This window comes from Lentzea albida (assembly GCF_900111005.1).
GTDB classification, from domain to species: Bacteria; Actinomycetota; Actinomycetes; order Mycobacteriales; family Pseudonocardiaceae; genus Lentzea; species Lentzea albida.
In genome coordinates, this window is the sequence record NZ_FOFV01000031.1 from 1 (window position 1) to 55,983 (window position 55,983).

The window sequence follows — 55,983 nt, forward strand, 5'->3', positions numbered from 1 at the left end:
TTCGGGCGGCGTCGGGACGGACCGCAGCGCGCGGTTGCTGCGCGGCTCGGTGCGGGTCTTGGTCTCGCCGACCTGACGGATCAGTTCGTCGCGGACCTCGTTGAGCGCCGCGGGAAGCTCTCGCTGGGACGAGGTGGCGACGAGGTGCAGCCGATGGCCGTGGTTGATCCAGCACTGCAGCATGACGCGCTGCTCGACGCCCTTGCGGTCTTTGAGGCTGATCTCCAGTTCGATCTCGTCGTCGCGGTACGACCGCAGACGGGAACCGAGCGCGGCCAGGCGATCCACGACCCAGTCGCGTTCGGACGAGTGGAAGCCGGCGGCGAGGTGCAGTCGCTGCGCGATCACTGAAGCATCTTCGGGAGTTGCGTTCATGCGTTGTCGCTGACGGTGCTCACTGAAATCTCTCCTCATGACCAAGACGAACCGCCTGCCCGACGAGCGAGCGGGAAGCTGCTCTCAGCCTCAAATCTGAAAACGTCGAAATAATCTCTTTCGCATACTCTATACCACCCGCGCGCATTATCACCTGAAATTCACATGAGAATCCGACGATGGCAACCCTTCGGCCGCCGAGCGACACAGCTCCGCCCCGCATTCGCCCCACCACAGGGCATCTAGCAGCGAAAACGGATAGATCGGCGGTGTCGCGACTGAAGCTTCGCGGATGCCCACCGACGACACGAACAACGCGAAACTTTTCAGTCGATCACAACTGAAACGGTGTATGGTTGATTTTGTCGAGAACATCTCGCACCTGAGCGGTCAAGCTCAGGTCGTACTCGACGAAACCTGAACCGGCAGTTTTCTCTGGCCGAGACTGGAGTCCGGCATGACGCCGGTCCCTCACCAATCCACCGCCCCACCGGCCGCCGACGCCGACGAACAGCAGCCGCGGTCTCCGCTGCGACTGCGCCTGCGGCCGCAGGCGCCTGCCACGGGATACGTCGACGGCGCCTGGTGGCCACGTTCCCACGACCTCACCACCGAACTGCCCGCCCTGCTCGCAGTGCTGAACGTCCGGCTCGGTGAGATCCCCAGAGTCAACTACCACCTCAGCGACTGGGACACCGCGCCGCGCCGCATAGCCGCCGACGGCATCCGAGTCCGGCTCGACGGGTTCCGGACCAGACCCGCCCACACCGTGGACCTCATCGCCTCAGACCGGCGCCGCCTCACCCTGCTGCTCGTTCCCCCCGACACGTCCTCATCGGCCGCACATGAAGCGATGATGCGCGCCGCACACCGCGACAACACCGACACCGTCGCGGACCTGTTCTCCTCGACCGCCCTCCAGACCCGAGCACCACAGCCGAGAGAGTGAGAAGAGATGACAGCGTCGACCTACGTGTCCCTGTACGAGCGCAGGCTCAAGCTGGTTCAGGACACCCTGACCGATCATTCCGAGCTCAGCGCCGAATCCTCGCGAGCTCTCGCCGTGCACGTGCTGGGCGCACTGGACCACATCCCCGAGCACATCCGTTGATCGAGCAACACACCTGAGTGGTTCGCGAGCGCCTGCTGTCCCAGCTGGGTTTGCGCCCTGCGCGGCAGGGAAATCCGAGCAGAGACAGGCAGCCACCTGCCGACTCACCGATGACCCCCCCCCCCCCCCCCCCCCCCCCCGGACCCCGGCGTCGGAAATCGACACTGGAGGCGTTGGTGAGCACCGACCGCGGTGAAGTGCCGCCCGAACGAAGCCCGATTCCAGCTGTGCTGCGGGTCGGCGCAGCGTTGAGCTGGCGCTTTCTCGTCGTGGTCGCGGCGCTCTACGTAATCGGTGTCATCTTCAGCAGGCTGGCGGCACTCGTCGTGCCGCTCGCGATCGCGCTGCTGCTGGCCGCCTTGCTCGCACCGGCCGTCGGTTTCCTGATGGCACACCGAGTTCCCCGAGGTCTCGCCACCGCGCTGGTCCTGGTCGGCGGACTGCTCGTGCTCGGCGGAATGTTGACGTTCGTCGTGGTGACCTTCGTCAACGGCCTGCCGGACCTGGCAGCGCAACTGGCCCGAAGCATCGACACGATCTCCGGCTGGCTCGTCAACGGCCCGCTGCAACTGAGCGAGACCCAGCTGAGCGACTTCGCCGACCGGATCCTGAAAACCTTGCAGGACAACCAGTCCGGCATCACGACGGGCGCCATCACCACCGCCGCGACAGTCGGCGAGACCCTCGCCGAGATGCTGCTGGTGCTGTTCGCGCTCGCGTTCCTCCTCTACGACGGCCCCCGGATCTGGCAGTTCCTCATCCGCGTCGTTCCCGACGGACCCCGCAGGCGGGTCGACGTGGCAGGCAGGCGCAGCCTCGCCGCACTGGTCAGCTACGTCCGCGCCACCGGAGCGGTCGCGGTGGTGGACGCGGTCGGTATCGGCATCGGACTGGCCGTGCTGCGCGTACCGCTGGCGGTTCCGCTGGCGGCGCTGGTGTTCATCTGCGCGTTCGTCCCGATCTTCGGCGCGGTGGTGGCCGGTGCCGTCGCCGTCCTCATCGCACTCGTCGCGAACGGTCCCCTGACCGCGGTGATCGTCCTGATCATCGTCATCGCGGTGAACCAGCTCGAAAGCCACATCCTGCAACCGTTCCTGCTGGGACGCGCGGTGAAGCTGCACCCGCTCGCGGTGGTGCTGGCCATCGCGGCAGGCCTGCTCGTCGCAGGCATCGCGGGCGCACTGCTCGCCGTTCCCTTGCTGGCGGTGCTCAACTCCGCGATCCGCTCCCTGCGCAGCGAGGCCGACGAACACGTGTCACCCGCCGACGTGCACACCAGCCAACCCGAGGAGTCCGGACCGGACGAACCCGGCCTGGACACCGAAGCCGAGAAGTGAAACCACAACGGCTCCACACAGCCACCCCCCGGAGCAGGTACATGACCTCAACGCACGACGTCCTGACAGACACGGCTGACCGCCCTCGCGGCAGCGACTTCGCCCGCCTCACCAAGGAACTCAAGGCCGCCGGCCTGCTGAACCGCCGACGCGGCTACTACCTGCTGCGGATGACGGTCAACGCGCTGCTGCTCGGCGCGATCGCCGTGACCTTCGCGATGCTGGGCAACTCCTGGTGGCAACTGCTCACGGCAGCCGCCCTGGCCGTGGCCTCAACACAGCTGGCGTTCATCGGCCATGACGCGGGGCACCGGCAGATCTTCCGCAGTCACCGCAACAACAACGTGGTCGGGCACCTGCACGGCAGCCTCACCGGCATCAGCTACCAGTGGTGGGTCGCCAAGCACAACCGCCACCACGCCAACCCCAACCACGAGGACCACGACCCCGACATCGAGATCCACGCCCTCGCCTTCAGCCGCGCCCAGGCCGCCCGGAAACGCGGCCTGTACAGCTGGATCACCAAGCACCAGGCGTTCTTGTTCTTCCCGCTCCTGCTGGCGGAAGCCGCCGTGCTGCGCATCTCCGGCCTCATCGCGTTGTGCCGCAACGAACTGCGAAACCCGTGGCGCGAAGCCGCGCTCCAGATCGTGCCGATGATCGCCTACCTGGCGGCGGTGTTCCTCGTGCTGTCGCCGGCGAAGGCGATCGTGTTCATCGCCGTGCACCAAGGCCTCATGGGCGTCTACCTCGGCTGCTCCTTCGCACCCAACCACAAGGGCATGCCGATCATCACCGAGGGCCAGCGCCTCGACCACCTCCACAAGCAGGTGCTCACCTCCCGCAACGTCACCGGCGGCCGCTGGGTCGACGCCCTGCTCGGCGGCCTCAACCACCAGATCGAGCACCACCTCTACCCGCACATGCCCCGCCCCAACCTGCGGCACGCGCAACCCCTCGTCGAGAACTTCTGCCTCCGGCACGGCATCCCCTACAGCAAAACCACCCTGCGCCACTCCTATGCCCAGGTACTGCGCCACCTGCACGACGCCGGCTCACCCCTCCGCCACCCAGCCGGGTGACGCCCGCAGCTCCACGAGCAAAGCCCGCCGGTTGGACCCAACCGGCGGGCTTCGGTGTTCGTTCACGCACCCGCTGTTCAGCGGCTCAGCAAGAACTAGGCGGGGACGACGTTGTCCGCCTGCGGGCCCTTCTGGCCCTGAGTGACCTCGAAGGAGACCTTCTGGCCCTCCTGGAGCTCGCGGAAGCCCTGGGCGGCGATGTTCGAGTAGTGGACGAACACATCCGCGCCACCGCCGTCCTGCTCGATGAAGCCGAAGCCCTTTTCAGCGTTGAACCATTTGACGGTTCCGGTGGCCATGTGCGCGCCAAGCATGATTCGGCACCCGCACGATGCGGAGCCGGAGGTGATCCGCCATGGCCCTCGGAGATGCTGAACAGCAAAACGCCCGTGACACGTGATCACGGGCGACCGGTACTTCGGAACCATGACTGATGGCACCACGCTACACGGGCTGCTCGGCGGTGGGTCCACCGCGTCATCGCCAGACGGCGCGAAGTCCACTTCGGCGTGGACAGCGCGGTGGAAGTCCCGTAGCCGTCAAGCAGCGGCGTCGTTCTGCGAGGGTGCGTGCTCTGGTTCTCTAGCCCACATCGGACTCGGAAGACGGACTCCGACTCGTCCCGCTACTCGCTCCGCAGTGGTTTGCGGTCCGCATGCCGGGGAACTCATCAGACATCCAACCGCCCCGGACCCAGGCGACAGGGGATTTCCGGGAGCGTTTCTACTGCTTCGTTCTCCTGCACCACTCGCGGCCCCGCCGCGCTCACGTGGCGGCAGCCGTTCGGGTCACAGGAGATCTCCCGGGATCCGCTCCACACCGAACGCAAGATCGAGGAGACCCGCAGTGACCAACCCGACCATCTCCGCAGCCACACCACCTGCGCAGACCACGAACTCCGAGATCGCGACGTCCAACAGGAGCCTGCTCTCCTCCTCCGAGGGGACGACCACCGTCGCCGACACCGTGGTCCAGAAGATCGCCGGACTCGCCACGCGCGAAATCCCCGGTGTGCACGCGCTGGGCGGAGGCGCGGCGCGTGCCTTCAGCTCGCTGCGCGAGCGCATTCCCGGCGCCACCGCGTCAGCGGGTCAGGGAGTCTCGGTCGAGGTCGGCGAGCGACAGGCCGCCATCGACCTGCACATCCTCGTCGAGTACGGCGTGTCCATCGCGGACCTGGCCAGTGCGGTTCGCCGCAACGTGATCGGCGCGGTCGAGCAGATGACAGGTCTCCAGGTCGTGGAGGTCAACATCGCGGTCACCGACGTCCACATCCCCGGCGAGGAGGACGACGGCAGGACTCCGGAACCCGGTCGGGTGCAGTGAGCCCCCAGATCGACGCGATGGTCATCGCCACCGCGGTGACGGTCCTTCCCCAGGTGGCGGGACCGCACAGCGGCCGGTACGGGGAGATCGTCACCCTCCTGCCGGGCCGCAGGGTGGAGGGAGTTCGCCTGCGCACGGACGAGATCGTCATCGGCGTCGTCGCGAGGTACCCGGCCACGACCGCCGAAGTCGATGCGGCCGTGCGCGCCACCGTCCACGCCGCGATCGGGAGAGTCGAGTTCCCGGTTCACCTGTGGATCGGCGACATCGCGATTCCCCGCGTCCTGTCGCCCGGCATCACCACCGGGCGTCGCTCGGCGCGCAAGCTCCCCCTGCCCTCCGCGAGGGCCTGGGCGACGAGCCGCACTCCGGCCACCAGAGCAGGGACAACACCATGAACTCGACCACCACCGGGATGCTCGCGGGCATCGCGCTCGGCTTCGCCGCCGCGTTCGGCGGTTTCGGCGCCTTCATCGTCGTGCTGCTGCTCGGTGCGGCCGGGCTCGTCGTCGGCAGGGTCCTCGACGGCAAGCTCGACATCTCGGCGCTCTCCGGCCGCGACCGGACCTGACCGTCGTGACCCCCGCAGGCCCACCCGCGCAGGAGAACACGGACGATCCAGGTGCGCGCGGCAGCCTCACGATCAGCGAAAGAGCTGTGGAGCGGATCGCCTCGCACGCGGCGCTCGAGGTCGACGGCATCGGTGGTTCCGCACCGCGCGTGCTCGGTGTCACGGTCGGCGCCGAGGAGGCCGAACGGAACGTGCGGATCGCCGCGAGGATCACCGGCGCGGTCGTCGCGCTCGACGTGCGGCTGTCGATCACCTACCCGGCGCCGGTGGGCAGCACCGCCGAGTCCGCGCGGACACACCTGATCAGCCGGGTCCACGCCTTGACCGGCCTGAGCGTGTCGAAGGTCGACATCACCGTCACCGCACTGCACCGCGCGGTCGTGACGCCGCGGAGGATCCGATGAAGCGGTTGCCCCGCCGCAGCACACCGGCCGTCCTCGTGGCTCTGACCGTCCTCGCGGCCTGCGTTCTCGCCGCCGTCGTGTCGGTGCAGACGCTCCTCGGGCAGGACCCGTGGGTCGATCCCCGCGCCGTCTTCGCCGCTGTGCACGACACCCGCTGGGAAGACCCCGTCGTCGCGCTCACCGCCGCGGTCTGCGTCGTGCTCGGTGCGGGCCTGCTGCTGTGCGCGGTGCTCCCCGGCAACCCCGTCGTACTGCCACTGCGCGACGACGACCCGGACACCAGGTCCACGATGGACTCCGGGGTCACCCGCCGGAGCCTGCGCAACGTCCTGCGCACAGCCGCTTCATCGGTCGACGGCGTCACCGCCGCGAGGCTCACCCTCGGACGGCGCACGATCACCACGACCGTCAGCACGGACCGCACGATCACCGACGGGCTCGCCGCCGCCGTGCGCGGCGCGGTCGAGAACCGGCTCGACCGCATCCGGCCGGCCATCCGACCAGCCGTGGTCGTCCACGTCAAAGCCAGGAGAACACGATGAACGGCCTCGAGAGGCCAGCAAGGCTCAACCGCGTCGTGCTGGCGGTCACCGGTCTGGTGCTGCTCGTCGGCGGCGGTGTCGTGGTGGCCGAGACCCTCACCACCCTGAACCTGCTCCGCCCCGACGCCCCTCTCGTTCCCGGCGACGCCCTGCCGCCGACGTGGGTCTGGTACGTCGCCGCGATCGGCTCAGCGGCTCTCGGGCTCCTGGCGATCCGGTGGCTCGTCGCACAGGCCGACCGCACACCTGAGAGCAGCACCTGGCGATACGACACCGAACCCGGCAGCGGCCGGACCGAACTGGCCGCGAGCACTGCCATCACCCCTTTGCTGGCAGAGATCGAGGCCTACCCCGGCGTGCACGCCGTGCACGGCACCCTGGCCGGGCGCCTGGACGCCCCGGCTCTGGCACTGGTGATCAGCACGACGCAGGACGGCGAGCCCGGCGCGATCCGGCACGCACTCGTCGCGGAAGGGCTGCCACGACTGCGCCGAGCCCTCGCCATCGACGAGTTGCCCACGACCGTCGAGTTCCGCCTCACCGACGCGCTCGGCCCGCGGACACCCGCACGACGTGCCCATCGGGAGCAGACACCCGACCTCGGCGCCGCGCCACGTGACGACCGCGGCCCTGCGCCTGCCGAGAACCGCATCCGTGCGGTGTGAGGCTCGCATCGAACTCGTCCGTGTTCGGCTTGACGGAGGCCACATGACCAGCAGACCCGTAGCAGCAGCGCCACACGAGAACGGATTCGGATCGACGATCGTGAGGAGACGTCGCGCGTTCGAGGCGTACCTCCACCTGGGGAGGGTGGCGCCGTGGATCCCTGGCTCATCTGGCTGATCATCGGGTTGGTGCTGGCCATCGCCGAGATCTTCACGCTCACCGCGGCACTCGGCCTGCTCGGCGTCGCGGCGATCACCACGGCGGGGTCGGCGGCGATCGGTCTGCCGCTCGCCGGTCAGCTCGTGGTGTTCAGCGTCGTGTCCGCCGCGGGCGTGGTGCTCGTGAGGCCTTGGGCGCGGCGCATGATGCTGCGACCGCGGCCGGAGCGGTTCGGCGTGGAGGCGTTGGTCGGTGCTTCCGCCTACGTGCTGCGTGAGGTGAACGACCACGAGGGCCTGGTGCGGCTGCGTGGTGAGGACTGGACGGCTCGCCCGTACGACAGGTCCGTCGTCATCCCGGCCGGAAGCACGGTCGACGTACTGCACATCGACGGCACCACCGCCGTCGTCTACCCACGGGAGTGAGCCATGTCCACACTGCTCGTCGCCGGGCTGGTGCTCGCGATCTTCGCGGTGTTCACCGTGCTGCGCGCTGTGCGCATCGTGCCGCAAGCACGTGCGCGCAACGTCGAACGTCTAGGTCGCTACCAGCGCACCCTCACGCCCGGCCTGAACTTCGTCATCCCCTACGTCGACCGCGTCTACCCGCCGATCGACCTGCGCGAGCAGGTGGTGTCGTTCCGGCCGCAGCCGGTGATCACCGAGGACAACCTCGTGGTGGAGATCGACACGGTGCTGTACTTCCAGGTCACCGACCCCCGGGCCGCCGCCTACGAGATCGCCAGCTTCCTGCAGGCCGTCGAGCAGCTCACCGTCACCACCCTGCGCAACGTCGTCGGCTCCATGGACCTGGAGAAGACCCTCACCTCACGCGACACGATCAACAACCAGCTGCGCGGCGTGCTCGACGACGCGACCGGCAAGTGGGGTCTGCGGGTCAACCGCGTGGAGATCAAGGCCATCGACCCGCCGCAGAGCATCAAGGAGGCGATGGAGAAGCAGATGCGGGCCGAGCGCGACAAGCGGGCCGCGATCCTCAACGCCGAAGGACAGCGTCAGTCGCAGATCCTCACGGCCGAGGGCGACAAGCAGGCCGCGGTGTTGCGCGCGGAAGGAAACCGGGCCGCGACCATCCTCAAGGCGGAGGGCGAGTCCCGCGCCATCGACCAGGTCTTCCAGTCAGTGCACCGCAACGATCCCGACCCGAAACTCCTCGCCTACCAGTACCTCCAGATGCTGCCCAAGCTCGCGGACGGTCCCGGCAACACCTTCTGGGTAATCCCGAGCGAGGTCACCACCGCACTGCAAGACGTCTCCAAGGCGTTCTCAGAGGTGCTGCCACGATCAGTCGCCGCCGGGCGCGACGAAGCCGTGGAGGCCGCCGCCGCACAGGCCGAGGAGGACGTCGCGCAGGCGAGCGAGGCGGCAGCCGCAGCGGTCTCGGACGCCGCGGACGCCGCCGCGCCGGTGAACGCACTGCGACCGGAACCGGCGGGAAGCCGAGAACGGCGTCGGCCGCGGTGATCGCGTTCTGCGCCCCGGTGACCGTGCCCAGCCCTGACAGGCCGCTGGTCCTGGCAGGTCGCCGAGCCGCGAACGCGCACCCGGTGCCGGCCTGTGCTCGAAGTGGTGTCGTGCCACACCGGACGACATCCGTGAGCCGAGATTCGCCGCGGTGACCGAACGGCGGAGGTCGCCGGGCGCGCTCGACGCTAGGATCGGTCCGGCGTCCGGCTCGGTCGGGCGGAATCGCGCCACGCCGCCCCGGACCCCGGTGGCCCCACTTCGCCAGTCACGGTCTGGAGTGCTGCCCACCATGCTCGAAATCAGCCGCCTTTCGGCGGTCTCGGCGAACGTCGCCGCCCGGCTCGTCCACCGCCAGGTCGCCGTCCGGCACGTGTGCATCGCGTGCGGGGTGCGGACGAACGCGATCGGCACGGCGCTCTACCTGTGGGAGGCCGCAGGCCGCTGTGACCTCTACACGAGTTCCGGGTTCTGCGGCGAGGAGATCGCGGAGCTGCAGACCATGCTCGGCGAGGGGCCCGCGTTCGAAGCGGCCCGGCAGAACTGGCCGGTGCTCGTGCCGGATCTCGTGGACCACGTGGCGTCGGTGCGCTGGCCGCTCCTGGCCGGCGCGGCGGTCGAGGCCGGAGTCGCGGCGATCTTCGCCTTTCCTCTCGCCCTCGGCGCGGAACCGCTCGGTGTGCTGGAGATCCACCGCGGCGACGGCGACGCGCTGACACCCACCGAGGTCGCCGGAGCAGTGCAGCTGGCCGACATCGCTCTCACCCTGCTGCTGGACGACGAGTGGTGAAGAGTCTGGTGGCGGTGCAGTCGCAGCTCGACGCCGAGGCACCTCGTGGCCTCGCGTGGGCCGTGCGAGACCACGTTCCCCACAGGTTTCGGGATCCCTCCGGTCCAGGGCCGGTGTCCTCTTGAGCGATCAGCCCCACGCCGATCTGGGACATCTGAGCGTGCTCAGCCCTGAGCAACGCGCCGTGCTGGAGCTTCGCGTGGTGCGCGGCCTGACCGCCGAGCAGGCGGCGTCGGCACTGGGCTCGACGGCGGCGGCCGTGAGATTGCTGCAACACCACGCCCTGGACGCGCTGCGGAACGCGATCACGCGCGAAGGGACGCGGGAATGAGTCCGTCAGGGCACCGGCACAGCACGGAAAGATCATGCCGGAATCATCTTCCACAGTGGACAGACGCCGGACGCGGACTCCGCTCGCGCTCCGCTGACGCCGGACCCGACGGCCGGTGGCCGGGTGCACCCAGGCCGGCCGCCGCGCGCACAGGTGACAGGATGCGGTGATGGACGCCCGACGCAGGAACAACGTGACCGTCATCGGTTGCGAGGACGCTCCGACGGTGCTGCTCGCCCACGGGTTCGGCTGCGACCAGAACCTGTGGAGGCTGGTGGTGCCTGACCTGTCGAAGCGGTTCCGGATCGTGCTGTTCGACCACGTCGGGTCGGGCAGGTCCGACGTCGCGGCCTGGTCCCCGCAGCGCTACACCACACTCGACGGTTATGCCGAGGACGTGCTGGAGATCTGCGCGGAGCTGGACCTGCGGGACGTCGTGCTGGTCGGACACTCGGTCAGCGCGATGATCGCCGTCCTCGCGGCCAACCGCGAGCCCGAGAGGTTCGCCAAGCTCGTGCTGCTGACCCCGTCGCCCTGCTACCTCGACGACGGCGACTACCGGGGCGGTTTCACCCGTGCGGACATCGACGAGCTGCTCGACTCGCTCGAGTCGAACTACCTCGGCTGGTCCGCGGCGATGGCGCCGGTCATCGCCGGCAACCCGGACCGGCCCGAGGTCGCCGGTGAGCTGGAGGCCGCGTTCTGCCGCACCGACCCGGCGATCGCGCGGGTGTTCGCGCGCACCACCTTCCTGTCCGACAACCGCGCGGACCTCGCGGACGTCACCGTGCGGACCGCCGTGCTGCAGTGCTCCTCGGACGCGATCGCGCCGCGCGAGGTCGGCCAGTTCGTGCACGACCGGATCGAGGGCAGCGTGCTGGTGACGCTCGATGCGATCGGCCACTGCCCGCAGCTGAGCGCTCCAGAGCAGACGGCGGCCGCGATCGCTGAGTTCGCGGGCGCCCGGTGATCCGCCCGGCGGGAAGCGGCGAGGAGGCCGGAGTGGAGACCACGTTCTCGGCGTTGCTGGAGGACAGTGCGGAAGACCTGTACGAGAACGCACCGTGCGGCTACCTGTCCACGCTGATGGACGGCACGATCGCCAAGATCAACGCCACGCTCCTGGGATGGCTGGGACACGAACGCGCGGAACTCCTCGGGCGTCGGCGGTTCGCCGATCTGCTCCCCGTCGGCGACCGGATCTACCACGAGACGCACTTCGCGCCGATGCTGCGCATGCACGGCGAGATCGGCGGTATCGCGCTGGAACTGGTGCGCGCGGACGGAACGCGAATGGCCGTGCTGGTCAGTTCGACGGTCAAGACGAGCGCGAACGGCACGGCTCAGCTGATCCGCACCACCATCTTCGACGCCGGTGACCGGCGCGCCTACGAACACGAACTGCTGCGCGCACGCCAGGAGGCGGAACAGGAACGCGACCGTGTACAGCTGCTGGCCTCCACCTTGCAGCGCACGCTGTTGCCGCCGTCGTTGCCGGACGTGCCCGGCATGGACGTCGCGGCCTACTACCACCCCGCCTCCGCGGACGAGGTGGGCGGCGACTTCTACGACCTCTTCCCCCTCACCGGCGACACGTGGGCGTTCTTCCTCGGCGACGTGTCCGGCAAGGGCGCGGAGGCCGCCGTGGTCACGTCGCTGACCCGCTACACGCTGCGCGCCGCCGCCGTGCAGGAACCCGGTCCCGCCTCCGTGCTGAAGCGCCTCAACACGGCGCTGCTCAAGGACCAGCACGGCGCGACGCCGCGGTTCTGCACCGCCATCCACGGCCTGCTCGAACCGGCGGGAGACGGCGCCAAAGTCACCCTCGCGAGCGGCGGGCACCCACCGGCGCTGGTGATCCGCCACAACGGTGCGGCCGAACTCCTCGACACCAGGGGCGGTCAGCTGATCGGCGCGCTGCCGGACGCCCGCTTCGTCGAGGTCGAGCTGCGCCTGCGGCCCGGTGACACACTCCTGCTCTACTCCGACGGACTCACCGAGGCCCGCACACACGGCCGCGTCCGCTACGACGAGGAGGACCTGCGCGACTGGGCCGACACCCTCGACGTCGGCAGCGCGACCGAGACCGTGGCCGCGGTGTCCCTGCTGCTCGACAGCTTCGGCGACGGTGTCGACGACGACACCGCGCTCCTCGCACTCAGCGTGCGCCTGCTTGGAGATGAGAGACCATGACCTCGTTCACCGTCACCACGCTCGACCTGGAAGCGGGTCCGGTGGTCGAGTTCGCCGGGGAGCTCGACTCCGCCTCGGCCCCGCGTGCGCTCCAGGCCGTCGAGGCGATCTCGCCGCGGCCGGGCCAGCAGGTCGTGCTCGACCTGACCGGACTGCTCTTCTGCGACTCCAGCGGCATCTCCGCGCTGATCGCCGCCCGCAACATCGCGCACTCCGCGGAGGCCGGCCTGGCGCTCGCCGGCGTCCCACGCCACCTCGCCCGCACCCTCGTGCTCATCGGGCTGGACACCTTCTTCACCACCTACGCCACCGCCGCGCAGGCCCAGGCCGCCTGGCCGGAGTCGCCGGCCGGAGGGTGAGTGGTGTGCGGGTCGCGGCCGGGGGTACTCGACCGGACGACCCGACAGGAGTGAGCCCATGCGAGGCGACATCGAGACCTACTTCGAGGACGGCCGGTGGAAGAACCGGGTGGAGGGCAACGACCAGGCCTCCAGCACGCACCTCAACAAGGAGGAGGCGAGCGCCGACGGCCGTGAGATGGCGATCGTGCACGCGGTGGACCACATCACCCGCAACCGGGACGGCACGATCAGCGAGCACGACGTCTACCCGCGCGGCCGTGACCCGCACACCGGCGGCGGGGTCACCCGCGCGCATCGCCGGTGAACCGGCGCGATCCGGACCTGTTCTCCTTCGCCACCGCGGGTCCCCGGCGGGCGGACCAGGGTAGGACTCAGCCGCCGCGTGCGTTGAAACCCGTTGCCAGTAGGGCGAACGGCGTGCCACGAAGGCACGCGGTAGGCTGGGTGTGTTGATCCTGATGCGGTCACGCAAGGCGTGGGCCTAGACCTCGCTACGTCCAGGAGCGACTGGAACCAGTCGACGTGGTGGAGGAAACCGTGCCAGTCATGGACCAGTGGTCGCTGTTCGGCGGTGTGACCAGAGGTGCGCGAACCTGACAGTCGTCGCCGATCGGTGATCGAAGCGCGCGCCACGGTGATCGCGGCGCTGCGCGACAGCAACAGCGAGCTCGACGTCCTGGCTCGCGTGATCCGCGCGTGCGTGGGCCTGCTGCCGGTGGACGGCGCCTCGATCTCGGTGCTGAGTGGCCCGCAGGAGCGGGAGACGTTGTACGCCAGCGACGTGATCGCGATGAAGATCGAGAACGTCCAGTTCGACCTGGGCGAGGGTCCGTGCTTCGAGGCGTTCGCGACCCGCCGGCCCGTGCTGGTTCCCGACCTGTCGCAGGCGTCGGTCCTCGCGTGGCCCGTGTTCGCGGCGGCGATCGCCGCGCTGCCCATCGGCGCGATCTTCGCGTTCCCGTTGCAGGCGGGGGCGATCGGCATCGGCGCGATCGACCTCTACCGAAGCCGGCCCGGCTGGTTGTCGGCGGACGAGCTCGCCGTCGCGCTGGAGGTGGTCGACGTGGTGACCGCGGTGCTGCTCGGCGTGCTCTTGGGCGAGTTCGACGGCGCCGACGGCCTGCGGGGTGTGCTTTCGCCCGGCCGCGAACAGGTGCACCAGGCGACCGGCATGGTGCTCGCCGCGCTCGGCATCTCCGCGGAGGAGGCGCTGTCCCGGTTGCGCGGCTACGCCTTCGCGATGGGCAGACCTCTCGACGAGGTCGCCAAGGACATCGTGAACCGCGAGCTGTCCCCGCTGGAGCTCCGCGCATGACCGCCTGCGAGACCTCGACGGCGGCCCCGTACTGGCAGCACTACCGTCGGACGAAGAAGACAGGAGCTGGTGATGAGCGGTAGCGCACCGTCCAGGACCGAGCGGGAGTCGCGGTTGCTCCACGCGTTGGTCGAGCTGGCGGACACGCTGGTCGACGACTACGACGTGGTGGACGTGCTGCACCGGCTGGTCGAACACTGCGTCCAGTTGCTGGACGCGACGGTGGCCGGGTTGATGCTGTCCGACCAGCGCGGCGGCCTGCGGGTGGTGGCCTACTCGTCGGCCCAGACGCGCACGCTCGAGCTGTTCCAGGTCCAGGCGAGCGAGGGCCCGTGCTACGACTGCGCGCACAGCGGCGAGGCGGTGCTCGTCGCGGACCTGTCGAAGGAGGTCCAGCGCTGGCCGCGGTTCGCGCCGCTCGCCCTCGCGGGGGGTTTCGCCTCGGTGCACGCCGTACCGATGAGGCTGCGGCGCGAGACCATCGGCACGCTGAACCTGTTCCGCCACGAGACCGGGTTGCTCAGCGACGAGGACCTGCTGGTCGTGCGCACCCTCGCGGACACGGCGACGATCGGGATCCTGCAGGAACGCGCCATCCGGCGCGGCGAGGTGGTCACCGAGCAGCTGCAGATGGCGCTGAACAGCCGGGTCGTCATCGAACAGGCCAAGGGTGTGCTCGCGTTCGCCGGGAACCTCGACATGGAGCAGGCGTTCCACACGCTGCGCGGCTACGCCCGCAACGGTGGTCGCCGGCTGGCCGATGTGGCCAGAGAGGTCGTTCTCGGCGAACTGCGCCCCGAGGTCGTCCTCTCACCACGTCCCACCGATCTGTGACCGGACCGGTCCCGCGGCATCGTCCGACGGGACCGGGATCTCGGCTCGGCTCAATGGGTGCTCGGCGTTCCGGAGTGCCGGACGGCCGCCGTGTGGGTAACCTGAACGAGCTGGCAGACGCAGCAACCGCCCGGACCCGCGGTCTCATCACCTCGTCGTGAGGAGAACACCGTGGGCGTCCGTGTCGAGCCGATCTCGTTCACGCGCAAGAACATCGCGCTTGTCTCCGTGCTCTCCAGCCCGCTGGCCGACCCCGGATCGTCCGGCGCCGGCAGCCAGGGTCTCCACGTCGCGGGACTCGCGGCCGCGCTGGCCGCGCTCGGCCACCGGGTCGTCGTCTACACGCGGCGCGACCATCCCCACGTTCCGCAGCTCGTGCACAGCCCGCGCGGCTACGAGGTCGTGCACGTGCCGGCCGGGCCCCCGGTGGAGCTCGGCGCGGACGAAGTCCTGGCCTACGCGGGAGATCTCGTCGAGTTCCTCGAGCTGGCCTGGAAGGCGCGGCGCCCTGACGTCGTGCACGCCCACGGCTGGCTGTCCGGGATCGCCGCCGTGCTGAGCGCCAGGAACAGCCTGGTGCCGGTCGTGCAGACCTACCACTCGCTGGGCACGGCACGGCCTCAGGACCACCGTGCGGCCGAGGCGGACTCGACCAAACGCGTTGCGGTGGAACGGCTCATCGGTCATGAGGTCGCCCTGGTCGTCGCGACCAGCTCCGCGGAGGCTCGCGCCGTTCTCGGCATGGGCGTGGACCGGTCGAAACTGGTGGTGGTGCCGAAGGGCGTCGATCTCGACCTCTTCGCACCGAGACCTTCAGCCGTCGACCGGCACCGGCCGCGCAGGATCGTGTCGGTGGGAAGACTGCTTCCGCACAAGGGTTTCGACGACCTGATCGGTGCTCTGTCCACAGTGGAGGGAGCGGAGCTGGTGATCGCCGGCGGCGGCGCGCAGGGCGACGTCCACGGTGACCAGGAGGCCAGGAGGCTGCTCGCAGTCGCCCGTTCGGCCGGGGTCGGTGACCGCGTCGTATTCGCGGGTCACGTGCCCTATGCCGAACTGCCCGCGCTGCTGCGGTCCGCCGACGTGGTGGCGTGCACCCCGCGGGAGCGGTCGTCCGGCGGGGTGGCGCTGGAGGCGATGGCCTGCGGCACGCCCGTTCTCGCCACAGCGGTCGGCGGTCTCGTCGACGTCGTCGTGGACGGGTTGAGCGGAGTGCTGGTCCCGCCGGGAAAACCGGATGCCACGGCCAAGTCGTTGCGCGCGCTGCTCGCCGACGGCACGTACCGGGAACTGCTCAGCGTCGCGGGACGAGACCGGGCGCTCGCGCGGTACTCCTGGCACCGCGTCGCGTCCGACCTGGTGCGCGTCTACGCCACGGCGGTGACCAGCCGCGGGATCGCGCCGCGGCACGTCCGCGCACGGACGACGTCAACGCCGAGGTGAGCGTGGCGGCCTCCCGGCCGCTGCCCTGAGCATCGCCGTCACGAGGCCGGAACTGATCGTGCCCGCTCCCAGGCCGATCTCGACGAGCTCGTCGAAGGCATGCCGGTCGTCACGTGCCGCGGCCGTGGCCAGGTCCACGAGGGCGGGCGCGCGGGTAAGCAGGGCGAGGGCATCGGTGTGCCGCAGGTGTCTGCCGAGAAGACGGCGCAACGACAGCCGGTAGTGCGCGGCGGGATCCGCTGTCGTCGCGGCCGCACCGGCGAGGGCTCCGGACAGGACGGCGTAGTAGATCCCCTCGCCCGTGAGCGGGTTGATCAGCGAGGCCGCGTCCCCGGCCAGCAGCACGCGACCGCGGCCGACATCCGGCCTGCCCGGCGACAACGGCAGCCGGTGCCCGCGCAGCGCCAGCGGAGGGCAGCCGGGCAGCAACACGTGCAGGCGTTCCGTCAGATGCGCTCGCGTCGGCGGACCGGTGCGGATGAGCTCGCCGTAGCCGACGTTCGCGGTGCCGTCACCGACGGGGAAGACCCAGGCGTACGCGGGCCAGTGCGCGGTGGCCATCACGAGCCGCTGCTCCTGCTCCGGCCACGGGTCCGCGCTCGTGTACCCGCGCAGTGCGATGGCGGTGGTGCCCGGTCTGGCGGTCCTGGCTCCGCTTCGCCGTCGTACGACCGACTCCGCGCCGTCCGCGCCGATGACCGTGCGGGCGTGGAACCGCCCGTCGACCTCGACGCCGTCCGCCACCGCGACGAGCGAGCGCACCCGGTGCCGGCGCAGCCGCGCACCCGCCTCCTGGGCAGCCGCGACGAGTCGCGCGTCGAGCAGCGCGCGGGGGACGACCGAGGTGGGGCGCGCGAACCCCCTGGCGGCCGTCACGCCGCTCGGCGCGGTCAGCCGCAGGCCGAGGACGGGGGCCGTGCCGGCGGTGAGAGCGCCGACGTCCACGCCGAGCCCGCCCAGGACGTCCAGCGCGTGCGGTGCGACCCCGTCGCCGCAGACCTTGTCGCGCGGGAACTCCGCGGCGTCCAGCAGCAGCACGCGGGCGTCCGGGTCGGCGCGCAACGCCGCCAGGGCGGCCGTGGAGCCCGCGGGCCCGGCGCCGACGACGACCAGGTCCCACCGGTCGCGCGCGGCCATCAGCGAGCCAGCTGGTCGACCGCGGCGGCGAACAGCCACGGCGCGCGGACCGCGGCGGGAACGATCCGGCGCCCGAGCACCGGCCGGTTCCTGGCCCACAGCAGCGACTCCGTCAGCCAGCGGGACCGGCGCGACGTGCGCGCCCAGGCGCGGTCGTAGTCCGCCGGACGCCCGGCGGACAGGCAGCGGACGAGCTCGGCCCCGGTCGTCAGCGCCAGGGCGAGCCCCTCGCCGGTCAGCGCGTCGACGTAGCCCGCCGCGTCGCCCGCCAGCAGCACGCGTCCGGCGACCCGGCCGGTGGTCCGCTGCCTCAACGGCCCTCCTCCGCGCACGGTCGAGACCGGTGCCGCACCGGCCAGCCGCTCCGCCAGCTCGGGGAAAGCGGCGAGCTGCTCGGTGAAGCCGCCCCGGACCGGCGACAGGATCGCGACGCCGACGGTGTCCGGTGCCACCGGTGTCACATAGGCCTCCGACCGGGGCGCCCACGTCACCTCCACCCCATCGCTCCAGGGCGAAGTGGCGCCGCAGCCCCCAGCGCGGCGAGGAGGTCCTGCCCGGCGAGCGCAGGCCGACGAGAGCGCGGATCGGCGAGTGCAGACCGTCCGCGGCGACGAGGTAGCGCGCCCGCAACGCCCCGGCCCGCACGTGGTCGTCGTGCTGGAGGACGTCGGTGACCGGCGTGTCCAGCACAGGTATCCCGGCACGGCGGACTGCCTCGCCGAGCGCGTCGTGCAGCCGGACGCGGCGAACTCCCCGTCCGGCGCCACAGCGGAACGGCGCGTGCGCCGTCAGAGGTCCCTGCCGGTAGGTGATGCCGTCGATCGGGTGGCCGGGCGGGTCCACCCCGAGCGCGGCCAGTGCGCGCACGGCACCGGGCATCAGCCCTTCCCCGCAGGCCTTGTCGAGCACACCGGGCCTCCTCTCGCACACCAGCACGTCCATGCCGGCCTGGGCGCAGCCCAGCGCGACGGCGAGCCCCGCCGGGCCCCCGCCGGCCACCAGGACGTCGTGCACCCGGTCAGACACGGACCGACCGCAACGCGTCGTTCTCCGCGCGGACGCGGACCGCCAGCAGACCCGCGTTCAGCACGGTGAAGACCGACGCGGTCAGCCACGCGCCGTGCACCAAGGGCAGTGCGAAGCCCTCGACCACGACCGCGACGTAGTTCGGGTGCGGGAACAGGCGGTACGGACCGCCGGTCACGAGCGGAAGCCCCGGCACGACGACGATCCGGGTGTTCCACTGACGTCCGAGCGTCCGGACGCACCACCACCGCAGGACCTGGGACAGTACGACGAGCGCGAGCATCGGCCAGCCCAGCGCGGGCACGAAGGCGCGGCCGGACAGCCAGACCTCGGCCAGGCACCCGGCCAGCAGGCCGGTGTGCAGCACGACCATGAACGGGTAGTGCGCGAACCCCGACTCCCGCCCGCCGCGGGCGAGGCTCCACGCCAGGTTCCTCTTCGCGACGACCAGCTCGGCCAGCCGCTCGGCCGCGACGAGGCCGACCAGCACCGAGTACCACGCCTGGCTCACCACCTCAGCAGCACCAGCTCGGCGCAGAAGCCCGGCCCCATCGCCATCACCACGCCCCAGTCGCCCGGGGCGGCGGGCCGGGCCGCGAGCGTGTCCGCGAAGACGTGCAGCACGGACGCCGAGGACAGGTTCCCTATCTCGTGCAACGACCGCCAGGTCATCGCGAGGTCCTGCTCGTCGAGGCCGAGCACCGACTGGATGGCCTCGATGACCTTCGGCCCACCGGGGTGGCAGATCCAGCGCGCGATGTCGCCGACCTCCAGACCGTGTGGTGCCAACAGGTTCTTGACGTCGTCGGCGAGGTGCTCGCGCACCAGCTCGGGGACCTCGGCGCCCAGCACGATCTTCAGTCCGGTGCTTCCGACGTCCCACCCCATCGCGCGTTCGGAGTCCGCGTACAGGTGGCTCAGCGAGTCCACGACCTGGGGACCGGCCGTGGCGCCGATGTGCTCGGAGCCGACAGCGACGACGGCCGCGGCGCCGTCGCCGAAGAGACCCGAGGCGATCATGTTGGCAGCGCTGGGATCCTGCCGTTGCACGGTCAGCGAGCACAGCTCGACCGAAACGAGCATCGCGACCGAGCCTGGCCAGCCGCGCAGGAAGTCGTGCAGCCGCGCGACTCCCGCCGCGCCAGCCAGACAGCCGAGGCCGATGATCGGGATCCGCTTCACGTCCGGCCGCAGGCCGATGCGCGCCGCGATCCGGGCGTCGAGGGAGGGCACCGCGATCCCGGTGACGGTCGTGGACACGGTGAGGTCCACATCGGACGGTCGCAGTCCCGCGTCCGCGAGCGCCGCCAGTGCGGCCTCACAGCCGAGATCGACCGCGACGGAGAGGAAAGCGTCGTTGGCCGCGGTGAAACCGTCGAGCTCGTCGTACCGCTCGATGGCCAGTGCGAGGTGCCGCGACCCGACGCGGGCGCTGCTGTGGAAGCGCGAGACCACCGCGCGGGAAGCGGAGTCCGGCAGACATAATCGGGCGAACAGGTTTGTCAGCCTTGCCTGGGGGTAGCGGTGCGGCGGAAGAACTCCGTGCACCGCCGAAATTGTCGTCACCCCTGTCACGGTACGGCTTCCGCCTACACTCGGCAGATGAGCGGCACAGCGATCCACCGCCGGAAGTCGTTGCGACTACTGCAAGGTCTGGCACGCGCGTGTCATCCCCTTCCCGGTCTCGCCGTCACGGTGGTGGCGGTCCTGCTCGGACTGGGCGCCGGGGCCGACGGCCCGCGCGCCGCGCTGCTCGGTGCCGCGGTGCTCACGGGCCAGCTGTCGATCGGCTGGTCCAACGACTGGATCGACGCCGCACGCGATCGCGCCGCCGGGCGCGTGGACAAACCCGCTGCCGCGGGAGAGGTTCCGGTGTCCGCGGTCGCGGCCGCCGCGGTCGCGGCGGCGCTGGCGACGGTCGTGTCGTCGTTGTCGCTGGGTTGGTTCGCCGGTGTCGTGCTGCTGCTGAGCGTCGCGGGCGGCTGGGCGTACAACCTCGGTCTCAAGAGCACCGCCTTCTCCGGTGCCGCCTACCTGTTCTCGTTCGCCGCGCTGACGATCGGTGTGCACGCGGCGGGGCCGGGCGGGACGTGGCCGCCCTGGTGGGTGCCGGTGACGGGCGCGCTGCTCGGGTTCGGGGCGCACTTCGCCAACGTGCTCCCGGATCTGCGCGCGGACGCGGAGACCGGTGTCCGGGGCCTGCCCCACCGGCTCGGTCCGCGCACGGGGGTGATCGTCATGGCGGGAGCCCTCGCCACGGCGTCGGTCGTGCTGGGCCTCGCTCCCGCCGGGGCGTCGGCGCTCTACTCGGCGGTCGTGGTGACGACCGGGGTCGCGTTGGCCGTCGTCACGACCGCCGCCGCGATCCGCGCGCCGCACAGCGCGATCGCGTTCCGGCTGACCGTCGCGATCGCGCTGCTGGACGTGGTGCTGCTGCTCACCGTGAGCACCTGACGGCTATCTTCCGTGAGGCACGGGAGCGGCCAGGTCGCGGCTGAGCTCGCCGCGGACGGTCTCCGCGAGCTCGTCCCAGCTGTCGACGAACTTGCGGACGCCCTGGCGTTCCAGCTCGTCGGTGACCTCGCGGTAGTCGATTCCGAGCAGCGCGATCTCGCTGAGCACGTCCTGGGCCGGACCGTAGACCTCTTCTAGCACGACGGGGGTCACGTTGCCGTGGTCGGCGAACGCCTCGAGCGTCGGTCCCGGCATGGTGTTGACGGTGCCCGGGATGGCGAGTTCGGACACGTACATCGTGTCCGGGTATGCGGGGTTCTTCACCCCCGTGGAGGCCCACAGCGGTCGTTGCGGCCGTGCTCCCGACGCGGCCAGGTCGCGCCAGCGTCGCGTGGCCAGGCTCGTCACGTGGACCTCGTGGGCGAGACGGGCGTTGGCGATCGCCGCCCTGCCCTTGGCCGCGAGCGCGCGGTCGGTGCCGATGGCGTCGAGACGCGCGTCGATCTCGGTGTCCACACGGGACACGAAGAACGAGGCGACCGAGTGGATGCCGGCCAGGTCGAGCCCGTTGAGGCGAGCCGTCTCCAGGCCGGTGAGGTAGGCGTCGACCACCTCCCGGTACCGGTCGAGGGAGAAGATGAGCGTGACGTTGACGCTGATGCCCTCGCCGATGACCGCGGTGATCGCGTCGAGCCCCGCCGTGGTGGCCGGGATCTTGATGAGCAGGTTCGGCTCGTCGACGGCCGACCAGAGCAGACGGGCGCGGTCGATGGTCGCCTGGGTGTCGTGGGCGAGGCCGGGGTCGACCTCCAGCGACACCCTGCCGTCGACGCCGTCCGTGCGGTCGTACACCGGTCGCAGGACGTGGCAGGCCTCCCGCACGTCGTCGGTGGTGATGGCGAAGACCGTGTCCTCGATGCTCGCCTCCACCTCCGCGAGCCGTCTGAGCTGCCGCGTGTAGCGCTCTCCCCGTTCCAGCGCTGACGCGAAGATGGTCGGGTTGGTCGTGATGCCGACGACGCCGCGGTCCGCGATCAGCGCCTGCAGCCTGCCCCCGGACAACAGCTCGCGGGACAGGTCGTCGAGCCAGATCGACACGCCTGCGGCGGCGAGTTCGGTGAGCGGGTGGTCGTGGCCCGTGGCCATGGTGCCTCCGTGGTCGGAAATCCTCGTGGTTCAGGCAGGACGGTCGCCGGTGCCGCCGGTGGTGGGCGCGGAACTGCGCTGCACACCTCCCGGACGGACCGACGTGACCGCGTCGCGCAGGCAGTCGTGCGCGGCCTCGGCGACCGCGGTGGCGGTGATGCCGAACTCCTCGTAGAGGCGCCGGTAGTCGGCGGAGGCACCGAAGTGTTCGAGCGACACCACGCGTCCCGCGTCGCCGACGATGTCGCGCCAGCCCTGGGCGACCGCGGCCTCGACGCTCACGCGGGCGCGCACGCCCGGCGGGAGCACTTCGTCCTGATAGGACAGTTCCTGTGCGGCGAACCACTCGCGGCAGGGCATCGAGACCACGCGGGCCCCGACACCGTCCTCGGCGAGCAGCTCGCGGGCGTCGAGGGCGATCTGCACCTCGGACCCGGTGGCGACCAGGATCACGTCCGGCGACTCGGAGCCGGCGAGGACGTAGCCGCCGCGCGCGGCACCCTCCGCCGGCGCCAGGCCACCGGGCCCGCGGTCGAGCACCGGAACGTCCTGCCGCGTCAGGACCAGACCGGCGGGACGGGTGCGGTGCTCCAGGATCTGCCGCCAGCAGACCGCGGTCTCGTTGGCGTCCGCCGGGCGCACGACGTCGAGACCGGGGATCGCGCGCAGCGCGGCGAGGTGCTCGACCGGCTGGTGGGTCGGTCCGTCCTCCCCCCAGTCCGATCGAGTCGTGGGTCCACACGTAGGTGACCGGCAGCTGCATGAGCGCGGCCAGCCGGATCGCGGGCCGCTGGTAGTCGCTGAAGACCAGGAACGTGCCGCCGTACGGACGGGTCAGGCTCTGCAACGCGATGCCGTTGAGCGCCGCGGCCATCGCGTGTTCCCGGATGCCGAAGTGCAGCGTGCGCCCGTAGGGGCCGCCCTGCCACTTCGTGGTCTGCTTGCCCACCGGGACGAACGACGGTTCGCCGTCCATCGTGGTGTTGTTGCTCCCCGCCAGATCGGCCGATCCGCCCCACAGCTCCGGCAGCACGGGCGCCAGTGCCGAGAGGACCTCCCCCGACGCCGTGCGGGTCGCCATTCCCCCCGGATCTGCGGGGAAGACCGGCAGGGCGTCGGTCCAGCCCTCGGGAAACCGCTGATCGCGCAACCGGTCGAGCAGCTCGGCGCGGTCCGGGTTCTCGGTGCGCCAGCGCGTGTAGCCGGCTTCCCAGCGCTCGTGTGCGGCCGCACCGCGGTCCAGCACCCGGCGAGCGTGCGCGAGCACCTCGTCCTCCACCGCGAAGCTCCGCTCCGGGTCGAAGCCGAGCAGGGTCTTGACGGCGGCGACCTCGTCGGCGCCGAGCGCGGAACCGTGCGCCTTGCCGGTGTCGCGCAGGGTGGGCGCGGGCCAGCCGATGATGGTGCGCAGCACGATCAGGGACGGACGTCCGGTGTCGGCCTTGGCCTCCTCGACCGCGGCGAGGACCGCGTCCACGTCCTCGACGTAGCGGCCGGTGCTCGTCCAGTCGACGGACTGGACGTGCCAGCCGCAGGCGGCGAAGCGGCCGGCCACGTCCTCGCTGAAGGAGATGCCGGTGTCGTCCTCGATGGAGATGTGGTTCGCGTCGTAGAACGCCACGAGGTTCCCGAGCTCCTGGTGACCGGCGAGCGAGGCGGCCTCGGCGGTGACGCCCTCCATCAGGTCGCCGTCGGAGGCGAGGACGTACACGTGGTGGTCGAACGGGCTCTGTCCCGGCGCCGCGTCCGGGTCGAGCAGTCCGCGTTCGCGCCGCGCGGCGAGCGCCATCCCCACCGCACTGGCGAACCCCTGCCCGAGCGGACCGGTGGTGATCTCCACACCGCGCGTGTGCCGGTGCTCGGGATGGCCCGGTGTGGCGGAGTTCCAGGTGCGCAACGAGGCCAGGTCGGTCAGCTCCAGCCCGTACCCGCTCAGGTAGAGCTGCGCGTACAGCGTCAGGCTCGTGTGGCCGCACGACAGGACGAACCGGTCGCGGCCGAGCCACTGGTCGTCGGCGGGGTCGTGCCGCATCACCTGCTGGAACAGCAGGTACGCGAGCGGTGCCAGGCTCATCGCGGTCCCGGGGTGCCCGTTTCCCGCGCGTTGGACGGCGTCGGCGGCGACCACCCGGATCGTGTCCACGGCACGGACGTCCGCGTCGGTCCAGCCCGCGGCCTGCGCGACTGGCGGGGACAACGACGGGTCGCGGCTCAGTGGTGCGGTGGCCGTGCGAGTCATGTGTCTCGAACCTTCCCGGAACCGCGTGCGTCCCACGTGACTGGATCAACGAGGTCGCGGGTCCGGGCGGCTGTTGATGCTTCTCCCCGCGAATAGCCGGATTCCCGGCGGCCAAACGCGCAGGAGACGGCTCAGCCCCGCCGAGGTGACGCCACGGCGGGGCTGCGGGAGTTCGGGGAGGGCGGGCGCGGGGAGACCGGGGAGGAGGTGCGGGTCAGTCGTCGCCGGGCGGGCGCAGCGACGGGGGCGCCGCCGAGTCGAGATCGGCCTGGCGGAGGCGGAACACCTGCAGTTCGACGCCGAAGTACTTCGTCGTCTCCCCCACCCAGTGCATGCCGTTGTTCCGCACGGTGGTGGCGGCGCGGGTGTTGCCCGGCCGCACGACGGCGAAGACCTCGTTCACGTCGTGGCGGAACGCCCACTCGGCGAGCGCGTGGGTCGCCTCGGTCGCGTAGCCGTTGCCCCACGCGTCGGGGCGGAGGTGCCAGCCGACCTCGAGGTCCTCCTCGCCCGGCGGCAGCGGCAGCAGGACCGCGCCGCCGATCAACTGACCGTCGGCGGTGCGTTCGACCGCCCACCGACCGGCCGCGGACGGCAGGCGGGCGTTCTCGGCGGCCCACTGCTGCAACAGCAACCGCATCGCCGCCTTGTCCGGGACGCGGTCCATCTCCGGGCTGAGCCAGCGGGTCACCTCCGCGTGCCCGTAGATCTCCAGAGCGGCCGGCGCGTCGTCGACCTGCCACGGGCGCAGCGTCAACCGCGCGGTGGTGAGGGTTTTCGCGGTCATGGGCAGATGCAGCCGCGGGGCAGCGCGGACACCGTGGTGGCGGTGCAGTACCGCACACCGAGCGCGTCGTGCTCGGCCCAGGGGTGGGGACAGACGGCGCAGCTGCCGGTCGTGTCGGGCTGGTCGTCGACGTCGATGATCAGGGGTGTGGACATGGGCATGCGGAACTCCGATGAGCATGGGCAGGAACGGGGTGATGCCGGGCTGCGTGGTGCGCCCAAGGCGGCATCAGCTCGACCGCTGCTGCGCGACATGCCCTCGGTGACTCCACCCTACCTGGCCCCGCGCCACCCGTTTGCCCGCGGCGGCACCGGGTAACTGGGGCCTCCCAGCCCGAACGGACGGTGCACGGTGGACCCGAGCCCTCTGCTCTACACCGGTGCCGGACTCGCGACACTCGCCGCGGCGACGCTGCCGCGCCTGCTCGACCGCGCACCGGTCTCCCTGCCGATGCTCTTCCTGGGAGCAGGTGCCCTCACCTTCGCGGTCGTCGACCCGCTGCCCGACCCGGACCCCCTCCGCCACAGCACGGTGCTGCTGCACCTCACCGAGATCTGCGTGATCATCTCGCTGATGGGTGCGGGGCTGGCGCTCAACAGGGTGGTCGGACTGCGCCGCTGGGCGAACACGTGGCGGTTGCTGGCCGTCACGATGCCCCTGTCGATGTTCTCCGTGGGGCTGCTGGGCTGGGGCGCTCTCGGCCTCGGCACCGGGGCCGCGCTCCTGCTCGCCGCGGCGCTCGCCCCCACCGATCCGGTGCTGGCGAGCGAGGTGCAGGCGGCCGAACCGACGGAGAACCCGGACGAGACCGACGACGAGGCGAGGTTCGCGCTCACCTCGGAGGCCGGTCTCAACGACGGCTTGGCCTTCCCGTTCACCTACGCCGCGATCGCGATCAGCGTCGCCGGGGTGGCACCTTCGCTGTGGCTGCCGCACTGGTTCGCCGTGGACGTGCTGTGGCGGCTGGCCTGCGGCCTCGTCGTCGGCGTGCTGATCGGCTGGTTGCTGGGCAAGCTGTTCTTCTCCTCGTCGTGGCGCACCTTCCGCCTCGCCGAGCACGCGGAGGGCTTCGTCGCCATCGCCGCCACCTTCCTCGCCTACGGTCTCGCCGAACTCGCCGAGGGCTACGGGTTCATCGCGGTGTTCGTGTGCGCGTGCTCCATCAGGTCCGCCGAGCGGCACCACGGCTACCACCAGGTGTTGCACCGCTACGTGGAACAGGCCGAGCGGATGCTGACCGTCGTGATCGTCTTCCTGCTGGGCGGAGCCGCCGTCTCCGGGCTGCTCGCCGGCACCGGTGTGCGCGAGGTCGCGGTCGCCGCGGCCGTCCTGCTGCTGGTGCGGCCGCTGGCGGGCTGGGCGGGTCTGGCCGGTGGCAGGACCGGGCCCCGGGAACGCGCCGTCATCGCGTTCTTCGGCGTCCGCGGGGTCGGCTCGCTGTTCTACGTCACCTACGCCCTCCAGGAAGGCGTCTTCGCCGAGCAGACCGCGCTGTGGCGGATCGTCGGACTCGTCGTCATCGGGTCGATCCTGCTGCACGGCCTGACCGCGACACCGGCCATGTGGTGGCTCGACCGCGAGCGGCGGCGGAAGGCGATCGAGAACAACGGCGACGCGGGCGAGGCCTCCCGCACACGCGTGTGAACGCTACCCCCGATCGAACACGCGAAACTCCCTGTACCACAACAACTTCCTTTGCTCCCAAGCCGTTTGCGCCCCCAGGTGCGGGGTAGCTCGCAGTGCGAACACAAGTCGAGAAGCTGAGGAGAAGTCGTGAACCACGAAGGTACCGAGGTGGTGCACCAGGCCAGGGATGCCGCCGGAGAGGTGGCTGTCACGGCTCAGGAGCAGATCGGCCACGTGGTGCGGGAAACGAAGTCCCAGGCGGACAACGTTCTGCGCAGCGCCAAGGACAGAGTGGCGGGCGAAGCCGACGCACAGGCCAAGAAGGTCTCCACCCAGCTGGACCGGATCGCCGACGAGCTGAGCTCGATGGCCGAGAGCGCCTCTCCGGACGCCCTGTCGGCGGGGGCCGTCCGCCGGGTCGCCGACACCGGCAGGCAGGCCGCGCGGTTCCTGGACGAGCGGGGTGCGAGCGGGCTGCTGAGTTCCGCCCAGCACTTCGCCCGGCGCAGGCCGGGAGCGTTCCTGCTCGGCGCCGCGGTGGCGGGGTTCCTCGTCGGACGTGTCGCGAAGAGCGCCACGGGCTCGCCGGACAGCCGTTCCGCCGTGCAGCCGCCACCCGCCGCGCCCGTCGCCGACGTGCCGCCGTTCGCCGCCGCACCCGCGTCGCCCACTCCCGATCTCGGACCGTCGTTCGACGACGAGGGCGTGATCGGCACCGACCGCGGCCGGCAGCAGTACGACCCGTACACCCAGGACACGGTGCCTGCTGGAGGTGCGCGGAATGTCCAGCCCTGACACGGGTCTGCCTCCCGCACCCGAGCGCGAGTCGCTCGGTGAGCTCGTCGGAGAGCTCGCGCAGGACCTCTCCCGGTTGATGCGCCAGGAGCTCGAGCTGGCCAAGGCCGAGCTCCGCGACGAGGCGAAGAAGGCGGGCAAGGCGGGCGGCATGCTCGCCGGCGCGGGCTTCGCCGGTCACATGGCCGTGGTCCTGCTGAGCCTCGCCGCGGTGTTCGCGCTCGGCGCGGTCATGCCACTGGGGTGGGCGGCCCTGATCGTCGCCGCGGTGTGGGGCATCGCCGGTTTCGCTCTGTACAGCAGTGGCCGCGCCAAGCTCCGCGAGGTCTCCCCGAAACCCGAACGCACGGTCGAATCCCTTGAGGAGGACGCGGAATGGGCACGACACCCGACCAGATAAGGCGCGAGATCGACGACACCAGGGCGGAACTGGTGGACGACGCCAACCGCCTGGTCGACCGGACGAGCCCGCGCCGCATCGCACAGCGCCGCACGCAGAAGATCCGCAACGGCCTCGGCAGGATGAGGGACAGCGTCATGGGAACCGCCTCCGGCACCACCTCCACGGTGCACGACCAGGCACACCAGGCGAAGAACGCCGTCGCCGGCAACGCGGAGCGAGCGGTGGAAGCGGCGCAGGACGCGCCCCGCCAGGCGATGCGGCAGGCGCAGGGAAGCCCGATCGCGGCGGGACTCATCGCGTTCGGGGGTGGCCTGCTGGTCGCCTCGCTGCTCCCGCGCTCGCAGGCCGAGCAGCAGATCGTGGCGGAGATCGGTGATCGCGCGAGCGACGTCATCGAACCGGCCAAGCAGGCGCTCGCCGAGTCGGCGGGACATCTCAAGGAGGAGCTGGGCTCCGACGTCCGCGACGCGGCCGGCGAGGTCGGGCAGACCGCCACCGACGCGGCCAGGACCACCGCCGACCACGGCCGGGAAGCCGTCCGCGACGTCGCACCCTGACCCGTGCACCGCCGGGCCGGCCCCGATCTCCGCGGAGGTCGGGGCCGGCCCGGTTCGCCCCCGGTTCTCCCCCATGACAGGTTGGACGGATGAGCGCCACCGAAAGCGTCACGAAGACACAGGGACTGCGCTCGTTCGTCGACAACCTGCCGGTGGTCCTGTGGGAGGTGGATGCCGTGACGCGCCGGCTGACGTTCCTCTCCCGGCACGTCGAGCAGCTGCTCGGTCATCCGGTGCGCAGGTGGCTCGACGACCCCGCGCTCTGGACGTCCGCGATCCTGCCCGGTGACCGGGCCAGGGTCGAAGCGCAGCGCTGGAGCCGAGCCGCCGAGGACGACGACTACGAACTCTCCTACCGCGTACGCGACGCCGGAGGAAGAATCCTCTGGTTGCAGGAGAAGGCGCACGTGCAGCGGGACGAGTCCGCGGTGGCCCGGCGGCTCCAGGGCGTGCTCGTCGACATCACCCCGCACCGGGCACCCGCCGAACGCGAGAGGTTCCTCGCCGCGCTCGAGAAGGAGTCGCGCAAGCTCGAGGACCCCGACGGTCTGATGGAGCTGGCGACCCGGTTGCTCGGCCGGCACCTCGACGTCGACCGCTGCGCGTACGCCAGGGCGGACGAGGACGACGTCGTCCTGAGCGGCGACCACGCCACCGGTCTGCCCCCGCTGCCCGGCCGGTTCCCGATGCGGCACCTCGGTCCGGCGGCACTGCGGGCCATGCGGGCCGGTGAGCCGTGGGTCGTCGCCGACCACGAGAACGACCCCCGCCTCGGCGAGGAGGACTTGGCGGCGCACGCCGGCACCGGCATTCGTGCGGCGCTCTGCCTCCCCCTGCTGCGCGGCGGGCGGTTCGTCGCCGCGATGGCCGTGCACCACGCGACGCCGAGGCAGTGGACCCAGGACGAGGTCGACCTCGTCGCCGTCGTCACCGAACAGTGCTGGGAGTCGATGCGCAGGGCCCGGTCCGACCGCGACCGGCGCGAGGCCGAGCGTCGCCTGCGCCGGCTGGTCGACCACGCCACCGACGCCGTCTGGCTGCTCGACCACGAGCTGCGGTTCGTCGAGGTGAACCCGGCGGCCTGCGCGCTGCTGGGCCGCCGCCGCGACGAGCTGGTCGGGACGGAGGTGATGGACCTCGTGGTGGACGGTGAGGAGCCGGTGGACAGGACGACCGCGGTGTGGACCCTGCGCCGTGCCGACGGCGCTCTCGTCGCGCTGGAGCTCAGCACGCAGGCGACCCCGGCCGGGATGCAGGCCATCGGGCGGGACGTGACCGGACGGCAGCGCGCCGAGGCCGAGCGGGAATCGGCGCTGCGGCGGGAACGGGAGGCCGCCATCGCCCTGCAGCACAGCCTGCTGCCCCGGGAGTTACCGGTGCTCGACCGGCTCGCCGTGTCCGCCCGCCACCTGCCCGCGTCACCGCACGCACACGCGGGCGGCGACTGGTACGAGGTGCTCCCGATCAACGGCACCGTGGTCGGCTTCTCGGTCGGCGACGTCGCGCACGAGGGCCCCGCGGCGGCCGCGGTGATGGCACAGCTGCGCAGCGCGCTGGCCGGCTACCTCGTCGACGGGCACTCGCCGGCGGCGGCGTTGGAGCGGCTCGACGCCTTCGCCACCAGGGTCGGCGGCTCCACCGGCAGCACGTGCGCCTGCGTCACGTTCGACTGGACCACCGGAAAGGTGCGCTGGTCCACCGCGGGTCACCCACCACCGCTGGTCACGGGTTCCGGCGGCACCCGGCTGCTCTCGGGGGGAGGCGCCGCCCTGGGCGCACCGCGCCGAGCGCCGTACGAGGAGCACACGACCGTCCTGTCACCGGGCACGTCGATCGTGTTCCACACCGACGGCCTGGTCGGAGGGCCGGGAGCGGTGCCCGACCGCCTGCTGGACCTGGTGCGGGAGGCGCGCGGACGGGATCCCGAGGAGCTGGCCGACTCGATCGTGGGCGACCTGCTCGCTCACGGCCAGGACGACGACGCGGTGCTCGTCGTCGCCCGCTACCTGCCACCACCGTTGCACCTGACCACCCCCGCCGAACCGGAGCAGCTGTCCGGGCTGCGCGCGGCGGTGTCCGAGTGGACGACCGTGTCGGGCCTGTCCGAGGACAGGTCCTACGACCTCTTGCTCGCCTACGGCGAAGCGGCCGCCAACGCGGTGGACCACGCCTACGAGCAGGCGCGCGGCACCTTCTCGACCCACCTCGCGCACACCGGCGGCTCCGTGCAGGTGACGGTGCAGGACAACGGTTCCTGGCGTCCGCCGGACGCGGAGCCGGGGCACCGCGGGCGCGGCCTGCGGATGATCCGGGCGCTCGCCGACGACGTCGAGCTGACCACCAGCGGCACCGGCACGACGATCCGGTTCCGCTTCGCCACCTCGCCGGCCGCGACGACGCCGATCGCGTCGCCGGCACCGGCGGTGCGGTCCGAGCTGGCCGAGCAGGAGTCGGACGGCGCCCACGTGCTCCGCATCACCGGTGACCTGGACGCCGGCACCGTGGAGGACCTCCGGGGGCGGGTGATGGCCCATGTCGACCGCCGCGACGACCGGCGGCCGGTCGACATCGACCTGACCGCGGTGGGATACCTCAGCAGTTCGGGGATCGCGTTGCTCCTCGAAGCCTCCTACCTGGCCCAGCGCACCGGCCGCGTGTTCCGCGTGACGTGCCTGAGCGGCAGTGCGCCGGACCGGATCCTGACGCTGTCGGGCCTCGGCGACGCGTTGGCGGTGCACAGGACGCTCGGCTGAGAGCGGCCTACCGGGTCCGCGCCGGTCCGTCACCCCGTTGCGACCGGCGCGGACCCGTCATCGGCGTAGAGTGGGTGGTCCGAGGGGATCTCGCGCATCGGCGACCGAGCCAGGTGCCTCCTGCGGAGTGTCAGCGACCCCGCCCGGCTGGTCCGGACGGAGGCGGGAGCACCGGGATGATCTCGGGCCCGATCAGCACCAGCCTCGACCTCACCACACCACGCGGCCTTCGGATGACGAGGAAGCCGGACGCGGTGTCCGACGGCCAGTTCCCCGGCGGCTGGCGGCCGCTCGCCACCGACCCCGCCACCACCGTTCCCGCGCTGAACCCGCCGGACTGGCGGACGCGGGCATGACCCCGCGCACCTGACCGCCGCACCGCGACAGTCCTCAGTGGACTCCCTCTTCGCACCGGACTCGTGCCGGTGCGCCCGTCTGCCTGCCGCCGACTCGAAAGGCCCGCCGCTTCATGGTTCGCACCTATGGTTTTCTGAGCACCTACCCACCGACACAATGCGGGCTCGCGACGTTCACCGCCTCGCTCCAGCGCCACCTGGCCGCCGCCACCCCGGGCAGCAGAAGCCGCGTGGTCCGCGTGCTGACCGACGCCGAACCGCACGCCGCCGCCCCGTCGGCGGCCCACCCCATGCGTCCCGGAGCGGTGGACGCCGCCGCGGAGGTGCTCAACCGGTGTGACGTCGCGGTGGTCCAGCACGAGTACGGGATCTACGCCGGCAGTGACGGCGACGAGGCGCTGGGCGTGCTCGCCCGGTTGCGGGTCCCGGTGGTCGTCGTGCTGCACACGGTGCTCACCACGCCCACACCGGGACAACGCCGGGTGCTCGAAGCGGTCGTCGACCACGCCGACGCCGTGGTCACCATGTCGGAAGCGGCCAGGAGCCGTCTCCTGGCGGGCTACGCGGTCGACCGGCCCGGTGAGGTCGTGGTGATCCCGCACGGCGCCGTGCCCGCCGACAGGTCCGCCGCCTCGGCACCGGGCCGCGGCCCGCTGGTCCTCACCTGGGGCCTGCTCGGCCGCGGCAAGGGCGTCGAATGGGGCATCGCGGCGCTCGCCGCGCTGCGCGACCTGAAACCGCGCTACCTGGTGGCGGGCCAGACGCATCCCAAGGTGCTGGCACACGAGGGTGAGGCGTACCGGACGCACCTGCGCGAACAGGCTGCCGCCTCCGGGGTGACCGATCTGGTCGAGTTCGACCCGGCCTACCTCGGCACCGAGGCGCTGGCGGACCTGGTCGGCAGGGCCGACGTCGTGCTGCTGCCCTACGACTCGTCCGAGCAGGTCACCTCCGGGGTGCTCGTCGAGGCCCTCGCGGCGCGGAAACCGGTGGTCGCGACGGTCTTCCCGCACGCGGTCGAACTGCTCGCGGACGGAGCCGGACTGCTGGTGCCGCACCGGGATCCCGCCGCCATCGCCGCGGCGCTGCGGCGCGTGCTGACCGAACCGGGACTGGCCGCGGGGATGCGCGACCGGTCAGCGGACCTGGGCGCCGTGCTGAGCTGGCCCGCCGTGGCGGACCGCTACCGCGGCGTCTGCGACAACCTGGTGACGGACAGGCTGTTCGCCGACCGCGTCGCCGCAACGCGATGAGCGACATCGAGTTCGCCCACCTGGTCAGGCTGAGCGACGACACCGGTCTGCACGAGCACGCGGACGGCCCGCTGCCGCGCCGGGAGCACGGCTACTGCCTCGACGACGTCGCGCGAGGCCTGGTGGTCCTGCACCGCGAACCCGACCTGCCCGCCGACCTGGCCGCACTGGCCGAGCACTACCTCGCCTTCACCGCCTACGCGCAGGCCGAGGACGGGCGCTTCCACAACAGGCTCAGCCCCGACCGCCGCTGGCTCGACGAACCGGGTCTGGGCGACTGGTGGGGACGCGCGCTGTGGGGGCTCGGCACCACCGCCGCCCGCAGCACGACTCCCGCCATCCAGCGGGCGGCGCTGGAGTGCTTCGACCGCGGCGCACACCACCGGCCGCCGTCGGTGCGCACGATGGCGTTCGCCGCGCTCGGCGCCGCCGAGGTGCTGGACGCCGATCCCCTGCACGCCTCCGCCGCCGCCCTGCTCGGCGACATCACCTCCTACATCGGCAGGCCCCGCACCGACGAGAACTGGCCGTGGCCGGAGGACCGGCTGTTCTACGCCAACGCGGCGCTGCCCGAGGCGTTGATCGCCGCGGGCGACCTCCTCGGCAGCGACGAGGTCCGCGACGACGGGCTGCGGCTGCTGGACTGGCTGCTGACCGTGGAGTCACGGGACTTCCACCTCTCACCGGTCCCGACCGGCGGGTGGTTCCTCGGCGAGCCGCGTCCTGCCTTCGACCAGCAGCCCATCGAGGCCGCCGCGATGGCCGACGCGTGCGCCCGCGCCTACCAGGTCACCTCCGACCCCGCGTGGCTCGCCGGTGTCCACCGCGCGATCGCCTGGTTCAGCGGGGACAACGACCTCGGCTCGCTGATGCAGGACGAACAGACCGGCGGCTGCTACGACGGCCTGACGCCGGCCGGTCCGAACACCAACCAGGGCGCCGAGTCGACCCTGGCGCTGCTCTCCACCCGCCAACACCTGCGCACGCTCCTCAGGAGCACCGGATGAACCCCCGCGTCACGCGCAGCCCGCTGCGGCTGCGCGCCGACCCGCGCCGGGTCATCACCAAGCTGTTCGTGCCGGGCGAGGAAGTGCCCGAGCACGAGTCGCGGTCGGCGGCCGTCATCCGGCGGGTGATGGCGCTGGACGAGTCGACCACGTGCGCGGCGCTCGACCGCACGGTCCGCTTGTTCGCCGGACGGCACCGGAACGTCTGCGGGACCTTCGCGGACAACTTCGCGAGCGTCAGCCACCGGCTGTCCGCGGACGCCGAGCTCTCCGAGTCCCGCCGTCTCCTGATCGGCGCCTACTTCACCCACGAGTACGCCGTCGAGGGTGCCGCGCTGTGCAACCCGTCCATGGTCGCCCACCCCGACCAGAGCGGGATGGCACAGGGGCAGCTGCGGTTCGTGCTGAGCGTGCGCGGCATCGGCGAGGGGCACCTGTCCTCGATCGGCTTCCGCACCGGGGTGGCGGGCCCGGGCGGTGTGCTCACCGTGGATTCGCAGCCGGGCGTCATCAGCACCGGGCTGCGCACGGACTCGATCCACGACAAGGGTCTCTTCCTCGGCAAGCTCGCCGAGCGGGGCCACGACGACGAGGTGTCGGCCGTGCTCAGCCGGTGGTTGCCCGCGCGGTTCACCGGAGCGGAGCTCGACGAGCTGCTGGCCGGCCTGCACCCCAAGCTGGTCGCCAGGCAGGCGGCTCACCGGACGGTCGAGCTGGTCAGGTGGATCGCCGCGTGCAATTACACCACCGACTTCCCGGAGGACTCCGCGGTCAGCGGCCGGGTGCTCTGGCCGACCGGCCCGTCGGAACGCCACGGCATGGAAGACGCGCGGTTCGTGCGCTTCTCCGACGACGACGGCTCGCAGACCTACTACGCGACCTACACGGCCTACGACGGAGTCGACGTTGCGCCGCAACTGTTGCAGACAGACGACTTCCGCACGTTCCGGATCACACAGCTGACCGGTCCCGCCGCGCGCAACAAGGGAATGGCGCTGTTCCCCCGCCGCATCGGCGGCAGGTTCGCCGCCTTGTCCCGCGGTGACGGCGAGAGCACGGCTGTGACGACGTCCGACGACCTCAAGTCGTGGAACGAACCCCGGTCCGTGGCGGCGCCGGGCAGGGACTGGGACCTCGTCCAGGTCGGCAACTGCGGCTCGCCGGTCGAGACCCCCGAGGGCTGGCTCGTCCTCACCCACGGGGTCGGTCCGATGCGGCTCTACTCGATGGGAGCGATGCTGCTCGACCTCGACGACCCGGCGAAGGTGCTCGCCACGCTGCCGGAGCCGCTGCTGACGCCGAACGCCGCTGAGCGCGACGGTTACGTGCCCAACGTCGTCTACTCGTGCGGCGGTCTGCTGCACGGCGACACCCTCGTGATCCCGTACGGCGCGAGCGACGCGACCATCGGCCTCGCCACCACCTCGGTGGGCGACATGCTCGCCGCGATGGCGCCCTGAGATCGTTTCGCGCTTGTTTGAAGGTGGCGGGGCAACGGGTAAGCCCTTCTGACTGACATCACCGTTCGCCCGAGACCCCGGCGGCACCGACAAGATCGCCGTCCGGAGGTTCGCGACGTGACCACGACAGTGCCCCGCACGCAGTCCGCACCCCAGCCACTGCTCGCGGGGGAGAACTCCCCGTTCGAGAGATTCCTGGTCAAGCTCTTCGCGGTCGTTCCCGCGCTGGCGCTCGCCGTCGCGGTGCCGTTCGCGTGGGGCTGGGGTCTGGGCTGGACCGATGTGGGTCTCGCCGTGTCCTTCTACACCCTCACCTGCCTCGGCGTGACCGTCGGTTTCCACCGCTACTTCACCCACGGCGCGTTCAAGGCCACCCAGGCGCTGCGGATCGGGCTCGCGATGATCGGCAGCATGGCCATGCAGGGACCGGTCATCGGCTGGGTCGCCGACCACCGCCGCCACCACGCCTTCGCCGACCGCGAGGGCGACCCGCACTCCCCCTGGCTGTTCGGCACGTCGGCCACGGCGCTGGCCAAGGGCTTCTGGCACGCGCACATGGGCTGGATGTTCCGCCGCGACCTGACCAACGCCGCCCGCTTCGCACCGGACCTGGAGGCCGATCCCGACCTCCAGCGGGTCAACCGCCTGTTCCCCGCGCTGACGGCCGTCACCCTCCTCGCGCCCGCCGTGGCCGGAGGGCTGATCAGCTGGAGCTGGTGGGGTGCGCTCACGGCGTTCTTCTGGGCGAGCCTCGTGCGGGTGGCCGTGCTGCACCACGTCACGTGGTCGGTCAACTCGATCTGCCACATGATCGGCGACCGGCCGTTGGAGGCGCGCGACAAGTCCGCGAACTTCTGGCCCCTGGCGATCCTGTCCATGGGCGAGTCCTGGCACAACTCCCACCACGCCGATCCCACGTGCGCACGGCACGGAGTCCGTCGTGGTCAGATCGACATCTCCGCGCGCCTGATCCGCGTGTTCGAGCTGCTCGGCTGGGCGACCGCCGTGCGCTGGCCGAAGCCGGAGCGCCTGGCACGCAAGCTGAAGTCGGCCAGCGACGCCCGAACGGCGGCGTGAGCCGGTCCGGTACCGCACTAAGGTCACCTGTAGCCGGTCCGGTACCGCACAAAGGTCACCTGTGCGCCTGGCCCGGTCAGGTGAGAACTCCACGACCGCCCCGGCCCCCGGCGGTGCATCGTCCACCCCACCCGGTCTGGAGTGTTGCCCGCGATGATGGGTTTGTCCGACGTCACCCGGCTGGAACAGCACACCCGCGCGCTGCGCGAGATGGACTACCGCCACGGGGGTGAGTCCTGCCTGGACCGGGTGCGAACGCAGATCCGCGAGAACCTCCCGCTGCTCGTCGCCCCCGCGCCGGACGACGTCCGGCGGCGGTTGCACGTCGCTCTCGCCGACCTGCGCAACCTCGCCGGCTGGGTGTCGTTCGACGCCGGTCAGGTCACGGCGGCGCACAACCACTTCGCGCACGCGTTGGCACTCGCCGGAGTGGCCCGGGACGACGGCCTGCTCGCGAACGTGTGCTACCGGCTCGGCCGGGTGTACCTGCACCACGGGAACCTCGACGAGGCGTTGCGGTACTTCGACCTCGGCCGCCTCGCGGCGGCGCGCTCCGGCGACCGGCTCGCGGCCAGCATCCTGACCGTCAACGCGGCGTGGGCGTGCGCGCAGAAGGGCGCCGAGCACCACGCGCTGACATTGCTCGAACGCGGCCGAGAGCAGTTCGGCGCCGCGGACCGCACCGAGGTGGCCGGCTGGGCGAGGTTCTTCACCGAGCCAGACCTCTCGGCCATGGCGGGCGCGGTGCACTCGGCCCTGGTGGACACCGCGGGGCCGCACCACGCGCGCACCGCCATGCCGCTGCTCGTCACGGCGGTCGACGGCTACGGCGAGGACATGCTCCGAAGCCGGGTCCTCAGCCTGATCCTGCTGTCCACCGGCCAGCTCGTCGAAGGAGACGTCGACGTCGGCGTCGCCACCGGCCTGCGAGCACTCGAGTCGGCGGCCACCGTCGGTTCGGCCCGGATGCGCGACCGCTTCCGCCCTCTCGCCGCGCAAGCGCGCAGACACCCGTCCCACACCGGTGCACTCGACCTCGCCGATCTCGTCGACGCGAGAACCACAACAGCGGCACCATGAACCACGAGCGCGCGGTCGCGCTGCCGGCATCCGGGTTCCCGCCGCAGCGGTCCGGTCTCCGAAGAACCCGATCGCCCCCGCAAAGACGAATCGAGGTGGCTCACATGCTCGTCGAGAACCTGGCCGAGACGTTCGTCGAGCTCGCCGACACCCTGGTCGCGGACTTCGACCCGGTCGAGTTCATGCACCTGCTGGCTGACCGCTGCGTCACGGCCCTGGGCGTGGACGCGGCCGGCATCCTGCTCGTCGACGACCAAGGCGAACTGCAGGTGGTCGGTGCCTCCAGCGAACGTGCGCGCGTGCTGGAACTGTTCGAGCTGCAGCACAGGCAGGGCCCGTGCATGGAGTGCTACCTGAGCAGCGAACCGCTCACGGTCGCCGGGTTCAGCGAGCCGCGCCAGCGGTGGCCGGCGTTCTCCGCGGCGGCGGTGACGGCGGGGTTCGGCGCGGTGCACGCCGTGCCGATGCGGCTGCGCGAGCAGACGGTGGGCGCGCTGAACCTCTTCACCGTCGCGGACAGCGCGCTCGGCGACACGCGGGCCAGGGTGGCGAGGGCGATGGCGGACGTGGCCACCATCGGCCTGCTCCAGTCACAGGTCATCAGTGGCCGGGAGCTGCTCGCGGAGCAGCTGCGGCACGCCCTGCGGAGCAGGGTCCTCATCGAGCAGGCCAAAGGTGTGCTCGCCGAGCGCCTGCAGGTCGAGATGGGCGAGGCGTTCGACCTCCTGCGCCACCACGCGAGGAGCAACCACCTGCACCTGAGCCTGGTGGCACAGGACGTCGTCGACGGCACGACCGAGCTGACGGCCCGCAGGTCGTAGCAACCGGCGGCCTCATCGCCAGGCGGGAGCCTTGTCCTCCTCGGCGTGGACGACCATCGACTCCAGCACAGGACCTCCGAAGGTGGTGACCATGGGGACGTCGGCGGCATCCCGGCCACGGCCGATCACCACCCTGCCCTTGCGCTGCACGCTGTTGCGCGGGTCGAAGGTCCACCAGCGGTCTCCCAGCCAGACCTCCATCCACGCCGCGAAGTCCATCGGCGCCCCGTCCGGCGGCACGTCCAGGTCGGGCAGGTACCCGAACACGTAGCGGGCGGGAATGTTGAGCGCACGGCAGAACGAGATCGCCAGGTGCGTGAAGTCCCGGCACACTCCGATGCCCGTGGCGTTGACGTCGGCCGCGGTGGACAGCGGCGTGGAGGTGCCGTAGCCGAACTCCAACGACTCGTGGACGTGCCGGCAGATCGCCCGGACCCTGCCGTAGCCCGGCGGATGCGCGCCGAACCTCGACCAGGCCTCGTCGCCGAGCACGTCGGACACGCAGTAGCGGCTGGGCAACGTGTACAGCAGCACTTCGCCGGGGAGGTCGTCGGGCCACCTCTCCGGAGCGTTCTCGTCGACGTCCTCGACGTGATCGGGCACGTCCGCCCAGGCCGAATAGCGCACCGTGGACAGTCCGGGCGGCAGCACCAGACGCGCGAGCCAGTTGCCGTACACGTCGAAGTGGTCGCGCACGGGAACCTCGGGCTCGGCGAACAGGTTCTCGCCGCTCACCCGCACGTGGTTCTGCCGATCCGGTCTCACCATGAAGACAGCCGGTGTGGGCACCTCGGCACGGTAGGTGAACGCACAGCCGACGCGGAGCAGGCGAGTGCCCCGCGTCGATCGCGCCTCGCCGCTGTGGCGGGAGGTCAACGCACCCGCTCGGGGATGTGGTCGAGCGCGCGCAACACGTGCACGGCCACATCCCGCGCGGCCTTGTCGCCGAGCTCGGTGCGGCCGGTCAGCACGTCCTCCACCACCTTGAGCCGGCGCTCGTAGGAGGAGGTGAAGGTGGAAGTCGGTTCGGTCATCGTGCTTCTCCCGTCTTCTGCTGGGGTATCCGGCCGCCCTCGCCCTCCCAGTTGTCCACAGTGGACCCCTCGGCCTCCTCGGACCTCCGGACGCCGGTGCGGAGCAGGGCTTCGACGGTGTCGGCGTTGTCGCGCTGGACGGCGGACATCATCGTGTGGTGGGCGGCGGACGGCTCGGTGTCCGGTGGGACGACGAGCAGCGCGATGCGGCGCCGATCACCCGCGACGAGGTCGAGGGTGTGCGCCGGCCGGGACCAGAACCCGCTGAGGCGGACGCGGACGCCGTCCACCGCGATCTGACGCGGGGCCATGTCCCAGTCCGTCAGGGTGTAGCTCACCCGCGGGATGTCGCCCAGCCGAACTGCCAGCACCGCGAGCAGTGCGGGCAGTTCGGCGGCGAGGTCCCGGGAACGCGGCCACCACGCACCGTCGACATACCCCGTGGTGAGCCCCTTCGGCCGCAACCGCAGTCGCAGTTGGTGGTGCCGAGGCTGCTCGGTGGCCGTGACGGCCGGTGGGGCGATGGACTGGTGCGGAGCCGACGTCATGCCGGAACTCCCGTCTCCGGCCGGAAAAAATGGCCGGTTGAGGTTTAGCCGAGTACGACCTGAGCTTGACCGCACAGGTGCGAAATGTTCTCGGCAAAAATGACTCTACACGCTTTTCCTGCACCAGACTGATTGTGAGCCCGCTATTTCCGAGTTCCGTTCTCTCCCGTCAGAACTCGACCGTTCGGCCGCACGGCTCCGGCTCGGCTGCCAGCGCGGCCCAGTGCGGATCCACGAGAAGTCGCCGAAGAGTGTCCGGCCCGCGCTTTCGGCGCTAAGCTGGGAAAACCGCCAGGACCCAGCGGCAGCTCCGCTCTCGTGAGAAGACGTCGGTGAGCGCCGCGGGCGAGCGTGGTGGGACCTCGGTGCCGGATCAGTCAGCGGGAGTGGCGACCACGACGACTGAGAGGTGACCGAGGTGTCGGACCACCAGGTGGCACAAATGTTCATCGAACTCGCCGATGCGCTCGTGGAGCGTTTCGACAGCATCGAGTTCCTGCACCTCCTGGCCGAGCGCAGCGTCCGGCTGCTGCCGGTGGACGCGGCGGGAATCCTGCTGGCCGACGAGCACGGAGCGCTCGAACTGGTGGCCGCGTCCAGCAGGCTGGCTCGTCCGCTCGAGCACTTCCTCCTGCAGAGCGCGGACGGACCGTCCGAGGAGTCGTTCCACTCCGGACAGACGGTGCGGTGCCCCGACCTGAGAGCGCTGCCACCGCGCTGGCCCCGGTTCGCCTCCGCGGCGGTGAAGCTCGGGTTCCTCGCGGTCGACACCGTGCCCATGCGCCTGCGCGGCGAGGTGGTCGGTTCGCTCAACCTGTTCCGGACGTCAGCGGGCGCGTTGCCCGCCGAGGCGGAAACCCTCGCGCGGTCCTTCGCGAACGTGGCGACGATCAGCCTGTTCCAGGTGCGTCCGGGCGCGGCCACCCGGGCGGTAGCCGAGCACCTGGAGACGGCGCTGTCCGACCTCGTCGTGATCGAGCAGGCCAAAGGCCTGCTGACCGAGCGGCTCGAGATCGGTGTCGCGGACGCCTTGTCCCTCATGCGCAACTACGCGCGCAACACCGGTCAGCTGCTGTCGGACGTCGCCAGGCAGGTCACCGAGCGCTCACCGTCGGTCTCCGGGCTGACGAGGATCAGCAAACCGCATCCTCGCTGGTGAGACGGGAGCGCCCGCACGCCAGCGCCTCGTCCACGTCGAGGTGGAGGTCCAGCACACCCGTCAACCCGGTGATGATCAGCGGCAGCCGCACCGGCCGAGTGCGCGCGACGACGCACAGCACCGTGCCCCTCAGCTGCGCCCTCTCCCTGACGACGACCAGGACGGTGAGTCCGGCCGCGCAGAGGAGATCCACCTCGCCGAGGTCGAGGACCAGGTGATGGGCGGACCGCAGCTGTTCGTCGATCCGGTCGTGCAGCACTGAGCAGCTGCTCGTGTCCACCTCGCCGTGCACGGCGAGGACGACCGCTCCTGTGGGGGCGGTCCACTCGGCGATGGCGAGAAGGTCGGTGGGACGAGTGCTTGCCTGAACGGCCCGCGAGCCTGCGGCGCTGGTGAGTTCGGTGTGCACCTGGGAGCCTTCCTCGACGGCTGACGCTACGCCGGGGTCCAGGGCACGTACCGGAAACGGTACACCCCTGCGCGGAACTTCCGAAAGCGCTGCGGGCCGCACGACCTCCCGGACAAGACGATCCAGTCCACTGTGGATGATCGACGACACCGGCCGCGCGGCGGTGGAGTAGCGTCGGGCCATCAACGACTCGGTGAACGAAGAGGGACCTGCCCAGAGCTCCACCCGGATCACGGGGAGGATTCGCGCGGGCGCCGCCGTGGTGATGGCCCTGCTCGCGCTCCTCGCCGTGGCGCTGGCGGTGGTGCTCGGTGCCGACCACGCGGGCGCCGTGCTGTTGGGGGCGCTCGGCTGGTTCGTCGCCCTGGCGGCCCGGCTGCCGGTGCTGGGTTCCGCCGGGAGGCTGCACGCCCTCCGACGGCGCGAGACCATCATCGCGCTGGTGTCCGGCGCCACCGACGAGGTGGTCCGGCTCGCTGTGGTCCTGGTCGCCGTCAGCGGTGTGGAGTCGGCGCTCTGGGCAGGGTTCGGCTGGGCGCTGGCCCAGCTCGTCTTCACCGCCGCCACCGAGCTGCCGAAGTTCAGCTGGCCCGTCGGCCGGCAGGCGTCTGAACAGCTCAAAGCACAGGGTGGGTTCGTCAGCACGCATCCGCTCCACAGCGCGGTGCGCGGCGTCACGGCGATCTCGTTCCACCTCGGGGCGACCCTGCTGCTGAGCGCCGGGCTGTGGTGGGTGGCGGTGACCGCGTCCGCGCACGTCCTGGTGAACATCGGATTCGCCCGCTGGGCCGGGAAGCGGCTCGTGGCGGTCGAAGTGTTCGCCGTCGTCGTGGGCGCGGTGGTGCTGGTGGCAGGACTGACCAGTGCCGATGTGCTCGGCTGACGGCCCTGGAGAGAGCGTGCGCCGGGGGACGCACGCTCCCGTGGAGCGACAGGAACCGGTCAGCTCTTCTTGAAGATGTCCTTGACCTTCTCGGCCGACTCCTTCAGGTTGCCCTTCGCCTGGTCCGCCTTGCCCTCGTTCTCCAGGCCCTGGTCGTCGGTCGCGTCTCCCACGCCTTCCTTGACCTTGCCCTTGACCTGGTCGGCCTTGGCGTCGAACTTGTCGTCGGTGCCCATGTCGTCCTCTCCCCCCACCTGAATCTCAAGTGGGACGTGGACCCTGGATGCCCCCGGCGGCGGACCCCAACCACCGACTTCGCCACCGCCCGTCCGGGTTTGTGGCTCAGATCGCAGGGGAACTCCGTACCGAGGCGTGCGGGCACACCGACGTCCTCACCGATGACCCCAGACCCCGGCGTCGGCGACCGACACCGGAGGTACAGCCGTCGTCAGCATCGAGCGCGAGCACCCGTCGCCCACCCGAACCGCGATTCCCCCGGTGCTGCGCACCGGCGCGGCACTGGGCTGGCGCTTCCTGGTCGTGGTGGCCTCGCTCTACGTCATCGGCGTCATCCTCGGCGGGCTGGCGTCGCTGGTCGTGCCGCTCGCGATCGCGTTGCTGCTGGCAGCGTTGCTCGCACCGGCGGTCGGTTTCCTCATGTCGAAACGGATTCCCCGCGGTCTCGCGACCCTGGCGGTGGTCGTGGCCGGACTCGTCGTACTCGGCGGGCTGCTCACGTTCGTCGTGACGACGTTCGTCAACGGTGTACCGGACCTCGCGGCGCAGCTCGTCCGCAGCGTCGACGTCGTGTCCGGCTGGCTCGTCAGCGGTCCCCTGCACCTCAGCGAGAACCAGTTGAGCGAGTTCGCCGACCGGGCCGTGAAAACCCTGCAGGACAACCAGTCAGGTATCACCTCGGGCGCGCTCACCACGGCCCCGACGGTCGGGGAGACCCTCGTCGAGATGCTGCTCGTGCTGTTCGCACTCGCGTTCTTCCTCTACGACGGGCCGAGGATCTGGCAGTTCCTCATCCGCGTCGTCCCCGCCGTCCCCCGGCGCAGGGTCGACGTCGCGGGCAGGCGCGGTCTGGCCGCTCTGGTCAGCTACGTCCGCGCGACCGGGGCGGTCGCCGTGGTGGACGCGCTCGGCATCGGGCTGGCCGTGCTCGGCGTGCCACTGGCGGTTCCGTTGGCAGCGCTGGTGTTCATCGGCGCGTTCGTCCCGATCTTCGCCGCGTGGTCCCGGACCTGGTCCATCTCCGGGCTCAGCCAGCGGGTCACCTCGGCGTGGCCGTAGACCTCCAGCGCCGCGGGTGCGTCCTCGATCCGCCACGGGCGCAGGGTGAGCCGCTCGGTGGTGAACACGCCGGTGGCCGTCATGAGCAGATACATCCCCGGGACAACGCGGTGGCCGCGGTAGCGGCGCAGTACCGCACACCGAGGGGGTCGTGTTCCTCTCACGGGTGGGGGCAGACGGCGCACGCGCGCCTGGATTCGGAGTCGGTGGTCAGTGGCTCGGACGTGGTCATGCGGGAACTCCGATGAACGGTGTTGCAAGAAGAGAACGACGCCGACGGAGACCACGTCCGCGAAGCGGATACGAGGCCGGCCCAGCGCTTCCACTTCCGGCCGGACGGCCGGATCTCGTGACGCGCCCGAGGCGGCACCAGCTCGACCGCTGCTGCACGACATGCTCTCGGTAGTCGCCAGTCTGCGCGTGTCCGGCCACCAGCTCGGAAGCGGAAGACCCTGTGGGTGCCGAGAATTACGTCCACGCAGGTCAAGGAGCATGACGATACTTGTGGTGCGGCACCAGCGAGTGATCGTCATGCTCCGCGCTCGTAGTGCTGCTCGTACTCGCGTAGCGTTTGCCGCAGATGGGTCTGACTCCGAGATCAGCGGGCGATCCAACACGTCACCGCGAAATTTCCTGACCCAGTTGATAGAATTCGGCGGCGAAAGATTGAATCACATCGACTTGCCCTCTATACTAGGTTCGAGCTATCCAATAGCGCATGACCACACAAACTGCGCAAGCTTGCTACGCATGGGAACTCAAGTCCCCCCTCGGACACGGACGTTAAACACACGCGGAGAGGTCGTCGCATAGACGGCCTCTTTTGCTTTGTCGTACTTCAGCTCGATCCCGAGTTCTCCGTAGAGCCTCGACAGCTTCTCTGGATCGCCTTCCTTGATGACCACCGTCACATCCGACAAAGAGTCCACAGCGGCCTGGACCTCCGCTTCAGACGTCAGGTTCGGCGCTGGCAGACCGTTCAGCTCGGCACTGGCCGCCGCGCGCTGCTCCTCTGCCTCGTTGATCGCATCCACCAGCGCAACCGGATCAACGCCCGCCGCGATCGCCGCTTGAAAACGCCGCAGCTTCGTTTCCGCATCTGTCAGCCGCTTCTTTGCGACCTCTCTGCTCGACTTTCCGCTCGAATCGTCCTGAGACGCGACCATCGCCGCCACAGTCCGGTCAATGCTCTTCCGGTCGAAGATCTGGGACAGCCACTTGTTCAGCGGTTCGAGAAGAACGTCTTCCGCCAGGTTCACCGTGCGGGGATGCTGCGACAGCGCCTGTGAGCCCGGCGCCAAGGTGCGAGCGTGGCACCGGTAGTAGGTGTGGGTCTTTCGGATCGTCGCAGCCTGCATCTTCCGCGAACAGATTCCGCACCTAACCTGTGGGGTGCCAAAACACGGCTCAACGTGCCTGACCTGCGGATCACGCAGCCGCTGGTTCGTACTCGTTGATCAAGCCGCCAAGCACTCGCCGACGACGAACGGCGCCACTGCCTGATCCTATGAGCGGGTAATCGGATCGTGGTGGAGTGTGGTCCCGCGCTCGGTGTGGTCGTCGGTGGTTGTAGTGGGAAACGTAGCGGTTCAGCACTGACTTCAGGTGCCGCTCATTGATGATGATCAGTCGGTCAGTGAGCTCTCGTCTGACTGTGCCGACAAACCGTTCCGCGTAGCAGTTGGCCCGCGGACATCGCGGTGGGATCTTCAAAATGTCGATGCCGGCGTCAGCGAGAACGGAATCGAACGACACCGTGAACTGACCAGCCCTGTCGCGAACCAGAAATCGAAACTCGTTCGCCCGATCGTCCAGCTCCATGAGGAAGTTGCGAGCCTGCTGTGTAGTCCACGGACCGTCTGGGTTGGTGGTGGCGCCGAGGATGTGGACGTAGCGGGTGCCGACCTCCATCACGAAGAACACGTACACCCGTTTCAGCGTGACGACGCAGTCGACATGGAAGAAGTCGCACGCCAGCATGCTTGCCGCCTGAGCGCGCAGGAACCGGCGCCACGACGTGTCGGTATCCCGAGTCGGCGAGGGCGGAATCCGAAGCCGCTTCAGCACACGACGAACAGTCGACGCGGACGTCCGGTGGCCGAGCTTGAGCAGCTCACCGTGGATACGGCGGTAACCCCAGCCCGTGTTCTCCCGCGCCATACGCTCGATCAACGCCACTACCGTCTCGTCGACTTGCGGTCGACCAGGCCGGTTCGGGTAGGTCCACTTCTTCGCGACCAACCGTCGATGCCACCGCAGCACAGTGCCTGGGGACACCAACCGGTGCTCCCGGAGCCAGCGAGGTAGTCGCCGCACCAACGCGGCCAGCACAGCGCGGTCAGCCCAATCCAACCGCGGACGACCATGAGTACGGCGCAACACCGCGACCTCATGCCGCAACACCAACAACTCGACGTCCTTCGCGGCCGACGACCGGCCGAGCAGGACCAGCCAGCTACCCAGCTGGACGAGGATGAGGTACAGCAGTCGCAGCGCCACGCCCACGATCATGCCGACCGAACAACAGGACCCGACCACCGCAGCTCAACGCATGTGCACAGAGTTCTGGCACCCCACACGGATTCTTAGACACCTCAACGCCGCTCGGCTGTGGTCCCATGTCGGTGTGCGCGGCCGCGACCTGCAGCCGCTCGATCGGGCGCTCGCACTGCTCGCGGAAGTCGAGCAGTGCGACCATGAACTTCGGCCCGCTGTTCTGTTCCAGAAGCAGCTGGCGCTCCGGGAGCGCCACGCGGTCTCGAACGATCCATCCGACCTGGACGCGGCCATCGCGACCGGACTGGCCCAGTGGAACTCCGCAGACCGAGCCGGACCGCACGGCATGCAGTCCGTCATCGACCTCGGCCAGATGCTGTATCGACGCGGCACGACGGCCCGCACCAGGTCAGATCTGGAGACATCACTTCAGGTGGGCCTGTCGGTGACGTCGATCATGCCGGAGCAACACCCCGGTCTGCCCGAACTCCTGCATCGGCTGGTGGCGCTACCGGCGCAGGCTATCTTCGCCCTCACCGACGATCCGGACGACCTCGGTCGCGCGATCGAGGCCGCCGCACGGGCGCTGTCGGTCTCGGTCGACGTGCGCGACGCCGTGGAGTCCTGCCTGACGTTGGGCGTCCTGCTGCGCAACCTGTCCGCCCTCCAGGACGTTGCCGCGGCGAAAGAAGACGCCCTGCGCGCGGCCATCCGGCACTACGCTCCGGGTGTGCTCCGCACCGCCCGCCAACGTGCCGTCGACGAGGTCGGACGGCCGTGCCTCCAACCCGTTGCCGCGCCAGATGCTGCGTCTTCCCGACAGCAGGAGCCTGGCTGCGATTCGCCCGGCGATCGCCAAACGTTGTTCCACACTGCACACATCGCTCGGGCGTTCCGGATCGGGCTCCTCGGCCAATTGCCAGACCCCTTGCCTGAAGAGGGAGATGGTTCCACCCGCCAGGTGACCGTCCCGCTCGAACTGCCGCACGATCAGCTCCAGCGTCAACGGAACGCTGGCAAGGATCCCAGCCCCGGCGGACACGGCGGCGTCCACGAGCGCCTCGCCATCGACCCTGGTGCCGGCCAGCGACACCGCGTCCGCACGCGAGAGCGGAGCGAGATCGGCCAGCACGCACCTCTCGAACCGGCGTTCCAGCACCTCCCTCATCGAGTCCTGGAAGTCGGCGGTGCGGCACGCGACCAGGATTTTCACGCGGCACGGCTCCACACCGCGAAGTGCGAGGTCGAGCCTGCCGGGCAACCGCTCGCGCATCGGACTTTCGTCGAGCTGGTCGAGCACCAGCGTGAGCTGGTGAGCAGACCCGTCGACACGGAGCTCGGCCAGTGCACGGCCCACGAAGGCGTCGAAGGAAACGTCGATCAGATCAGCGCCGTCAACCCACAGGACCGAGTGCTCGGCCTCTTCCGAACTGACGTCTTCAAGGCGCGGCAGCGTTGCGGTCAGCGCGCGAAACGCCGAGCTCTTCCCCACCCCTGGTTCGCCCAGGAGCACCAGCGCTCCCCCTGCTGCGGCGGTAGCCGGAGTGACCACTGCTCCCGGCACGAGGTCTTGAGCTGATCCCAAGCGTGTTGAACTACTGCTGAGAAACCCGTCGTCATCGAGCTCGAACGCGGTGTCGTCACCGTCCGCACGCGTCCGCACCCGGCACAGTCGTTCCGCGTACGCGGAGAAGAACGGCGGTCGGCCCATCCAGCAATCATCCGATACCCGAACGGCGACAACGACACGCCCCAGGCACAGCACCGCGAGAACCAGCACAGCAGGACCGTCTCGATCGTCGGCCTCACGACCCGCATCCGGGCATTCCGCGCGGCCGGTAAGTTCGAGGGACCGGCAGAAGGAGTCACGTGGCAACCAACCGAGTGAGGTTCTCCCAACCCACCAAGGACCTCTTGTGGTCGGAGTCAGGCGGGCACTGCCAGAACCCGTCGTGCCGCATCGACCTGCACGGACTCGTACAGCATAAGAACGTCGGCGAACTGGCGCACATCATCCCGGCGAGTCCGATCGGACCACGCGCCGCAGAGAACCCTGAACTCTCCGAGGACGCCCGAGCCCAAGCCGACAACGTGCTCGTGCTCTGCCCGACCTGCCATACGATGATCGACAAGGCGCCTGGGCAGTACCCGTCCGAGGTCCTGCTGGAGTGGAAGCGGCGCGGCAAGGACGCCCGAGCGCTCGCCCACGGAACTCCGGTGCTCGCGACGAGAACCGCCGTCCGGGAAGCGGTCCACGAACTCCTCGACGCCAACAACGCCGTGTTCCGCTTGTACGGCCCGGCCGACGGCCTCTTCGACGACGCGCGTGCAGACCAGTGGAGCCGGCACGTCAGAGAAGTGGTCATCCCCAACAACCAGCGACTCCTCCGCCTTCTGACCGCCAACCGCGCCTTGCTGACGCCCGAGGAGAGAAGCACGGTCGACGAGTTCGCCGTGCACGCCAAGGAGCTCGAGGACAGGCATCTGCGGGGCGACTGGACACCAGGATCGACGAGATTCCCCCGCCGCATGGCGACGATTCTGAAGGACGACGTATGAGCATCCGCGACTGGATGATCGGCAAGCTCCGCGAGGACTCGAAGCAGGTGGAGCCCCTCGGCGACCACGGCCTGCTCGTACGTCGACCCGCCCGGCCCGACGCCGTGGCCTACTGCGTCGAGCCAGACTCGCAGACTCCTTTCACCGCGGCGGCCCTGCGCGCGGCAATCGGGGAACAGCCCGGCACCCGCATGGTGATCGTCACTCGTCGGCTCGTCGACCCCGACGTGTACGAAGAGGCGCGCCGACTCGATGTCGCGGTGGAGACCTTCGGAGGGTTCCGCCGCGCGGTGGACGACTGCGACGACATCAGCAGATACACGCACCGGGATGAGGATTACCTGCACCGCAGGCTCTACGCCACCAGAGCCGTCAAGGAGCTCAGGCGCTGCGGCCACCGGGCGTGGCAGATCATCCGGCACGACCCGCTCGCGCCGCTGACCATCGTGATCCACGACCGCTACGAACTGACCGACGACGACTTCGGCAGGGTGCTCGCCGATTACCCGAAGCTCGACCTGGACGCGTTCGTCATCACGAACCCCTCGGCCCAGGGGTTCGGGACCAGGGTCGTGAACAGCGCCCGACGTGCCGGAGTACCGATCTGCACACTCGAGGACTTTCTCCACAAGATCCGCGAACCGTGGACCTGACCGCGCGCTGGCCAGCGCTCGGCGATCTGATCCGTTGCGCCGCAAGGTTTCCCGGCTTGCAGGTGTGGGCGTTTGGTTCCGCCTTGAGGTCAGATCGGCCGAACGACCTGGACGTGCTGATCATCTACCAGGACAGGGCCGGGGTCGACGAGCTGAGAAGTGCTGCCTGGTGGGAGATCTCCTTTCCACCACTCGACATCATCGCGATGACCGAGGACGAGGAACGGCACTACGGCTTCATCACCGGGACCAACGCAGTACGCCTCCATCCGACGGGCGCGAACCCGTCGGCGGGCAGCACCAGGACCTGACGTCGGAACTCGTTGTCCAGCAGCGCTTCCCCTAGCAAGCACTGGCCTCCTGATTCGGGGGACGCGAAGGTCCAGTCACCCGGTTGAAGTGGCGGCGTGCCGCCGGGCGCCGGCGAAACGCCTGGCGGCGGTGGGAACCCTGGCGGTAGCACAAGGTCCACTGCTTCACGAACATCCCGCTGCGGTGACTCTCGCGGCCGCTCATTCCCCCATCGGGAACTGCGCGTGCCGAAATTACCACCGCACAGGTCAAGCGGCATGCCGGTACTCGTGGAGGACTCCGCCGAGACGGTCCCGTCGGAGTACTGCGAGGTGTTCGATCTGGTCAGGTCCAAGGGTTGTGGTCGGTCTCGCAAGGGCGCTGCGGCGGCGAGTGAGCGGTGGGTGCGGTGCTGGTTGTAGTGCCGCTCGTACTCGCGCAGCGCGTTGTGGGTGCCGAAAGCTACGTCCGCACAGGTCAAGCGGCGTGCCAACACTCGCGGAGGACTCCACCGAGACGGTGATCTGCACCACAGGCAATGACCACCGCCTAACCGAGATCATCCTCTAGATTGTTATTGTTGTTGCCAATGAATCGAGCAGCTAAGAGGTCCACCACCCTAGCAAATGCGGAAACAACAAGACTTCCCGCCACGCCCAGAACAATTCCGGCAACTGTCAAAATTCTGACATCATTCTGTTCGGTTCCTCGCTGAATGAACAACATGTCCGAATGCAACAAATATCCCAGATTACCTTTCTCTCCCAGTCGGCCATTCCAGAGCTCGACCAGATCCTGACTTGTAGTCAATGACTGCAACTGCCCCTGTGGATACGACTCCGAAAGGATCCAGCCAGAATCCCGACTGAGCGAAACGGAACCCTTGATGCTCCGCTGATGATCAGTCACATCGCCGATGCTTGTATAGTTTATCTGAGGAAGCAGCGCAGATCTCTTGCGAGGACCTTCGTGCCAAACCCACTTTTTTGAAATCACACAATCAAGCGTTGCCGACTTCCGGTCTTGAGCCGAGTTGCGCTTCGTTATTGTTCCCATTTTGCCCGACCACTGCGGAAAAGAAGATGTATGAGGATCCGCCGACAGGGCGCCTAGCGGATGCGCACCCGCAGAACCACTTACACGGTCGACAGCAAGAGCAGCCCGCGTCCCTTCCCCCAGATCATTCCAATGCCTCATCGGCACAGGCTTTTCTTCGCAGCTCACCCCCTGGGTTCCATCCGGCCCGAAGAAAGTTGCAGAGGCCTCTATCTCTTCGAAGTTTGAAACAGACTCGTCGAGGGTGTAGACCGTGAACTCGATCTTCAACGAGTCGTTAAAGCCCCCTTTGAGATAGGCATAAAGTTCATGATCTGTTTGACCACCTTTAGTCGAGAATACGATGAGCGGCCGAGGCCCAGCCGCAACCGACTGAGGACGTTCGATCACCTCAATTGCTGGAGGAAGGAAGACCCAACACAGTCCAAGAGCTGTAGCGAGCGCACCGATGATCTTGATCAGCTTGATGATCGTAGCCTGAGACACTCTTCAGTATCGCCAGAGCTGCGCGTTGCGTTTCTGTGCGTGCCGAAAACTACGTCCATGCACGTCAAGACGCATGGCGATACTCGTGGATGACTCGGCCGAGAAGATCACGTCGGTCTATAACGAGGCGTTCGATCTGAGCAGGTTCGCTAGCCTGATGCTGTCCTCGCATGGGGTGGCGCCAGCGAGCAATGAGAAGCTCGGTGCTGACTGGAGCACCGCCTGCACTCACGCAACACCTGGCGCAAAATGGGTCTGATTCCAGATTAGCTCGCGGCCGAGCAGGTCACCGCAAAAGATCTTGCTCCAGCCGACGCAGATCAGCCCGAAAGTTTGATTAGCGTGGACTGGCCCTCTATACTAAGTTCGAGCTATCCAATAGCGCGTGAACACACAAACCGCGCACGCTTGCTACGAGCGGGCACTCAAGTCCCCCTCGGACATTCTCTTACCCCACGGATCCACCAGAATCCCGTGGGGTAATTTTTATTTCGGCCACTTTCGTATCATCGCACCAATCCAACGCAAGCGTCGACTACACTGGGCGACGGGCAGTTTCCGCAGATTTGAGCATTAGTGGTGCGGGTCGCATTTCGAGGCGCTGGTCGCTGTAGTGAATCTGCAGGTGTTGCTCGCGGACTTGATCAACCAGGTCTTTGCCTACACCTTTCTCCACAGGTCCCGCAGCCCGCCCGAGCAGGTGTAGCAGTGCCTTCAGCAGGTGATCTTCTCGAATGTAGATGTTCCGCGGTTCGCCGTCGGAACGCCGCTTGGCGCTGGTGAAGCCGTGCCGGCATCGATAGCCAGCTCGCCCGTGAACCCAGTGCCCGTCCATCCGACGGCCACACAGCCCGCACACGATGAGCCCCGCCAGCAGGTAGGGCCGTACCTCGCCGTCCTTGGCGGGCTTCGCCACCCGCATCCCCTGAACGGCGACGAAGGTCTCATCATCGACGAGTGGTTCGTGCACGATCCGTTCGGAGACCTCCCACTCGCTGACCGGGTTGTACCGCAGCACACCTGAACCGCGGCCGCCGGGACGGCTTCCAGAGCCGTGACCGGCTGTGCTGCTTCGGTTCCACACCTGCCGACCGGTGTAGCGCGGGTTCTCCAGGATCATCGCCACCGTCCGGACGATCCACCGCTCCCCCGACCTGTGCGCGTTGCGCTCGGGATCGGCACCCGACGGACACGCCACGCCACGCTCGTTGAGCTCCCGCGCCAACGACGCCACCGTCCGCCCCTGGGCACGCTCGGCGAACATCCACCGCACCCACGGCGCCGTCACCGGATCCGGCGCCAACACCTGCACCCGCCGACCCCACCGACCATGCACCGGATTCGGATGACGACCACCATCAACCAACCGATACCCATACGGCGGCCGACCACCCAAAAACCGCCCCTGCAACCGCGTCTGAGACCGCATCGCCGCCAACACTCGCTGCCGTGCCCGCGCCACCTCACGCTGAGCCTGCGCACCCAGCAACACCATCAACGCCTCATGCACCGGACTGCCGAGTTCCACTGAGCCGCCCGCTTCCGGCAGCCATACCTCGACACCCAGCGCGTTAGCCCAGCCACGACCTCACGGAACTGATCACCATGAAAAGCGCGCTCGTACTCCCCCACCACGACCGCATCGAAGTCACGATCAGGATCTGCAGCGGCGACCAGCAACGCCGCGGCCTCCGGACGGTCCAGCCACGACCACCGCCGCGACACACCCACATCGAAGAACTCAGCGACAACCGAGCCGACACCCTCGATCAACTCATCCGACACGGCACGCTGCCACGCACGCGACGTCTGCACATCCTGAAATGTGCTCGTCGACATCCGCCCGTAGAACGCGAATCGCAGGCCAGGCTCCTCAGACGGTGCTACTGGACGGCGACGTCCCGTCAACGCGGCAACCAGTTCGGCGTTAGTCAACGTGGCCACAATCAGCTCCCTCGGTCAAAACCGAGACCCAGCCGCCAGAAGCATCGTGACGACGTCCTGTCCATCTCCACCCGAACAGACCAAGAGCAAGCCACACCAGACATCAGGCCAGGTCATCGTCACCGAAAGCCAACTCAGACTCTGTGACCTGCAACTGGGGCACCTCACCGATGGATCGGTCCTCACAGAGTCAGGCAGTCGATAACTGCAATACTGTTGCTGCCGACGATCGCGAGAAACGCGGTGGCGGACGTGCTTCCACCGACCGCACACAATGATCGGATCTGTTGTGTCGTAAAGAGGGTCGCGAGCATGTCGCCGGTGACTGGATTCCATAGACGAACGGTGTGATCCCAGCTGCCGGTGGCGAGTAACGCGCGGCCGTCGGGCAGGGCTATCGCCGCCATCGCCAGTACACCGCTGGTGTGGCCAGTAAGTGGGTCACCGACCTGCTGACCGGTTTCCAGGTCCCACAGGCGCACCGGCTGATCGTGGCTACCAGCGGCAAGTAGCGTGCGGCCGTCGGGTAGCGCCATCGCCGCCATCGCCAGTACACCGGTGGTGTGGGCGGCGATTGGCTTGCCGACCTGCTGGCGGGTGCTCGGGTCCCATAGCCGCACCGTCGCGTCGTCGCTATTGGTAGCAAGCAGTGTGCGGCCGTTGGGTAACGCCACCGCCGCCACCGCACCGAGCCCGGTGGCGTGTTTGGTGAGTGGGTCGCCGACTTGCTGGCCAGTAGTCGGGTCCCACAGGCGCACCGTCGTATCCCCGCTGCTGGTAGCGATGAGGGTGTGGCCGTCGGGCAGTAGCACGGCCGTCAACGCCTTCACCCAGCCGGTGTGGCCGGTGAGCGGGTCGCCGACCTGCTCACCGGCACTCGGGTCCCATAGCCGCACAGTCGCGTCGTCGCTACCGGTTGCAAGCAGGGTGCGCCCGTCAGGCAGCGGTACCGCCGCTACCGCGCCCACCCTGTGGGCGTGGCCGCTGAGTGGATGCCCGACCGTTTGGCCGGTGCCCGGGTCCCATAGTCGCACTGTTGTGTCGTCGCTACCGGTGGCAAGCAAGGTGCGCCCGTCAGCCAGCGGTACCGCCGCTACCGCACGAACCTCGTTGAGGTGTCTAGTGAGCGGATCCACGAACGCCTGACCGGTGGTCGGGTCCCACAACCTCACCGTGTGATCCACGCCTCCGGTGACGATCAGAGTGCGGCCGTCGGGCAGCGGCACCACCGCGACCGCCCATACTCCGCCGGTGTGGCCTGTGAGCGGGTCGCCGACCTGCTGACCGGCACTCGGGTCCCATAGCCGCACAGTCGCGTCGTCGCTACCGGTGGCGAGCAGGGTGCGCCCGTCAGGCAGCGATACCGCCGCCAGCGCCTTCACCCAGCCGGTGTGGCCGGAGAGTGGATCGCCGACCTGCTGACCGGTGCTCGGGTCCCATAGCCGCACCGTCATATCTTCGCTACCGGTCGCGAGGAGCGTGCGGCCATCGGACAGCGGCACCGCCGCCATCGCCAGTACGCCGCGCCCGTGGCCGGTAAGCCGATCGCCGACCTGCTGACCGGTGCTCGGGTCCCACAACCGCACAGTTTTGTCCCAGCTACCAGTGGCAAGCAGGGTGCGGCCGTCGAGTAGAGGTAGTGCCGCCACCGCCTTCACCCCGCGGGTGTGGCCGGTGAGTGGGTCGCCGACTTGCTGACCGGTGGTTGGGTCCCACAACCGCGCCTTGCGATCCCCGCTGCCGGTGGCGAGAAGCATGCGGCCATCGGGTAGAGGAAGTGCGGCCACCGCCATTATCAGGCGGGTGTGGCCGGTGAGCGGGTCGCCGACTTGCTGACCGGTGGTTGGGTCCCACAACCGCGCCTCGCGATCCCCGCTGCCGGTAGCGAGAAGCATGCGGCCGTCAGGTAGAGGTACCACAGCTAACCCGCCGTGCTGTTCGACGAGCGGTTCACCGACAGTGTGACCGGTGACCGAATCCCACAGGCGCACCGTGTGGTCCACGCCGCCGGTGGCCAGCAAGGTGCGGTCGTGCATGGTGAGGACGCACAAGGAGTCAATCGGGCTGCCGGTGTCACAGAGGACATTGGTGGGGAGTGGCCAGTGTGCCCAGCGTGGGCGCAGACCTGGTGGGTGGATGGTCTGCTTGTGGTGCCCGGCGGCGGTGCACGCGAAGTCGAGACTGAGTGCTCGGTCTTCGGAGCTGGTGTCCTGGAGAAATGGTTCGATGGACGACCAGGTGGCCAGTGTGGAGGTCTCAGGGGTTGGAGTGATGGGCAGTCCCAGGCTGCTGCGGACGCGGCCGCCGGTTTCCCAGGGCAGCAGTGTGGCCGGGATGGTGGTGTCGGTGAGGGTGTCGCCGAGGGCGGCGTGGTCGACTAGATGCCGCCGCAGGTAGGGGTGGGGCGGCACGCCGGGGTCATGGGGCAGCAGGGTGCTGAGGCGTTCAGCGATACGACGGTGAATGGTCCGGGTGGGGTCAGCGGTGTCGTTGGCAAGGCGCTCGGGATGGTCACGCAGCACGTCGGCGACGGCTTCGTGGACCGGGCGGTAGACGATGCGACCGTCAGTGGTGTCGTGGGTGAGGTAGCCGGACAGTCGGCTGTGCATCAGGTGTGCGATTGCGCTGTCGGGCACGGTGTCGTTCAGTACGGCACTGGCGACGGCGGGCCAGATGTCTGCCCAGGGAATGCCGGCGCCGAAAGCGAGCGCGGTAGCGCGCAGCACCGCGAGCAGGATGGAGGCGGGGTACTGGGGGGTGGACGCGGCGGTCAGGTCGTCGCGGAGCAGCCCGATCGTGCCGTGTCGCAGTGATGCCAGCAGTTCGGCCTCTGTCGGGGGCTGATCGCCTAGCAGGCGGTGGACGGT

At 69.7% G+C, this 55,983-nt stretch carries 61 protein-coding genes and 3 pseudogenes (1 of these 64 only partly in view); 40 read left to right on the plus strand and 24 right to left on the minus strand.

Annotated elements, in window-relative coordinates; all coding sequences use genetic code 11:
* On the minus strand, nt 1–348 hold a 348-nt coding region (locus BMY74_RS42210), incomplete at its 3' end, for an HPF/RaiA family ribosome-associated protein (RefSeq protein WP_177230197.1).
* A 484-nt stretch (nt 349–832) separates the two neighbouring features.
* Here BMY74_RS42210 and BMY74_RS42215 point away from each other — a divergent pair.
* The 4 genes from BMY74_RS42215 (at nt 833) to BMY74_RS42225 (ending at nt 3,905) form a co-directional block, all read left to right on the plus strand.
* On the plus strand, nt 833–1,324 hold the full coding sequence (locus BMY74_RS42215) for a DUF5994 family protein (protein ID WP_089927542.1): 492 nt from the start codon (nt 833–835) through the stop codon (nt 1,322–1,324).
* A gap of 6 nt (nt 1,325–1,330) precedes the next feature.
* Nucleotides 1,331–1,486 carry a DUF6307 family protein gene (locus tag BMY74_RS45610; protein WP_177230213.1) on the plus strand — a complete coding sequence of 52 codons (156 nt, stop codon included), beginning with the start codon at nt 1,331–1,333 and terminating at the stop codon, nt 1,484–1,486.
* Between the two features lie 176 nt (nt 1,487–1,662).
* The gene (locus BMY74_RS42220) at nt 1,663–2,823 is read left to right on the plus strand and encodes an AI-2E family transporter (protein ID WP_245786705.1); all 1,161 of its coding nucleotides are present in this window, start codon (nt 1,663–1,665) and stop codon (nt 2,821–2,823) included.
* 41 nt (nt 2,824–2,864) lie between these two features.
* On the plus strand, nt 2,865–3,905 hold the full coding sequence (locus BMY74_RS42225; RefSeq protein ID WP_089927548.1) for a fatty acid desaturase family protein: 1,041 nt from the start codon (nt 2,865–2,867) through the stop codon (nt 3,903–3,905).
* 95 nt (nt 3,906–4,000) lie between these two features.
* Here BMY74_RS42225 and BMY74_RS42230 read toward each other — a convergent pair whose 3' ends face one another.
* The gene (locus tag BMY74_RS42230) at nt 4,001–4,204 is read right to left on the minus strand and encodes a cold-shock protein (protein WP_089927059.1); all 204 of its coding nucleotides are present in this window, start codon (nt 4,202–4,204) and stop codon (nt 4,001–4,003) included.
* A gap of 547 nt (nt 4,205–4,751) precedes the next feature.
* Between BMY74_RS42230 and BMY74_RS42235 the strand changes: the two genes are divergently transcribed.
* The 17 genes from BMY74_RS42235 to BMY74_RS42315 all read left to right on the plus strand — a co-directional run bounded on the left by BMY74_RS42235 (nt 4,752) and on the right by BMY74_RS42315 (nt 16,325).
* The gene (locus tag BMY74_RS42235) at nt 4,752–5,231 is read left to right on the plus strand and encodes an Asp23/Gls24 family envelope stress response protein (protein WP_089927551.1); all 480 of its coding nucleotides are present in this window, start codon (nt 4,752–4,754) and stop codon (nt 5,229–5,231) included.
* Complete coding sequence (locus tag BMY74_RS42240) at nt 5,228–5,629, plus strand: hypothetical protein (RefSeq protein WP_176946911.1); 402 nt, start codon at nt 5,228–5,230, stop codon at nt 5,627–5,629. Before BMY74_RS42235 ends, BMY74_RS42240 begins: the two co-directional genes overlap by 4 nt.
* Nucleotides 5,626–5,802, plus strand: a complete 177-nt coding sequence (locus tag BMY74_RS45615; protein ID WP_089927554.1) for a hypothetical protein — start codon at nt 5,626–5,628, stop codon at nt 5,800–5,802. The genes BMY74_RS42240 and BMY74_RS45615 overlap by 4 nt, the downstream gene beginning before the upstream one ends.
* Nucleotides 5,803–5,807: 5 nt before the next feature.
* On the plus strand, nt 5,808–6,206 hold the full coding sequence (locus BMY74_RS42250) for an Asp23/Gls24 family envelope stress response protein (RefSeq protein WP_089927557.1): 399 nt from the start codon (nt 5,808–5,810) through the stop codon (nt 6,204–6,206).
* On the plus strand, nt 6,203–6,748 hold the full coding sequence (locus BMY74_RS42255; RefSeq protein ID WP_089927560.1) for a DUF6286 domain-containing protein: 546 nt from the start codon (nt 6,203–6,205) through the stop codon (nt 6,746–6,748). The genes BMY74_RS42250 and BMY74_RS42255 overlap by 4 nt, the downstream gene beginning before the upstream one ends.
* Nucleotides 6,745–7,413, plus strand: coding sequence for an alkaline shock response membrane anchor protein AmaP (locus BMY74_RS42260; protein WP_245786706.1), 669 nt, complete (start codon nt 6,745–6,747; stop codon nt 7,411–7,413). Before BMY74_RS42255 ends, BMY74_RS42260 begins: the two co-directional genes overlap by 4 nt.
* Nucleotides 7,414–7,566: 153 nt before the next feature.
* On the plus strand, nt 7,567–7,998 hold the full coding sequence (locus BMY74_RS42265) for an NfeD family protein (RefSeq protein ID WP_089927563.1): 432 nt from the start codon (nt 7,567–7,569) through the stop codon (nt 7,996–7,998).
* Nucleotides 7,999–8,001: 3 nt separating this feature from the next.
* Nucleotides 8,002–9,057 carry an SPFH domain-containing protein gene (locus tag BMY74_RS42270; RefSeq protein WP_089927566.1) on the plus strand — a complete coding sequence of 352 codons (1,056 nt, stop codon included), beginning with the start codon at nt 8,002–8,004 and terminating at the stop codon, nt 9,055–9,057.
* 292 nt (nt 9,058–9,349) lie between these two features.
* Nucleotides 9,350–9,847 (plus strand): GAF domain-containing protein, encoded by a 498-nt coding sequence (locus BMY74_RS42275; RefSeq protein ID WP_143091949.1) that lies wholly within the window; start codon nt 9,350–9,352, stop codon nt 9,845–9,847.
* 121 nt (nt 9,848–9,968) lie between these two features.
* Nucleotides 9,969–10,178: a sigma factor-like helix-turn-helix DNA-binding protein gene (locus BMY74_RS42280; RefSeq protein WP_176946912.1), complete on the plus strand. Its 210-nt coding sequence runs from the start codon at nt 9,969–9,971 to the stop codon at nt 10,176–10,178.
* A 169-nt stretch (nt 10,179–10,347) separates the two neighbouring features.
* A complete protein-coding gene (locus BMY74_RS42285; RefSeq protein WP_089927574.1) occupies nt 10,348–11,148 on the plus strand; it encodes an alpha/beta fold hydrolase in 801 nt (266 codons plus the stop codon).
* 32 nt (nt 11,149–11,180) lie between these two features.
* Entirely contained in the window at nt 11,181–12,371 is a 1,191-nt protein-coding gene (locus BMY74_RS42290) for a PP2C family protein-serine/threonine phosphatase (protein ID WP_245786707.1), read from the plus strand.
* Nucleotides 12,368–12,730: an STAS domain-containing protein gene (locus tag BMY74_RS42295; protein WP_089927578.1), complete on the plus strand. Its 363-nt coding sequence runs from the start codon at nt 12,368–12,370 to the stop codon at nt 12,728–12,730. Before BMY74_RS42290 ends, BMY74_RS42295 begins: the two co-directional genes overlap by 4 nt.
* A gap of 58 nt (nt 12,731–12,788) precedes the next feature.
* Nucleotides 12,789–13,037, plus strand: coding sequence for a DUF2188 domain-containing protein (locus BMY74_RS42300; RefSeq protein WP_089927581.1), 249 nt, complete (start codon nt 12,789–12,791; stop codon nt 13,035–13,037).
* A gap of 309 nt (nt 13,038–13,346) precedes the next feature.
* Nucleotides 13,347–14,048, plus strand: a complete 702-nt coding sequence (locus tag BMY74_RS42305; protein WP_089927583.1) for a GAF and ANTAR domain-containing protein — start codon at nt 13,347–13,349, stop codon at nt 14,046–14,048.
* A 72-nt stretch (nt 14,049–14,120) separates the two neighbouring features.
* The gene (locus BMY74_RS42310; protein WP_089927586.1) at nt 14,121–14,882 is read left to right on the plus strand and encodes a GAF and ANTAR domain-containing protein; all 762 of its coding nucleotides are present in this window, start codon (nt 14,121–14,123) and stop codon (nt 14,880–14,882) included.
* Nucleotides 14,883–15,053: 171 nt separating this feature from the next.
* On the plus strand, nt 15,054–16,325 hold the full coding sequence (locus BMY74_RS42315; RefSeq protein ID WP_245786708.1) for a glycosyltransferase: 1,272 nt from the start codon (nt 15,054–15,056) through the stop codon (nt 16,323–16,325).
* Here BMY74_RS42315 and BMY74_RS46535 read toward each other — a convergent pair.
* The 5 genes and pseudogenes from BMY74_RS46535 to BMY74_RS42335 all read right to left on the minus strand — a co-directional run bounded on the left by BMY74_RS46535 (nt 16,311) and on the right by BMY74_RS42335 (nt 20,054).
* Complete coding sequence (locus tag BMY74_RS46535; RefSeq protein WP_089927589.1) at nt 16,311–17,462, minus strand: geranylgeranyl reductase family protein; 1,152 nt, start codon at nt 17,460–17,462, stop codon at nt 16,311–16,313. The two genes, BMY74_RS42315 and BMY74_RS46535, sit on opposite strands and share 15 nt — an antisense overlap.
* Nucleotides 17,462–17,959: an NAD(P)/FAD-dependent oxidoreductase gene (locus BMY74_RS46540; RefSeq protein ID WP_245786709.1), complete on the minus strand. Its 498-nt coding sequence runs from the start codon at nt 17,957–17,959 to the stop codon at nt 17,462–17,464. The genes BMY74_RS46535 and BMY74_RS46540 overlap by 1 nt, the downstream gene beginning before the upstream one ends.
* Nucleotides 17,960–18,005: 46 nt before the next feature.
* Nucleotides 18,006–18,488: pseudogene (locus BMY74_RS47110) on the minus strand (FAD-dependent oxidoreductase); the annotation flags it as partial.
* Nucleotides 18,481–18,999, minus strand: a complete 519-nt coding sequence (locus BMY74_RS42330) for an isoprenylcysteine carboxyl methyltransferase family protein (RefSeq protein ID WP_089927690.1) — start codon at nt 18,997–18,999, stop codon at nt 18,481–18,483. The gene BMY74_RS42330 and the pseudogene BMY74_RS47110, both read right to left, overlap by 8 nt.
* The gene (locus BMY74_RS42335) at nt 18,996–20,054 is read right to left on the minus strand and encodes a type III polyketide synthase (RefSeq protein ID WP_089927592.1); all 1,059 of its coding nucleotides are present in this window, start codon (nt 20,052–20,054) and stop codon (nt 18,996–18,998) included. The genes BMY74_RS42330 and BMY74_RS42335 overlap by 4 nt, the downstream gene beginning before the upstream one ends.
* A gap of 36 nt (nt 20,055–20,090) precedes the next feature.
* Between BMY74_RS42335 and BMY74_RS42340 the strand changes: the two genes are divergently transcribed.
* On the plus strand, nt 20,091–20,942 hold the full coding sequence (locus tag BMY74_RS42340; protein WP_089927595.1) for a UbiA family prenyltransferase: 852 nt from the start codon (nt 20,091–20,093) through the stop codon (nt 20,940–20,942).
* A 3-nt stretch (nt 20,943–20,945) separates the two neighbouring features.
* On the opposite strand, the gene tal is transcribed toward BMY74_RS42340, so the two are convergent.
* The 4 genes and pseudogenes from tal to BMY74_RS45620 form a co-directional block, all read right to left on the minus strand.
* Nucleotides 20,946–22,088, minus strand: a complete 1,143-nt coding sequence (tal, locus tag BMY74_RS42345; protein ID WP_089927597.1) for a transaldolase — start codon at nt 22,086–22,088, stop codon at nt 20,946–20,948.
* 30 nt (nt 22,089–22,118) lie between these two features.
* Nucleotides 22,119–24,327: pseudogene (gene tkt / locus BMY74_RS42350) on the minus strand (transketolase).
* Nucleotides 24,328–24,541: 214 nt separating this feature from the next.
* On the minus strand, nt 24,542–25,114 hold the full coding sequence (locus BMY74_RS42355; RefSeq protein WP_089927616.1) for a GNAT family N-acetyltransferase: 573 nt from the start codon (nt 25,112–25,114) through the stop codon (nt 24,542–24,544).
* Entirely contained in the window at nt 25,111–25,269 is a 159-nt protein-coding gene (locus BMY74_RS45620) for an RGCVC family protein (protein ID WP_176946913.1), read from the minus strand. Before BMY74_RS45620 ends, BMY74_RS42355 begins: the two co-directional genes overlap by 4 nt.
* A gap of 196 nt (nt 25,270–25,465) precedes the next feature.
* On the opposite strand from BMY74_RS45620, the gene BMY74_RS42360 reads away from it, so the two are divergent.
* From BMY74_RS42360 to BMY74_RS42415, 12 genes are all read left to right on the plus strand, one after another.
* The gene (locus BMY74_RS42360; RefSeq protein ID WP_218159949.1) at nt 25,466–26,758 is read left to right on the plus strand and encodes a cation:proton antiporter; all 1,293 of its coding nucleotides are present in this window, start codon (nt 25,466–25,468) and stop codon (nt 26,756–26,758) included.
* Between the two features lie 129 nt (nt 26,759–26,887).
* Nucleotides 26,888–27,535, plus strand: coding sequence for a hypothetical protein (locus BMY74_RS42365; RefSeq protein ID WP_089927617.1), 648 nt, complete (start codon nt 26,888–26,890; stop codon nt 27,533–27,535).
* Entirely contained in the window at nt 27,522–27,935 is a 414-nt protein-coding gene (locus BMY74_RS42370; RefSeq protein WP_089927618.1) for a phage holin family protein, read from the plus strand. The genes BMY74_RS42365 and BMY74_RS42370 overlap by 14 nt, the downstream gene beginning before the upstream one ends.
* Complete coding sequence (locus tag BMY74_RS42375; protein ID WP_089927619.1) at nt 27,911–28,495, plus strand: DUF3618 domain-containing protein; 585 nt, start codon at nt 27,911–27,913, stop codon at nt 28,493–28,495. Before BMY74_RS42370 ends, BMY74_RS42375 begins: the two co-directional genes overlap by 25 nt.
* 89 nt (nt 28,496–28,584) lie before the next feature.
* Nucleotides 28,585–31,248 carry a SpoIIE family protein phosphatase gene (locus BMY74_RS42380; RefSeq protein WP_089927622.1) on the plus strand — a complete coding sequence of 888 codons (2,664 nt, stop codon included), beginning with the start codon at nt 28,585–28,587 and terminating at the stop codon, nt 31,246–31,248.
* Between the two features lie 176 nt (nt 31,249–31,424).
* The gene (locus BMY74_RS42385; RefSeq protein WP_089927626.1) at nt 31,425–31,604 is read left to right on the plus strand and encodes a hypothetical protein; all 180 of its coding nucleotides are present in this window, start codon (nt 31,425–31,427) and stop codon (nt 31,602–31,604) included.
* A gap of 230 nt (nt 31,605–31,834) precedes the next feature.
* Nucleotides 31,835–32,857, plus strand: coding sequence for a glycosyltransferase (locus BMY74_RS42390; RefSeq protein ID WP_218159950.1), 1,023 nt, complete (start codon nt 31,835–31,837; stop codon nt 32,855–32,857).
* Nucleotides 32,854–33,864: a glycosyltransferase gene (locus BMY74_RS42395; protein WP_089927632.1), complete on the plus strand. Its 1,011-nt coding sequence runs from the start codon at nt 32,854–32,856 to the stop codon at nt 33,862–33,864. The genes BMY74_RS42390 and BMY74_RS42395 overlap by 4 nt, the downstream gene beginning before the upstream one ends.
* Complete coding sequence (locus BMY74_RS42400; protein ID WP_089927633.1) at nt 33,861–35,324, plus strand: glycoside hydrolase family 130 protein; 1,464 nt, start codon at nt 33,861–33,863, stop codon at nt 35,322–35,324. The genes BMY74_RS42395 and BMY74_RS42400 overlap by 4 nt, the downstream gene beginning before the upstream one ends.
* A 117-nt stretch (nt 35,325–35,441) precedes the next feature.
* The gene (locus BMY74_RS42405; RefSeq protein ID WP_245786710.1) at nt 35,442–36,401 is read left to right on the plus strand and encodes an acyl-CoA desaturase; all 960 of its coding nucleotides are present in this window, start codon (nt 35,442–35,444) and stop codon (nt 36,399–36,401) included.
* A gap of 153 nt (nt 36,402–36,554) precedes the next feature.
* Nucleotides 36,555–37,481, plus strand: a complete 927-nt coding sequence (locus BMY74_RS42410; protein ID WP_089927635.1) for a tetratricopeptide repeat protein — start codon at nt 36,555–36,557, stop codon at nt 37,479–37,481.
* Between the two features lie 104 nt (nt 37,482–37,585).
* Complete coding sequence (locus BMY74_RS42415) at nt 37,586–38,302, plus strand: GAF and ANTAR domain-containing protein (protein ID WP_089927638.1); 717 nt, start codon at nt 37,586–37,588, stop codon at nt 38,300–38,302.
* Between the two features lie 12 nt (nt 38,303–38,314).
* On the opposite strand, the gene BMY74_RS42420 is transcribed toward BMY74_RS42415, so the two are convergent.
* From BMY74_RS42420 to BMY74_RS42425, 3 genes are all read right to left on the minus strand, one after another.
* Entirely contained in the window at nt 38,315–39,091 is a 777-nt protein-coding gene (locus BMY74_RS42420) for a transglutaminase-like domain-containing protein (RefSeq protein ID WP_218159951.1), read from the minus strand.
* An 83-nt stretch (nt 39,092–39,174) separates the two neighbouring features.
* On the minus strand, nt 39,175–39,336 hold the full coding sequence (locus BMY74_RS45625) for a DUF6307 family protein (RefSeq protein ID WP_177230214.1): 162 nt from the start codon (nt 39,334–39,336) through the stop codon (nt 39,175–39,177).
* On the minus strand, nt 39,333–39,884 hold the full coding sequence (locus tag BMY74_RS42425) for a DUF5994 family protein (protein WP_245786711.1): 552 nt from the start codon (nt 39,882–39,884) through the stop codon (nt 39,333–39,335). The genes BMY74_RS45625 and BMY74_RS42425 overlap by 4 nt, the downstream gene beginning before the upstream one ends.
* Before the next feature lie 442 nt (nt 39,885–40,326).
* On the opposite strand from BMY74_RS42425, the gene BMY74_RS42430 reads away from it, so the two are divergent.
* A complete protein-coding gene (locus tag BMY74_RS42430) occupies nt 40,327–41,043 on the plus strand; it encodes a GAF and ANTAR domain-containing protein (protein WP_143091950.1) in 717 nt (238 codons plus the stop codon).
* On the opposite strand, the gene BMY74_RS44630 is transcribed toward BMY74_RS42430, so the two are convergent.
* Nucleotides 41,018–41,452, minus strand: a complete 435-nt coding sequence (locus tag BMY74_RS44630) for an STAS domain-containing protein (RefSeq protein WP_176946915.1) — start codon at nt 41,450–41,452, stop codon at nt 41,018–41,020. The genes BMY74_RS42430 and BMY74_RS44630 overlap by 26 nt on opposite strands.
* Nucleotides 41,453–41,645: 193 nt before the next feature.
* On the opposite strand from BMY74_RS44630, the gene BMY74_RS44635 reads away from it, so the two are divergent.
* On the plus strand, nt 41,646–42,335 hold the full coding sequence (locus BMY74_RS44635) for a hypothetical protein (protein ID WP_143091951.1): 690 nt from the start codon (nt 41,646–41,648) through the stop codon (nt 42,333–42,335).
* Nucleotides 42,336–42,394: 59 nt separating this feature from the next.
* Here BMY74_RS44635 and BMY74_RS42440 read toward each other — a convergent pair whose 3' ends face one another.
* Nucleotides 42,395–42,571 carry a CsbD family protein gene (locus BMY74_RS42440; RefSeq protein ID WP_089927648.1) on the minus strand — a complete coding sequence of 59 codons (177 nt, stop codon included), beginning with the start codon at nt 42,569–42,571 and terminating at the stop codon, nt 42,395–42,397.
* 262 nt (nt 42,572–42,833) lie between these two features.
* On the opposite strand from BMY74_RS42440, the gene BMY74_RS42445 reads away from it, so the two are divergent.
* Entirely contained in the window at nt 42,834–43,631 is a 798-nt protein-coding gene (locus tag BMY74_RS42445; RefSeq protein ID WP_342718482.1) for an AI-2E family transporter, read from the plus strand.
* A gap of 79 nt (nt 43,632–43,710) precedes the next feature.
* Here the strand turns inward: BMY74_RS42445 and BMY74_RS47115 are convergent.
* From BMY74_RS47115 to BMY74_RS42460, 4 genes and pseudogenes are all read right to left on the minus strand, one after another.
* Nucleotides 43,711–43,779: pseudogene (locus tag BMY74_RS47115) on the minus strand (RGCVC family protein); the annotation flags it as partial.
* A gap of 610 nt (nt 43,780–44,389) precedes the next feature.
* Complete coding sequence (locus BMY74_RS42450) at nt 44,390–44,989, minus strand: hypothetical protein (protein ID WP_089927655.1); 600 nt, start codon at nt 44,987–44,989, stop codon at nt 44,390–44,392.
* A 70-nt stretch (nt 44,990–45,059) separates the two neighbouring features.
* On the minus strand, nt 45,060–46,130 hold the full coding sequence (locus BMY74_RS46550) for an integrase core domain-containing protein (protein WP_089927703.1): 1,071 nt from the start codon (nt 46,128–46,130) through the stop codon (nt 45,060–45,062).
* Nucleotides 46,131–46,635: 505 nt separating this feature from the next.
* Nucleotides 46,636–47,907: an NACHT domain-containing protein gene (locus BMY74_RS42460; protein ID WP_143091952.1), complete on the minus strand. Its 1,272-nt coding sequence runs from the start codon at nt 47,905–47,907 to the stop codon at nt 46,636–46,638.
* Nucleotides 47,908–47,996: 89 nt separating this feature from the next.
* On the opposite strand from BMY74_RS42460, the gene BMY74_RS42465 reads away from it, so the two are divergent.
* The 3 genes from BMY74_RS42465 to BMY74_RS42475 all read left to right on the plus strand — a co-directional run bounded on the left by BMY74_RS42465 (nt 47,997) and on the right by BMY74_RS42475 (nt 49,650).
* Nucleotides 47,997–48,686, plus strand: a complete 690-nt coding sequence (locus BMY74_RS42465; RefSeq protein ID WP_143091953.1) for an HNH endonuclease — start codon at nt 47,997–47,999, stop codon at nt 48,684–48,686.
* Complete coding sequence (locus BMY74_RS42470; protein ID WP_089927664.1) at nt 48,683–49,339, plus strand: hypothetical protein; 657 nt, start codon at nt 48,683–48,685, stop codon at nt 49,337–49,339. The genes BMY74_RS42465 and BMY74_RS42470 overlap by 4 nt, the downstream gene beginning before the upstream one ends.
* A gap of 83 nt (nt 49,340–49,422) precedes the next feature.
* Nucleotides 49,423–49,650: a hypothetical protein gene (locus BMY74_RS42475; protein ID WP_143091954.1), complete on the plus strand. Its 228-nt coding sequence runs from the start codon at nt 49,423–49,425 to the stop codon at nt 49,648–49,650.
* A gap of 529 nt (nt 49,651–50,179) precedes the next feature.
* On the opposite strand, the gene BMY74_RS44645 is transcribed toward BMY74_RS42475, so the two are convergent.
* The 4 genes from BMY74_RS44645 to BMY74_RS42490 form a co-directional block, all read right to left on the minus strand.
* A complete protein-coding gene (locus tag BMY74_RS44645) occupies nt 50,180–51,172 on the minus strand; it encodes a hypothetical protein (protein ID WP_143091955.1) in 993 nt (330 codons plus the stop codon).
* Between the two features lie 535 nt (nt 51,173–51,707).
* Complete coding sequence (locus tag BMY74_RS42480) at nt 51,708–52,700, minus strand: recombinase family protein (protein ID WP_143091956.1); 993 nt, start codon at nt 52,698–52,700, stop codon at nt 51,708–51,710.
* A complete protein-coding gene (locus tag BMY74_RS42485; RefSeq protein ID WP_143091957.1) occupies nt 52,667–53,116 on the minus strand; it encodes a recombinase family protein in 450 nt (149 codons plus the stop codon). The genes BMY74_RS42480 and BMY74_RS42485 overlap by 34 nt, the downstream gene beginning before the upstream one ends.
* Before the next feature lie 182 nt (nt 53,117–53,298).
* Nucleotides 53,299–55,983, minus strand: partial view of an AAA family ATPase gene (locus BMY74_RS42490; protein WP_089927680.1) — the 3' portion only. Its footprint extends 1,545 nt past the window's final position; the window shows 2,685 of its 4,230 coding nt (coding positions 1,546–4,230); the start codon falls outside the window, past its right edge; its stop codon occupies nt 53,299–53,301.

Coding starts and splice junctions, on each gene's coding strand:
- BMY74_RS42310 (WP_089927586.1), top strand. CDS start 14,121: ATGAGCGGTAGCGCACCGTCCAGGACCGAGCGGGAGTCGCGGTTGCTC.
- BMY74_RS42275 (WP_143091949.1), top strand. CDS start 9,350: ATGCTCGAAATCAGCCGCCTTTCGGCGGTCTCGGCGAACGTCGCCGCC.
- BMY74_RS42425 (WP_245786711.1), bottom strand. CDS start 39,884: ATGACGTCGGCTCCGCACCAGTCCATCGCCCCACCGGCCGTCACGGCC.
- BMY74_RS42385 (WP_089927626.1), top strand. CDS start 31,425: ATGATCTCGGGCCCGATCAGCACCAGCCTCGACCTCACCACACCACGC.
- BMY74_RS45625 (WP_177230214.1), bottom strand. CDS start 39,336: ATGACCGAACCGACTTCCACCTTCACCTCCTCCTACGAGCGCCGGCTC.
- BMY74_RS42395 (WP_089927632.1), top strand. CDS start 32,854: ATGAGCGACATCGAGTTCGCCCACCTGGTCAGGCTGAGCGACGACACC.
- BMY74_RS42415 (WP_089927638.1), top strand. CDS start 37,586: ATGCTCGTCGAGAACCTGGCCGAGACGTTCGTCGAGCTCGCCGACACC.
- BMY74_RS42215 (WP_089927542.1), top strand. CDS start 833: ATGACGCCGGTCCCTCACCAATCCACCGCCCCACCGGCCGCCGACGCC.
- tal (WP_089927597.1), bottom strand. CDS start 22,088: ATGGCCACGGGCCACGACCACCCGCTCACCGAACTCGCCGCCGCAGGC.
- BMY74_RS42285 (WP_089927574.1), top strand. CDS start 10,348: ATGGACGCCCGACGCAGGAACAACGTGACCGTCATCGGTTGCGAGGAC.
- BMY74_RS42375 (WP_089927619.1), top strand. CDS start 27,911: ATGGGCACGACACCCGACCAGATAAGGCGCGAGATCGACGACACCAGG.
- BMY74_RS42440 (WP_089927648.1), bottom strand. CDS start 42,571: ATGGGCACCGACGACAAGTTCGACGCCAAGGCCGACCAGGTCAAGGGC.
- BMY74_RS42340 (WP_089927595.1), top strand. CDS start 20,091: ATGAGCGGCACAGCGATCCACCGCCGGAAGTCGTTGCGACTACTGCAA.
- BMY74_RS45610 (WP_177230213.1), top strand. CDS start 1,331: ATGACAGCGTCGACCTACGTGTCCCTGTACGAGCGCAGGCTCAAGCTG.
- BMY74_RS42400 (WP_089927633.1), top strand. CDS start 33,861: ATGAACCCCCGCGTCACGCGCAGCCCGCTGCGGCTGCGCGCCGACCCG.
- BMY74_RS42410 (WP_089927635.1), top strand. CDS start 36,555: ATGATGGGTTTGTCCGACGTCACCCGGCTGGAACAGCACACCCGCGCG.
- BMY74_RS42230 (WP_089927059.1), bottom strand. CDS start 4,204: ATGGCCACCGGAACCGTCAAATGGTTCAACGCTGAAAAGGGCTTCGGC.
- BMY74_RS45615 (WP_089927554.1), top strand. CDS start 5,626: ATGAACTCGACCACCACCGGGATGCTCGCGGGCATCGCGCTCGGCTTC.
- BMY74_RS42295 (WP_089927578.1), top strand. CDS start 12,368: ATGACCTCGTTCACCGTCACCACGCTCGACCTGGAAGCGGGTCCGGTG.
- BMY74_RS45620 (WP_176946913.1), bottom strand. CDS start 25,269: ATGTCCACACCCCTGATCATCGACGTCGACGACCAGCCCGACACGACC.
- BMY74_RS42255 (WP_089927560.1), top strand. CDS start 6,203: ATGAAGCGGTTGCCCCGCCGCAGCACACCGGCCGTCCTCGTGGCTCTG.
- BMY74_RS46535 (WP_089927589.1), bottom strand. CDS start 17,462: ATGGCCGCGCGCGACCGGTGGGACCTGGTCGTCGTCGGCGCCGGGCCC.
- BMY74_RS42225 (WP_089927548.1), top strand. CDS start 2,865: ATGACCTCAACGCACGACGTCCTGACAGACACGGCTGACCGCCCTCGC.
- BMY74_RS42355 (WP_089927616.1), bottom strand. CDS start 25,114: ATGACCGCGAAAACCCTCACCACCGCGCGGTTGACGCTGCGCCCGTGG.
- BMY74_RS42470 (WP_089927664.1), top strand. CDS start 48,683: ATGAGCATCCGCGACTGGATGATCGGCAAGCTCCGCGAGGACTCGAAG.
- BMY74_RS42300 (WP_089927581.1), top strand. CDS start 12,789: ATGCGAGGCGACATCGAGACCTACTTCGAGGACGGCCGGTGGAAGAAC.
- BMY74_RS42430 (WP_143091950.1), top strand. CDS start 40,327: ATGTTCATCGAACTCGCCGATGCGCTCGTGGAGCGTTTCGACAGCATC.
- BMY74_RS42370 (WP_089927618.1), top strand. CDS start 27,522: ATGTCCAGCCCTGACACGGGTCTGCCTCCCGCACCCGAGCGCGAGTCG.
- BMY74_RS42270 (WP_089927566.1), top strand. CDS start 8,002: ATGTCCACACTGCTCGTCGCCGGGCTGGTGCTCGCGATCTTCGCGGTG.
- BMY74_RS42260 (WP_245786706.1), top strand. CDS start 6,745: ATGAACGGCCTCGAGAGGCCAGCAAGGCTCAACCGCGTCGTGCTGGCG.
- BMY74_RS42380 (WP_089927622.1), top strand. CDS start 28,585: ATGAGCGCCACCGAAAGCGTCACGAAGACACAGGGACTGCGCTCGTTC.
- BMY74_RS42450 (WP_089927655.1), bottom strand. CDS start 44,989: ATGCAGGCTGCGACGATCCGAAAGACCCACACCTACTACCGGTGCCAC.